Source organism: Streptomyces guryensis, from assembly GCF_021261325.1.
Classification (GTDB): Bacteria; Actinomycetota; Actinomycetes; order Streptomycetales; family Streptomycetaceae; genus Streptomyces; species Streptomyces guryensis.
Genome location: NZ_JAJSBI010000039.1, coordinates 1 through 56839, shown reverse-complemented (window position 1 = coordinate 56839; position 56839 = coordinate 1). Strand labels below are relative to the sequence as shown.

The following is a 56839-nucleotide window of genomic DNA, read 5'->3' as shown; positions in this document are numbered from 1 at the left end:
CACCCCGACGACGCTGTCCGTGAGGTGCAGTGCGGACCGTCCGGCCTGCGGACCGTCGTTCAGCGTGATGGCATGAAGGGCGTTCGCGCCGAGACTCGCCCCGGTGGCCGCAAGGAAGAGGAACCAGGCGTAAAGCCGAGCGCCGAAGCGCTGGTGGCGAAGGAGCACGATCGCTCGGACGCCGTACGCAATGAACCCGTCGATGAACACCGGAAACAGGTAGCTCAGGCTTTCCCGTGCGTGGATCGCGATGGCGATCTGCCGCAGTGCGTCGTATGAGAACGCGAAGCCGGCCGCGCCGAGCAGGATGATCGCGGAACGGTCCCAGGCCGTCATACCGCGAAGGGTGTAGCCCCCTTGCGGTTCGGCCGCCGTCGCCTCTATGTGCGCCCGTGACATCAGAGGTTGCCTCCGTCGCGCGGGTCGATGGATCCCCATGCAGGTGTCTGGGAGAGCAACTGTCCGAGCTGTTCCAGGGACGTCACCTCGTGCACATGCTGACTGGGGCAACTCACGCACGACACACGCAGCAGGATGCGTTCCGTGCTTCCTTCGTCGCTGTAGTACAGCTCCAGGTGCTGGCCCCCGACTGTGTCGAGCGAAGCGAAGGCTTGGAGGTGTTCTTCGAAGGAAAGGAGACCCAGAACCTCCCAGTCGAGGGTGACTGCTGTGTCACCCAGGATGCGGCGCGCGTACTTCGAGGCCGCCGTGACGGACCGCGGACCCCAGGTGCGGAACGCGTTCTCCCGCGCGGCTTTGCGCCGCTCCTCGGCGGTCGCGAGGCGCTGGGCCGCGGCGAACATGATCGGGTGACTCATCGAGGGCCTTCCAGGGAGCGGATCGTGTCGCCGTCGCGGGGTTCGTTAGCAATGCAGAGGAGAATGTCTGCGTGGCACGGCACGTCGAGGGGGCAGGTGCACATCAGGTCGAGACCACGCAGGGCACGGGCGAACCGGGCGGCATAGAAGCGGCCTACCGGGCCGCGAAGCGTGGCGGTGAAGAGATCCACGGCCTCTGCCGAGTCCATCGGCGGGCCGAAGGGAGAGGGAGCGGGGTCTCCAGCCCGGAACGGATTCGCGAACCGGCTGCCGGGACCGACGTATCCACAGGCTGTGGACAAGTCTGCGGCGTCTCGGGACGCACCTCGAAGTCGGACGGGCATTAGGCCGCCCTCCCGCCGCGCCGCCGGTCGGCGCCGATCATCGGCACGAGGCTGGTCACCATCTCGGCCAGGCGGCTTGCCACCCGGGCCCCGACGAAGTCGGTCAGGTCCGGCCCGTTGTCGTCACGGGCTGGCAGATTGGACGTGATGATCGTCGGCAAGCAGTGGTTGTACCTGTAGTTGATGAGCCGATACGTCACCTCCTCGGTCCACTCCGAGGTTTTCGCCGTGCCGAGGTCATCAAGCAGCAGGTACTGAACTTCGCTGAGCTTTCGCAGCTCCCGTTCCGCCGCGCCCATCACCTGTGAGGGACGCAGGTTGCCGTACATGTCCGCCGAGTTGACTGCGATCAGTTCGAACCGGTCCGGGCCGCCGGCCGCGATCCTGCGCAGAGCCCCGTACGCCTGGTGCGTCTTCCCTGTACCGGTCAGGCCGGTGAGGAGGAGAGCGCCAGCGGCGGAGTTCTCCGTGAGAGCGCGATCAGCCCACGCGGTGACCTCCGGGATCGTCGCCTCAGCGTTGCTGAACCGGGGAGGGGCCGCGGTCCGCCACCGGTTCAGTGCGTATTCGGCGCGGGCTCGGCGGTGCCATTCGCGGTCCCCCGGGTTTTCTTCCCGTGAGTCGTCGGCGGTGCTGTCGGACACCTGAATTCCTTTCGCGGCGAGTATTCGTTCCATGCGGCGCATTGACCTGGCGCTGCCTACGCGTTCCGGCTCTGCCATGATCAAAATCCGTTCTGGTAAGCACTGGGTTCTGCTGTGTTCTGAAAAGGCGCCCAGCCTCCGGGCGGTCGACGCAGGGGAACGACGTTTTCTTGGGATGCCGCTGCGGGGGCGTGTGACGGGAGGTCCGCCCAGATGCGAAGCAGGTAGCGGGCCGACTGTGGGGGGCGGACTGTATTCCATCGCCGCACGATCATCTCGACCAGCCGTTCATTTCCCCAACGGGCTGCGAGCGCTGTTACCCGATCCCACTCCGATTCGGTCAGCCGCCAGCCGACAAGCATTCCGGCATTGGTTATGGCTGTTACCAGATCCTTGGCGCCCTCAGGAACGCTCACCGACTCCTGGTGGGGCGCTTGCTTCTCACTGCTTGACCGAAGCAAGCTAGCTTGCTTTTGGGTGGTGGTAATACTCCCGTAGGGAGTATTACCACCACGGGCACGCGAGGAAGAAACTTCCCAGTCTCGTGGTAGGGAATTCCCACTTGCGTCCGTCGAGGGGGAGTTCCGGGAAGAAACTTCGTAGAACCTTGTTCTCTCATCTGTTGATTCGGGAGGCGTAGGTGGAAGTTCTGTCTCTGATCCGGCGGGGGCCTCGATGCCCTTGTCGAATAGGAGTATCGAGTAGCTGTTGGGGTTCGAGGCGCCTCCTCCGCGCTCGCGGCTGAGTTCGCCGAGCGTCGTCAATTCCCCGATGCATTTCGTTATCGAGCGCGCAGTCAGCTGGGTGAGGCCGGATATCTCGTCCAGGGTCAGAGTGGCCCGGCCCTTATCGTCTGCCTCACGGGCGAGTGCCAGCATGACAAGACGCGAGCCCCTGCACGACTTCGACTGTGACCAGACCAGTTCGGTCACTACGTGGCTCATCAGTAGCTCCCGTCAGCTATCGCTATGCGACGGGTGAGGGAAAGACCAAAGGAGAGATCGTCCTCCGGTATGTACCCGTTCTGATGCGGCTCGGGAGTGAGGTACAACGCTCCGGTGGGGAGGTAGAAATCATGAGCGTAGCGCCAGTCGGCGGCATTGCCGAAATAGAGCCTGATCATGTGCGCAACTCTTTCTTCGGTTCGCCGGTCGATAAGCATGCGGTAGAAGTCCGATTCGAAGAGATGGGTAACAGACCGGCGCTCCGGATACACGCGGGCAAGAACTGTCATGGGAGCTATTTCCTGGATCGCCAAACCGAGATTTGCGCAGGCCGGAGCGGCGGGGTTGTTCTGAGGCATGGGGAGGGCTCCCGTGAACGCAAGGTTTGCCTTGCGGGAAGAATCGTTCGTCGCGGAGCTTGTCAGGCTGCGTCAGCGCTGACAGCGGGCAAGGGCGCGGCCGGGCTGGATTGGGACTTCTTCCGGTAGCGTCGCGCGAGCTTCAATAGATACTCGTGCGTGACTCCGAGGCCCCGGGCGACAGCGGCAGGGTCCAATGAGGGGTCTGTCGCGAATCGAGCAATCACCGCATCCCGGTCGACCTTGCTCAGCGCCGTGGTACAGCCCTGAAGGGCACTCTCGACGGCGCGTTCGTTCACCCGCTGCTGCCACGCAGCGCGTAGTGCGGAACGCTCCGAAGCCAGAAGGCCAGCCCGGATTCCGAACTCGTCGTCATCCCTAAGGGATTCCACCAGGCATCGGGCAGCCACTGCCAGTGGGCACGATGCACAGAGATTGCGCGGACGGTTCAGGGATGCACCCAAGCTATGTTTCACAGCATCGGGATTTCTGCGGGGTCCGTCTCCAAGAGGCACGAAGATGTCAATGTCCTGATTGGAGCATCTAGCGTCTTCCGCCCAGTGCTTTCCGGGAGCCTTCTTCGCCTCTTCCGTGAGAGGTGACCAATTCCCCTGATGTGCAGCCTCGATGAGGCTGTATATGTCAGTGCTCATTTGCGTCTCGCGATGTTCACGGCGTCGCACGCTGTACGCGCACGAGCGCAAGAGGAGATCAGAAGCGCTTGCGTGAGCGCTTAGAGGGCTGAAGTGACATCAACGCCGACTCCCCGCCCCTTTCGGACACTGCGCCTGGATTTACGAAATGCATGTCGGAAATTGCGCGGAGGTCTTCCTCCGTGAATTGCACGAACTTCCCGAACTTTCGATGGGGCAGCGTTGAGATGCGCTCACGTAGCCACTTCTCCGGAATGTTCAGCCGCTCAGCCGCATCGCTGTATCCGAACTGCATACGCTTATCGCGAGGTTCCGACAGCCGGTTGCTCAGCAGGGCATCGAGGCCGCCGGCCTGAGCCAGCAGGTTCACCACGGCGGCGAGCCCCTGCAACTCGGTGGGCCCGATAAAGGCCGGATCCGCGCTCACCGGTGCCACGGCCGACATCACGCTTCCAGCCGACGCAGCTGAGCCGTCCGCAGGTCGAAGGCGTGGCCGCCCGAGGCTGCCCAACCGGCCTGCGGGAATGAGCGGATGATCCATCGTGCGATGGTGAGCGCCTTCGCACGGGGTACCCGAAGGGCGTGTCCGCGTTCGTTCACGGCGGTTAGTCCCAGGTGGGGCCACAAGGTCCGAGGGCCCTGGAAGCGGACCTGTACGACTGCGGCCTCAGGCAGCATGGACGTCAGCTGTGCAGCCAGCCGTTCAGCGGGACCGGAAGCGATCTCCGGCTTCGGGTTGCAGTCCGCAGTAGGGGACATGCGAGACTCCTCTATGTGGTACGCCGCTCCGTAGTGCCGTGCGAAAGGACGCGGAGCGGCTGTGTGAGTGATCTTGAGCCCCTGTCGGGGGCAGCGGATCACTAGCTGTCTGGCGTCCGAGAGGTGCGAACTCTCGGGCGCCGATGGCGTTTTGAGAGGGGGATCCGTGCGCGGAGTGCGCGTGGCCGTCCCCTCTGTCCAGCAGCTCCCCACGCTGGGGACAACTGGATGAGCGAAAGCCGAGGGGTGCGAAGTCCCTCTTTTTTCGCTAAGCTGAAGCTATCGCGATTCTCCCCAAAAGTCAACGGCTCGATGTTTCTTCGGTTCGCAGGAAAAACGAGGTCTGATGCCTGCTCGACGCTTCGATAGAGGTCGTGTGCGCTCGGTACGGCGAGCCGCCGAGATCTCGCAGGCCGACGTAGCCGCGGGTGTAGGCGTCGGCGATTCGACGGTGGCGGGGTGGGAGCTTGGCTCATCCGAGCCCGACCAGGAGAAACTGTCGGCCCTGGCCCGGGTCCTCAAGCAGGACCTGGACGAGCTGTTCCCACGCGACGGGCTGCCTGATCTCCGGGACTTGCGCTGCGACGCAGGCCTCTACCGGTACGAGATGGCCGAGGTCATCGGGACCAAGAGCGACGGCCCCGTGGCAGGGGCGGAGCAAGGGGTGCGGCGCCTCAAAGAGAGGTACATCCCGGCTCTGGCTCGGGCCTACGGGGTGACCGAGGACGAGCTGAGCCAGGCACAGGAACGGTCCTTCGGGGCGGCTCAGAGTGAAGAAGAGGGTGTGTCCGCCACAGCCCTCGTTGCTGAAGAACCACCCAGCACTCTGGCAGAGAAGATCACCCTGATTCTGGAGCGTTCGTATCCCGACCAGACGGCGCCAGGTGACCAGGACATCGCTGCGTCAGTGAACGCCTACGCGGGGGCGCACGTGATCTCCGCCCAGGAGGTAGAGCGACTTCGGACAGGCTTGGACGAAGAGGCCGCCCCCGTCGTCCGCCAAGGTCTCGCGCACACCTTCGGGGTGTCCCCTCTGTACTTCGAGCCGGACGACGCTGTCGTACGGCAGGTCTACGAGGGACTGCGCCTCATGTCTGCCGCCCAACAGGGGAAGGTACGCCGCGTCCGGGCCCGCGGGATCAAACCCGAAGGCCTGTCGGCCAACGTTCTGTCGATGTTGAACGACCTTGCAGCCGAGCTGGACAAGGAAGACCCCGAGACAAACGAATAGCGCCTGTTCCGAGGGCGTTAACCCCAGGAACAGGCGCTCCAGTCGGCTGACGGCCGCGGGTGTCTATTCGCCAGAGTTCGGCTCGTGCCGACGGCCAGAGGCCCACACGGCCCTGGCCTCCTTCAGGGCTGCGAGATCGGCGAGCGGATCGCCGTCGACCAGGAGCAGGTCAGCGCGGTAGCCGGGAGCGATCTTGCCGGTCGTGGAGCCCAGACCCAAAGCTGCTGCGCCTTCAGACGTCGCCATATCGATGACCTTGGCGTTCGAGATACCCAGGTGCGCGTAGAAACCGAGCGCTCCCGCGAGCGAGCCGTCGAACCCAGTCCGCTGCACTCCGGCGTCAGTCCCGGCGATGAGCCGGACGCCGGCCTCGGCCATCTGACGTACCTGTCCGAACAGAGTGGCCGTCCGTTCCTCACCGAAGACGCGGGCCGCCATCTGCCAGTGCGGACCGACGGCCGGGCATACCGCGATGCCCTGCTCGACGATCTTCTTCAGGACGTCCGGGCGCAGCCCGAAACCCTCCTCGGTCATCCACGTGCAGTGCTCGATGGTGTCCACTCCGGCATCCACGACCGCCGAGATGCCATCCGCGCTGTGTGCGTGCGCGGCCACCGGCACGCCGGCCTGATGCGCCTCGTCCACCAGGGCCCGCAGCTCGGCCGTGGTGAACTGGCTCTGCCAGCTCTTCGGCCCGTCCTTCGTCAGACCTCCGCCGCTCGCCATCACCTTGATCACCCTGGCGCCAGCCGCCAAGTTGCGCTGCACGAGATCACGGACCGCGGCTTCGCCTGAGACCTCGCCGCCGAGGAAGTAGCAGTGGCCTCCGGGCGTGGTCAGCGGCGTGCCCGCAGCCACGATGCAAGGGCCAGGAATGGCGTCCCGGCTGATCTCCTCCCTCAGACGCAGGGCCAGGCCGTTGCGGTCTCCCAGGTCGCGGACGGTGGTTACACCGCTCGACAGGAGCTGCTCCGCGCGTCGGCGCATGTCTTGCAGCAGTTGTTCGTCGCTCGATCCGGAGAAGGCGGCCAGTACTTCGGTGCTGCCGTCGAAAACCACATGAACGTGGGAGTCGATGAGACCGGGCATCAGCGTCGCATCGGGAAACGAGAGGTCGGCCTCCTGCACGCGGGAGTGGTCAGCGACTTGGGCACGCGGCCCGACGGCGGTGATCGAGTCACCTTCGATACAGACGGCCCCGTCCTCGACGTACGTCCCGGAGCCGGTCAGGACCCGGCCGGCGGTGATCAACATGTCGCCTCTCGCCTTCCATGTTCTTCTGCGGTCACGCGGTCAGCCGCAGTGCCTCCGACACCGCGATCAACTGGTCGACATCCGAGTCCCGTTCGTCCCCCTGCGGCACTGCCAGAGGAACTGCCCTTGCAGGTACTGGCGCACCCTTCTGGATCGCCGCGGAGGCACGCCGGAGCCGTCTGGCCAATTGGACCGGCTCCAGGTGCAGCAGGTCGGCTTCATCATCCTTGCCCACAAGGTAGGGACTGATATGGACCAGTCCATCCCGGCATTCCACTATCCGCCGGTGGTAGCGGCGGTGCACGCCACGGGCGCGCCACTGATCCCACGGTGTACGAGACGCGGGCCTCAGCTGGTTCTCCGGGTAGACCTCGATCAGCAGCTGCCACAGCGGAGCCAGTCGACGGTGATCCCGGCGCCGACGCAGCCACAGCCGCGTGGCGGTGATCCTCGCGAGGACGCCCGAATAAGTGATGCCCACCATGAAGAGCAGGCCCGACACCACCAGCAAGAGCGCGGCCAAGGTAGTGAGCTTGTGGGGCACAGATCCCCCGCAGAAGCGGACGGCGACGAAGACCGCCCGGACGGCGCAAGCCACCGCCATCGTGCCGAGGCCGATCGCAGTCATCCACAGCCCGGTGGCGTGAGGGCGAGACGACTTACGGGCATAGCCTGCGGACCACCATCCGGCCACCCCGATCGCGTACGTGATGTACAGGCCGGCGCAGAGGTAGAAGAAGGCGACCTGCGGGATCGTCATGTCAACCGTGCGGAACGGTTTGCTGAGTGCCCCCGGCGACACGGTCACGGCCGCGAGAGTGATCGTCACGGACACCAGGGCCACGACGACGCCTTCCGCCCGGGCGCGACGCCGGGCTGTCGGCCTTTCGGCCGAGTACAGGTAGAAGCACATCAGGAAGTAGCACGCCAGCAGCAGCAAAAGGTTCTGGACCAGCTTCGCGATGTCGTGCCCCGCCACTATGTCGAGGCCGGAGGCGCCCCCGGGCCTGGCGACTGTATTCGACAGGCTCAGGCTCAGCAGGGTGAGCGCCACCGACCGGGTGGGAGCGTCATGAGGAGCGCGTGACCACAGATACAGCCTCCACACGGTGGCAGCGGCGGTGATCAGCAGGAGATAGTTCGCCACGGTCTACAGCCACCCTCGCCGGTCGCCCAGAGCTGCCTGTACCCGACGGACCTCTGGGTCTTCCGACAGAGGTGGGAGCGCGTCGACCACCGAGGACCACTCCAGGATGATCGTCGCAGCCAGTTCCACCCAGCACTCCTCCGGGTCCTCGTACGAGCAACGACGGGCAACCCGCCGGATCAGCGCGGGGTCGAGCACGGGGACCAGGGCGGCCCAGTCCTCGACGGCGGCTTCCGGAGACTCTGGGGCTTCCCCCCACTCGGAGACGAGGATGTGGAGGACTTCGTGGAGGATGATCTGCCGCTGGTGCAGGCAGGTCGTCTCCTCCTGGTAGAGGACCACGTCCCTCACGGTCATATCGACCCACAGGCCTGTCGGTCCAGGCTTCTCCAGGGGAAAAGGCCGGAGGACGATGGGGCGTCCACGCCTCTCGCTAAGAGCCTTGGCCAGCTCTTCTACGTCCAGAGGAGGGGTGACCTTCAGGCTGCGCAGCTCTTCCCGTAGCCGGCGGTGGAGGTTTCGCTCCACCGTCCGATTCCCGGTTGTGCGCCAGCGTCCGAACCTACGACGGCTCGTCTCAGCGGCGCCACGGCTGCCTCTTCCCGACCACATGAAGTAAACCTTTCAACCGGAAATGGCTCCCCCGAGCCGGGCGCGACCGCCCGAGTGATGACGTCCTCTTCACAGCGCAGCGAGCGGCCGCAGCCACCGATGACTGCGCACTCGCCGTGCCCTCTTGCACGGGCCAGGGTGCCTGACCTCCAGCTCGCCTCAGCACGTCAATGTCACTGGAGCAAACGAGAATCTGAGGGCCCATGAGCCGCTCCGATGGAGCCGCCGAGCACCTGTTGGACGTAGACAAGTATTCACACGGGCCGTGTCTTGAAAAGCCTGATCCGCTCGCCCGAATCATGAAATGATCAAGGGCCTCAAGTGTTTCAAATCGACCGAAATCATCTTCGAATGATCCCGCTGAGCTGCGGTTTCAAGCTTTAGTACATAAATTTCATGGTTGATGTTGAACGGGGGACTTGTTATCGATCTGAGACGATTTGACATCGTTGCCTTACGATATAAGTCGATGAATCCGTACTAAATCCCCGGTCGGAAGTGAGTGTGTGGGCGGTCACTTCGGGACAGTTCGGGCAGCGGGCGAGGTTAAGCTTTCGGCCATGTCGAACGCGCTATTGAGTCGGTCCGATGACTACCTGAAGTTCTGGCGTGAGTACCATCTGTGCACTCTGACTACATTGCGCCCCGATGGTCGACCGCACGTGGTGCCTGTTGGAGTGACGATCGATGCCGATGCGGGAATAGCCAGAGTTATCACCCGCAAATTCAGTAGGAAGGTCGCCAACGTCCTTGCGAGCGGCGGCGCGGCCCGTGTGGCGGTGTGCCAGGTCGACGGCGGTCGCTGGGCGACGCTCGAAGGTACGGCTGAGGTCCGTACCGACGCTTCTGCGGTCCAGGAAGCTGTCACCCGATACGGAGAGCGATACGGGCGTACGCCGGCCCCGGACCCGGAACGGGTTGTCATCCAGATCGCGGTAGAACGGGCGATGGGGCAGGCGGCGTTTCCCACACGTCCTCCGGCGTCTTAATGCGCTACGGCTGAGGGGACGCACCCTCTATGCCGGGCACCGACCCCTCGGCGTACGTCCGCAGGCGCGAAGCGAATCCCGCTGGCTCCATAGTGGTCTGTGGCTGCTGCGGTAGACCTCCGCATGTGCGGAGGCCACCCGCCGCACTGGGGCAAGCCCCAACCGGCCGCCGCGTCTGCTCCGCGCCCGCGGAGGTCACCCGGTGTAGACGATGGCGATCACCACCGCGCAGATCAATGGGGAGTTGATGAACCGGTCTGCTCCGCGCAGCGGAGGTCGCCCGGAGAACCGGAGGTCCGGCGAGTACCGCCCAATCGCTCCTCCGCGTCCCGGAGGTCACCCGCTGCTCAGCGTGGAGCCCGGCAACGGCTACGAGCCTGCTCCTCAGCCGAGGTCACTCACGCCGACGGCGTGTCTGATCGGAGAATATGGCGATTGGGTTAGATAACTGCGATGCCTGCGATCTGAGTCCGAGGTGCTGCAGAAGCAAGCGGCACTGAGTGTGTGCCCACCAGTGGGCACATCACGCCGAGGAAGTCAACATTTCGGGTTCGAGTCCCGCTCCGCTTTCTTTGGTTTAATCCAAGGGGATGAGAGAGCGCGATGGACGCATGACGGCAGCGTTCACCGCAATCCCCTCCCTGTGTGGAATGGGGATGGGTGGATCAGGCGACGTCAAGAAACCTCTTTGACTCCACCGGGCGCATTTCATGAGCGCGTTGCGCATGCAAGCGGACGGAGGCATTGCGCTGCTCATCGAGCCAGGCGTACACGTCTCGCATCGGATAGCGGACGGCGCCGCCGTCGAGCTTGATGTAAGCCGGGCCCTTGCTGTCATTCCGCCAGTTGCGCAGCGTCTTCTCCGATACTGCGAGCAGCTCGGCTAGCTGCGGAGGTGCCAGCAATTGCCAAATTGTCGCGTGTTCGATCGCAGGCGTGGATTCGCCCATCCCAAGAGCCTCCAAGGGTGTCCGCATATCCTTTTGAAGGAGATCGTTTGAGTGGCTGCCTTCGAAAACAACATACTGGTTTGTGTCGGTGAACGCGTGGCAGAATCTTCGGGTGCGGAAGCCTGATAACCCCAGGAAGGTAGAGGTGTTGCCGCTTTCCGCCCCTCTCGATCCCGGATACGTCCTGCTGCATCCCTACTTGCCGGTAGTTGATGTGGCTGACGTCACACGAAACTAATGTCGGTGTCTAGTCCTCTAGGGAGTGTCGAGTAAGTGCCAGGACATATAGAAGACCGCTGGATCAGCAAACGAACCAAGGAGAAGACCAAGCTCTACGGCAAGGGGAAGCGTTACAAGGTCGCCGGCATCCCCGGCGTCCGTGCCCGCAGCTTCACCAAGCTCACCGACGCCAAGCAGTGGCTCGCTCATGCTCAAACCGACGTGACGCGGCAGGAGTTCGTCGACCCGCGTGAAGGAACGATCCTGCTGCGCTCGTACGTGGAGGATCGATGGTGGCCGCACCAGCGATACGCCGCAACCACCCGAGATGCGGCGCGTCGACGAATATGGGGACACGTGCTCCCGGCGCTCGGGTCGCTGCCGCTGAACGCCATCACTGCGCCAGCCCTCCGGGAATGGGTTGCCCGGATGGAGGAGACTCTGTCGCCCGGGACGATCCGCACCACCTGGGGGCATCTCTCTACGATCCTCCAGGCCGCCGTCGAGGACGGCAGGCTGGTGAAGCATCCGATGAAGGGGAGCCGCACCGCTCGGCCGCCGGCCAAGCCTGCGCAGAAGGCGCGGGCGTGGTCGCGCGAGCAGGCGATGCGGGTACGCGCTGGGCTCCCGGAGCAATACCGCCTCGCAGTCGACTTGGCGGTGGGGCTCGGCCTGCGCCAGGGCGAGGTATTCGGACTGTCTCCGGAGGACCTTGATGCGGAGAACGGGGTCGTGCATGTCCGGCGTCAGGTCTGCATGATCGACGGCCACCTCTTCTTTGCGCTTCCCAAGGGCGGCAAGACGCGAGTAGTTGATGCGGCACCCGGCGTCCTGGCCAGCATCGAACAGCACGCGAAGCGCTGGCAGCCGGTCACGGTGAAGCTCCCGTGGGAGAGCCCTCACGAACCTCAGAACGAACGGCAGCGCATCGACTGGGCTCCGCGTGCTTACCCGCTGTTCCTGGCTACCCGGCAGCGGCGCGCGTGCAACCGCGATACATGGAACAGGCGTCTCTGGAAGCACGCGCTCGCCTCCGCGGGACTGATCGGCAAAGTGGACTCCGATTCGGGCGGGAGCAAGTGGGAGCCGTCGCGCGAGTTCGGCTTCCATGCCCTGCGCCACACCTATGCCAGTGTCCAGCTCGAAGCAGGCGAGTCGATCGTCTCCCTCGCCCGCTGGCTTGGGCACGCCGACCCTGGCTTTACTCTGCGTACATACACGCACTTCATGCCCGACGCAGGCACGCGAGGTCGAGGCGCCATGGATGCTTGGTTCGGTGGGGAGGCGAACTCCCTGGATACCCCCTGACGGCCATGCGGGGGTATGAGGGGCAGGAAACATGCAGGTCATTGCAGGTATGGGGCGGAGCTCATGCGGTTGACAGTCTTCTGGCAGCGGATGGCGGATCACTTCGGTCCGGGATACGCCGACACCTTCGCGCGCGACCACGTGATGGCGGAACTCGACGGTCGCACTGTGCACGGGGCGCTCGACGCCGGCTGGGATGCCAAGGACGTGTGGCGCGCCGTCTGCACAGTCATGGACGTTCCGCGGGAAAAGCACTGATCGGTCACGAAGATCGCAGGACGGTAGTTGATTGTCAGACCAGTGGGCGAGACTTGATCCGTGGCACCCACTGACGAGCCCGGGCAGACGGCCCAGCACACATCCCCGTTCGGCACGACGCCGCCCGGCCCGCCCCTGGCCGACGCCGCCGGGCCGAGCGTCCGCATGCCGCGCTGGCTGCCGCGCGCCGTGGTGCTCGTCCTTGCCCTCTACGCGGCTCTCCAGCTGGGCACTTGGGCGTTCCACCAGCTCACCGGCCTGCTGATCAACGTCCTCATCGCGTTCTTCCTGGCTCTGGCCATCGAGCCCGCGGTGAGCTGGATGGCCTCGCGCGGCATCCGCAGGGGGCTGGCGACGGGCTTCGTCTTCCTCGCCGTAATGATCATGGCGGCGGGCTTCGTCACCCTGCTCGGCTCCATGCTCGCGGGTCAGATCATCAAGATCGTCGAGGAGTTCCCGAACTACCTCGACTCCGTCATCAACTGGGTCAACACACACTTCCACACCGAACTCAGACGCGTCGACGTCCAGGAGGGACTGCTCCGCTCCAACTGGCTGCGCAACTACGTGCAGAACAGCGCCACCGGTGTGCTGGACGTGTCCGCGCAGGTCATCGGCGGTCTCTTCCAACTGCTGACGATCGTGCTGTTCTCGTTCTACTTCGCCGCGGACGGCCCGCGGCTGCGCCGCGCCATCTGCTCCGTACTGCCGCCCGCGCGGCAGGCCGAGGTGCTGCGTGCCTGGGAGATCGCCGTCGACAAGACCGGCGGTTACATCTACTCGCGCGGCCTGATGGCGCTCATCTCCGGCATAGCGCACTACATCCTGCTGCAGATCCTGGGTGTGCCCTACGCGCCCGTGCTCGGCGTCTGGGTGGGCCTGGTCTCCCAGTTCATCCCGACCATCGGCACCTACCTCGCGGGCGCCCTGCCCATGCTGATCGCCTTCACCGTCGATCCCTGGTACGCGCTGTGGGTGCTGATCTTCGTCGTGGTCTACCAGCAGTTCGAGAACTACATGCTGCAGCCCAAGCTGACCGCGAAGACCGTCGACATCCATCCCGCCGTAGCCTTCGGCTCGGTCATCGCCGGCACCGCGCTCCTCGGCGCCGTCGGCGCGCTGATCGCCATCCCGGCGGTCGCCACGCTGCAGGCGTTCCTGGGGGCGTACGTGAAGCGGTACGCCGTCACGGACGACCCTCGCGTCCACGGCCACCGGAGAGGGGGATCGGGGCCGGGTCTGCTCACACGCGCGGGGCAGCTGTGGACACGGCGGCAGGGGGCGGCACAGGGTGCGGTGGGGGAGTCCGGGGAGGGTTCCTCCTCCTGAGCCACGGCCGGATGCGGGAACAGCCGACTCAGTACGTGAGGACGGCCCACACCCCGGCGCCGATGACGGCAGCCACGTAGCAACAGGTCGCCGCGGCCACGATCCGACGCCGGACCGGCTCGCTCCAGGACGTGGCGGACAGCAGCCGGGCCAGCACCGGCAGGACCAGCACGGCGTGCAGGCTGACTCCGTGGAGCGGCTTGAGCGGGGCCGTCGAGTGATATGCCGCCTCCTGATGCCCGGTACGGGTGAGCACGACACCGCGCGCGATCATCGCGGCGCCCGAACCGAGCCCGACGAGCAGGATCGCGAAGCCGGAGCGCACCGCGAGCGCCATCCCCGCGGGACCTGCGGGCCGATGCCGGAACGACGCGAGGGCGAACATGGTGAGCAGCACGACGAGGACACCACCGCCCACCGCGAGAGTCATGGACACCGCTGTGTCGAACGGTGTCTCCATGTCGAGGTGCGAGGGCACCCGGCGCCAGGCCTGAAGGGTGATACCGCCGACCTCTACGACGCAGTCGGCGGCGAAGACGACGAGCAGCAGGGCGCGCAGCCGCGAACCGATGCGCAGATACGACGTCACCCAGGTGACCGCGATCAGCGTCATCCCGAAGGACAGCCCGAACGTGACGGGCTTGCGCCAGGAGACGGGGCCGTCCCAGGGGCCGCCGTCGACGGCGAACACCACCAGGTGCACGAGTCCGGAGAGGATCAGGAGGAGGCCTACGGTGTGGCAGCGGCGCTCTGACGGGCGGGCCCCCGCCGTGGCTGCGACGACAGGGGGGCGTTTCGCCCTGCCGCCCTCTCGGGCGAGCTTCTCGGTCTCCATGCCCTCAGCCTCGCGAGACCGCCCCCTCCGGTCGTCGTCCGGCCGAAGACACCCGTCGTACGCCGGAAGAAGTAGCCGGGGTGGGTCGCAGACACGAACAGAGGCCGCACGGCTCGGAGTCCGGCCCGCTGTCGGACCGCGGACGTAGTGTCGGAAGCGTCGAGTGGTGCGCTTGACACCAAAATCGAACATCCATTCTTATGGAGGCTCCGGCGAAGCTCTCGACGGGTAATTCGGCATGGTTTTGACGTGGATGTGCCCGAGTTATCCACAGGCCGGACGGGCGTCGGGGCGCATTGTCAGTGGCAGGCGTTAGCGTCTTTGACGTGAAGCGATCGACTCAAGCAAACCGGGTGGAACCCATGGCAGGAACCGACCGCGAGAAGGCGCTCGACGCCGCGCTCGCACAGATTGAACGGCAGTTCGGCAAGGGTGCCGTGATGCGCCTCGGCGAGCGGCCGAACGAGCCCATCGAGGTCATCCCCACCGGGTCGACCGCACTCGACGTCGCCCTCGGCGTCGGCGGCCTGCCGCGTGGCCGTGTGGTGGAGGTGTACGGCCCGGAGTCCTCCGGTAAGACGACCCTGACGCTGCACGCGGTGGCGAACGCGCAGAAGGCCGGCGGCCAGGTCGCCTTCGTGGACGCGGAGCACGCCCTCGACCCCGAGTACGCCAAGAAGCTCGGCGTCGACATCGACAACCTGATCCTCTCCCAGCCCGACAATGGCGAGCAGGCCCTGGAGATCGTGGACATGCTGGTCCGCTCCGGCGCCCTCGACCTCATCGTCATCGACTCCGTCGCCGCGCTCGTCCCGCGCGCGGAGATCGAGGGCGAGATGGGCGACAGCCACGTCGGTCTCCAGGCCCGTCTGATGAGCCAGGCCCTGCGGAAGATCACCAGCGCGCTCAACCAGTCCAAGACCACGGCGATCTTCATCAACCAGCTCCGCGAGAAGATCGGCGTGATGTTCGGCTCCCCGGAGACCACGACCGGTGGCCGGGCGCTGAAGTTCTACGCCTCCGTGCGGCTCGACATCCGTCGCATCGAGACTCTGAAGGACGGCACCGACGCGGTCGGCAACCGCACCCGGGTCAAGGTCGTCAAGAACAAGGTCGCGCCGCCCTTCAAGCAGGCCGAGTTCGACATCCTCTACGGCCAGGGCATCAGCCGTGAGGGCGGCCTGATCGACATGGGCGTGGAGAACGGCTTCGTCCGCAAGGCCGGCGCCTGGTACACGTACGAGGGCGACCAGCTCGGCCAGGGCAAGGAGAACGCGCGCAACTTCCTGAAGGACAACCCCGACCTGGCCAACGAGATCGAGAAGAAGATCAAGGAGAAGCTGGGCGTCGGCGTGCGACCGGAGGAGCCCACCGCTGAGCCGGGCACGGACGCCGCCGTCTCCGCCACCGCGGACGACGCAGCGAAGGCGGTACCCGCTCCTGCGGCCAAGACAGCCAAGGCCAAGGCTCCGGCTGCCAAGAGCTGACGTATGACACGGCGAACCGACTGGGCCGAGTACACCCACCCGGACCCTCCGCGAGGGCGGGGCGGGAGAGGCGACGCGGCTCTTGCCGGGCCGGAAGGCGATGCGTACGGGGCCGATGCGGGGCACGGCGCGCAGGGGGGACACGACCGCGCGAGGTCACGCGGCACGACGGCGTACGGCACCGGGGGGTCGTACGGCGACGAGCCGGGCGGCAGCGAGTGGCCGGACGACGGAGGACCGGACGGTTCCGGTTCGTCCGGTGGTGGTTCGCGCCGTGGCGGCCGGGCCCGTGGGGCGGGCGGCTCCCGCGAGCGTCGGCAGCGACGTCGCGGGGACCCGTCCAGTGAGGGCGGGGGCTCCTCCTCCTCGTCGAGGGCCGAGCAGGAGGAGTCCTCAGGGGACCCGGTGGAGCGGGCACGGGCGATCTGCCTGCGCCTGCTCACCGGGACCCCGCGCACGCGCAAGCAACTCGCCGACGCGTTGCGCAAGCGGGAAATTCCGGACGAGGCCGCCGAGGAGGTGCTGTCGCGGTTCGAGGAAGTCGGGTTGATCAACGACAGCGCGTTCGCGGACGCCTGGGTGGAGTCCCGGCACCACGGCCGGGGGCTCGCCCGGCGGGCACTGGCCCAGGAGCTGCGGACCAAGGGCGTCGACTCCACGCTGATCGACGCGGCCGTCTCCCAGCTGGACTCGGAGCAGGAAGAGGCGACCGCGCGCGAACTCGTCGCCCGCAAGCTGCGTTCCACGCGTGGCCTCGACCGGGACAAGCGGCTGCGCCGCCTTGCGGGGATGCTCGCCCGCAAGGGTTACTCCGAGGGCATGGCGCTGAGGGTGGTGCGGCAGGCGCTGGAGGACGAGGGCGAGGACAAGGAGTTCCTCGGGGACGAAGGGTTCTGACGGGGCAGGAGCCATCGAGGCGTGGCGACCGGGATACGTGCCGCGCTCAGCACGGCCTGACCGTCTAACCCTGCGGCGCGGTCCTCCTTGCCGGTGCGTTGGTTGTCCGCATCGAGAGCATGTCGGACGGCTACGGAGTACCGGCGTCGGCAACGACCGATCGCCGACCCACTACGACGTCACCGGCAGCCCCGCCGCCTTCCACGCCTGGAACCCGCCGACCAGGTCCGTGGCCCGCCCCAGCCCCAAACCGTGCAGGGATGCCGCCGCGAGGCTCGACGCGTAACCCTCGTTGCAGATCACCACGACCCGCACCTCGTGACCCGTGGCCTCGGGCAAGCGGTGGCTGCCTTGCGGGTCGAGGCGCCACTCCAGCTCGTTGCGTTCGACGACCAGTGCGCCCGGAATCAGGCCGTCCCGCTCGCGCAGGGCTGCGTATCGGATATCGACCAGGAGTGCCTCGCCGGCGTGGGCGGCGGCGTGCGCCTCCTTCGGCTCGATCCGCTCATAGCCCTGGCGCACCCGCTCCAGCAACTCGTCGATGCCGATGGGCTGTTCGCTCACGTTCTCCGCTTGCCCGCGGGTCGGACCGCCCCCGCTCACTGCCAGTCCTCCGGGCGCTCGACCTGCTCCAGGCGCAGGACCTGGCCCACGCGGCTGTAGCGGCGGATCTGCGGCAGGGGCGGGTAGTAGGCGTGGACGGAGACCGCGTGCCGGTCGGTGGACTCGTTGAGTACCTCGTGGACATGGTGACGACCGAAGGCACGGCCCTTGCCGGTCGGCAGTTGCCGCTCCCGGTCCACGCCGTCGGTGAGTTCCAGGGTCTTCCAGCCGTCGGCGGGCAGCCGGGCAGCGAGCGAGTTCTCCTTGAGCTCTCCGGCCGCCGTCACGAAGGCGCCGACGGACTCGGCGTGGTCGTGCCAGCCGGTGCCCGTGCCGGGCGGCCAGCCGATCAGCCAGGCCTCGCTGCCGCCAGGCCCCTCGAGGCGCACCCAGGTGCGGCCCTCGGGATCGAGCGGGAGTGAGGCGATCAGCTCGGCGTCCGCGGCCGTACGCCGTACGAAGTCGAGGAGGTCCGCCTGCGTCGGAACCTGGGCGGCTGCGGCGAGGGAGGGAGGGGCGGAAGGAGAGACAGACACGTGGCACCGTCCTGAAGAAGAGTTCGCGGGGGCGCGCGGCAGCACTGGAAGGCGCGCGCGGAAGAGGTGGGATGCGAATTCAGCAGGACGGACGACACACGCAGCCCGCATAGCGGACGAGGTCCATATGGACCCTCCGCCACAGGCGCACAAAGGTGTCGGTCACGATCCGGAGTACACCATTGACGGTGCGGGGCGGTCAACTCACCGTCACCATGTGGACCAGACGGTGACGGTGAGCAAGGTCTCTTCGAGTTACTTTGACGGCGAGCCGGCCGTGGCCTCCGCTTTCACCGGTCCTCCCAGCGTCGCCTCCGCAGCCGAGTAGAGGTCGGCCGGACGCACTCCGCCCAGCGCGGCGACCAGGTGACCGTCCGGCCGTACCAGCAATACGGTGTGGGCCGCGGCGCCGGGGTAACTCTCCGCGACCAGCAGCTCGGCGGGATGCGGCAGTGCGGCCACCGCGGCGGCAAGCCGGGGCATGATCCCGGCGGTCACCCAGTGCTTGCGGTCCCACACCCCCGTGCCCGGCGCGACCAGCACCACCAGCAGGGCTCCGCACCCGAGCCGGTCCCGTAGCTGTACGAAGGTGCCGTCCTCTGCGGTGACCCGCACATCGGTGACCGGCTCGCCGGGTGCCGTGTCCACGGGGACCTCGCCTTCGAGGTGCCGGGGCGCCAGCGGGGAGGCCGCGTACGCCCCGGGCGCACCGAGTGATCCACGCCCCAGGTGACCGTCCGTGAGCAGCGCGTCATGGCCGCGGGCCGAGCCCGGTACGTACGCGCGCAGTCCTCCGCCGCCGCGCAGCAGCGGCAGCGCCTGGTCGGCCGCGCGCAGCCGACCTGCTACGACCCCGCGTCGTTCCGCCTGGTAGCTGTCGAGCAGCGCCTCATGCGGCCCGTGGTGCCAGGCGAGCGCGAGCTTCCAGGCCAGGTTGTCGGCGTCCCTGAGCCCCTCGTCGAGGCCCTGCGCGCCGAGTGCTCCGAGAAGGTGAGCCGCGTCCCCGGCGACGAAGACCCGGCCGACCCGCCAGCGGCGGGCCAGCCGGTGGTGGACCGTGTGGACTCCGGTGTCGAGGAGTTCGTACGCCGGTGTCGGGCCCCCGGTCCAGCCGGCCAGGGTCTCCCGGATACGGGCCAGCAGCAGCTCGGGCGTGACCAGGTCCTTGCCCGGTGGCAGTAGCCAGTCCAGGCGCCAGACGCCGTCCGGGAGGGGGCGGGCGGTCACCTCCGCGGCCGATGGCCCGGACGTCCGCCACGGCGGCATCCGATGGAGCAACGCTTCGTCCGCCCACGGAAGTTCCGTGCGCAGCGCGGCCACGGCGTGTCGTTCCACCGCGGTACGGCCCGGGAAGCGGATGTCCTGCAGTTTGCGCACCGTGGAGCGCGGGCCGTCGCAGCCGACCAGGTAACTTCCGCGCCACCAGGTGCCCTTGGGGCCTCGGGTGTGGGCGGTGACTCCCGAGGGCTCCTGCTCGACGGTGTCGAGGCGGCTGTCCACGGCGACCTCGACGAGGGGCTCGGTGGCCAGGGCGGCGCGCAGCGCGACGGTCAGGACGTGCTGGGCGATGTGCAGGGGGGCGGGTTCGTCGCCGCCGAAGGTGACCTCGCGCATCACCTGCTTGCGCCGCATTGACCGCCATCCGGCCCAGTGGGTCCCGTGCTGCGCGAGCGGCTGGCCGGTCAGCCGCTCCAGCAGGGCGGCGGTGTCCTCACGCAGGACCACGGTCCGCGCGGGGCGCGGTTCGTCCTTGCCGGGGCCCTCGTCCAGCACGACGCAGGGCACTTCCTGACGGGCCAACGCCAGGGCGAGCGTGAGCCCGACGGGCCCTGCTCCGACAATGATCACCGGGTCCACGGCGCGGCGCCCCCTGCTCGTGGCGGCGTCCTGACGGACGTATGTGAACAGGAAGTTGGAGCAGGGTGCACGATCACAGAACGTATGCAACCCATTGGCGGGGTTTGCGTCAAGCGACGGAGGCAGTGGCGATCATGCCACTGCCTCCGTGCCTCCGTGCCTCCCATGCGGGTTGACTGGCCGTCAGAGGTAGGTCCTGCTGCCAGGCATGCCACCGCCCTCGCCGCCGGTCCCGAAGCCACCGCCCACCGCTGCCGGGTTGACCTCGACCGCGTCTTCGCCGAGGACCGCGCCCGTGCTCTTCTTGCTGCGCCTGAGCCTGGCCTCCAGCCAGCCTGCGAAGGTCGTGATCGAGAAGTTCAGCGCAATGAAGATCACAGCGATGACCGTGAAGGTGGCGATGGTGTTGCCGTAGTAGCCGATCATTGTGTTGCCGGACGCGAGCAGTTCCGGGAAGGTGAGGACCGCGCCGCCCAGGGCTGTGTCCTTCACGATCACGACGAGTTGGCTGACGATGGCCGGGAGCATCGCGGTGACCGACTGCGGCAGCAGGATGAGCCGCATCACCTGGCCCTTGCGCATGCCGATCGCCACGGCCGCCTCGGACTGGCCCTTGGGCAGGGCCAGGATGCCGGCCCGGACGATCTCCGCGAGGACCGCGGCGTTGTACAGCACGAGGCCGGTGACGACCGCATACAGTGGGCGGTCGTCCGAACTGACGTTGGTGTAGTTGGCGTACAGGGCCTGCCCGAAGATCATCAGGACCAGCACGGGGATGGCCCGGAAGAACTCCACGACGACCGACGCCGGTACGCGGACCCAGACGTGGTCGGAGAGCCGGGCGATGCCCAGGACGGCACCGAGCGGCAGGGCGATGATCATGGCCAGCGCGGCGGCCTTCAACGTGTTCTGCAGACCCGGCCAGAGGTATGTGGACCAGGCTTCCGTGCCGAAGAATGGCTTCCACAGCACCCACTCGAGCTGGTTCTTGTCGTCGAGGCTGGTGTACACCCACCACACCAATGCCGCGAGGGCGACCACGAAGATGCCGGTGAAGAGGACGTTGCGCCGCTTGGCGCGCGGCCCCTGCGCGTCGTAGAGAACGGAACTCATCGCTTGATCGCCACCTTCTTGCCCACCCAGCCGAGGATCAGACCGGTCGGCAGCGTCAGAATCACGAAGCCCAGCGCGAAGATCGCAGCGATCGGGATGAGTTGGGCTTCCTTCTCGACCATCGTCCTCATCAGGGTCGCCGCCTCGGCGACACCGATCGCGGCGGCCACCGTGGTGTTCTTCGTGAGGGCGATCAGGACGTTCGCCAGCGGGCCCACGGACGAACGGAACGCCTGCGGCAGTACGACCAGCCTGAGCACCTGGGAGAAGCTGAGGCCGATCGCGCGGGCGGCCTCAGCCTGACCGACAGGCACCGTGTTGATGCCGGACCGGATCACCTCGCACACGAACGCCGACGTGTATGCGACCAGACCGAGAACGGCGAGCCGGAAGTTGAGCGTGTCGATGACCCCCTTCGCGCCGAGGGTGACGCCCAGGGTGTTGGCCAGGCCCAGCGACGTGAACAGAATGATCACGGTCAACGGAATGTTCCGCACGGTATTCACATACACGGTGGCGAAACCGCGCATCAGAGGCACCGGGCCGACGCGCATGGCGGCCAGCAGAGTGCCCCAGACCAGGGAGCCGGCGGCGGCGAGCAGCGTCAGCTGCACCGTCGTCCAGAAGGCCCCCAGCACGTCGTAACCTTGAAGAAAGTCGAACACGATCTCCCGCGCTTCCGCGTGTAGGGATGCCCCGGTGCGCCGCCTCGGAGGACGGCGCACCTGTCAGGCGTTGCTTCAGCTCTTGACGACGCCGATCTTCGGCGCGGGCTCGTTCTTGTAGCCCGCCGGGCCGAAGTTCTTCTTCACGGCCGTCTCCCAGGAGCCGTCGGAGACCATGTCCTCGAGGGCCTTGTTGATCTTCGCCTTGAGGGCGCTGCCCTTCTTGACGCCGATGCCGTAGTTTTCGTTGGTCATCTTGAAGCCGCCCAGCTTGAACTTGCCCTTGTACTGGGCCTGGGAGGCGTAGCCGGCGAGGATCGAGTCATCCGTGGTGAGTGCGTCGATCGCACCGCTCTGCAGACCGGTCAGACACGCCGAGTAGGTCGGGTACTTCTGCAGCTGGGCCTTGGGGGCCAGCTTGTCGTGGACGTTCTGCGCCGACGTCGAGCCGGTCACCGAGCACAGGTTCTTCTTGTTGAGGTCGGCCGGCGACTTGATGGAGCTGTCGTTGGCGCGGACCAGGACGTCCTGGTGGGCCAGCAGGTACGGGCCGGCGAAGTCGACCGACTTCTCGCGCTCCGGCGTGATCGAGTACGAGGCAGCGATGAAGTCGACGTCACCGCGCTGCAGCATGGTCTCGCGGTCGGCGCTCTTCGACTCCTTCCACTCGATCTTGTCCGCGCTGTAGCCGAGCTTCTTGGCGACGTACGTGGCGACGTCGACGTCGAAGCCGGCGTAGCCCTGCGGCGTCTTCTGGCCGATGCCCGGCTGGTCGAACTTGATGCCGATGGTGATCTTCTTGCCGCCGCCCGAGGAGGAGCCGCTGCCCTTGTCGTTGTTGCTCGACCCACAAGCCGTGGCAGCCACGGCAAGAGCGAGTACGGCGGCCGAGGCGGCGGTGACCTTGCGGAGCTTCATGGTGAACATCCTTTGGGTGGTGAAGAGAAGAGCGCCGGCGGAGAGACGGGAGCCGGCGGTGGCTGAGCGGGGCGAACCTCAGTGGTGAAGGATCTTCGACAGGAAGTCCTTGGCGCGGTCGCTGCGCGGATTGCTGAAGAACTGGTCGGGCGCAGCCTCCTCGACGATGCGGCCGTCCGCCATGAAGACAACGCGGTTTGCAGCCGATCGTGCGAAGCCCATCTCATGGGTGACGACGATCATGGTCATGCCGTCGCGGGCGAGCTGCTGCATGACCTCGAGGACCTCGTTGATCATCTCCGGGTCGAGGGCCGAGGTCGGCTCGTCGAAGAGCATGACCTTCGGGTCCATGGCCAGCGCCCGCGCGATGGCGACGCGCTGCTGCTGGCCGCCGGAGAGCTGAGCGGGGTACTTGTCCGCCTGGGTGGCCACGCCCACCCGGTCGAGCAGGGCCCGGGCCTTCTCCTCGGCCTTCTTCTTGTCGGCCTTGCGGACCTTGATCTGGCCCAGCATCACGTTCTCGAGCACGGTCTTGTGCGCGAAGAGGTTGAAGGACTGGAAGACCATGCCGACGTCGGCGCGCAGGCGGGCCAGCTCCTTGCCTTCCTGGGGCAGCGCCTCGCCGTCGATCGTGATCGAGCCCGAGTCGGCTGTCTCCAGGCGGTTGATGGTGCGGCACAGGGTGGACTTACCGGACCCGGAGGGCCCGATGACCACGACGACCTCGCCGCGGGCGATCGTCAGGTCGATGTCCTGGAGTACGTGCAACGCGCCGAAGTGCTTGTTGACGCTCTTCAGGACGACCAGTTCGCCGGTCGCGGCCACATCTTCCTTGGCCACCGATACTTCGGTCATCGCTATCGGGCTCCGTCCTCCTCGGTTTCGGAGGACAGTAGTAACCCCGTTCCACCAGCGTCATTACATCTGAGGGGAATCTGAGCATCACGATCCGATAGCAATCGGACACGTGTCGTAGCACTTCACAGCACTCGCGGGCGGGGCCGCGTATCGGCCAGGTAACTAAAGCGGTCCGCAACCGGAACCCACTTGACGCCGTCCTCGTCCATCAGCGTGACTGCCTTGGTGCACGCGCGGGCGTGCCAGGCATTTTGTGCCCATCCTGTTCGTACGGCCGATGAACCGAAGGAGGCCCGGATGAGACTGCTCCTCGTCGAGGACGACAACCATGTCGCCGCCGCTCTTTCTGCGGTTCTGGCACGGCACGGTTTCGACGTCACGCACGCGCGTAGCGGCGAGGAAGCCCTCCAGGCACTGGTGCCCGAGGGCGACGGCTTCGGCGTCGTCCTGCTCGACCTGGGCCTGCCCGACCAGGACGGCTACGAGGTCTGCGGCAAGATCCGCAAGCGCACCGCCACCCCGGTGATCATGGTCACCGCGCGCTCCGACGTCCGCTCCCGCATCCACGGCCTCAACCTCGGCGCCGACGACTACGTGGTGAAGCCGTACGACACCGGGGAACTGCTCGCCCGTATCCACGCCGTCAGCCGGCGCAGCGTCCACGAGGACGCCGGGGCGGGCGGCGACCACGAGCTGCGCCTCGGGTCGATGCTCATCGAGCTGCCCACGCGGCAGGTCAGCGTGGACGGTTCGGTTGTCCAACTGACCCGCAAGGAGTTCGATCTCCTCGCCCTCCTCGCGCAGCGCCCAGGGGTCGTCTTCCGTCGGGAGCAGATCATCAGCGAGGTGTGGCGCACCAGTTGGGAGGGGACCGGACGCACCCTGGAGGTGCATGTCGCGTCCCTGCGCGCCAAGCTGCGCATGCCGGCCCTGATCGAGACCGTACGCGGCGTCGGTTACCGGCTCGTCGCCCCGGCCTCGTAGCGTGCACGGGTGCGTACTCGTCTTCTTCCGCTGCTGATCGTCCTGATGGCAGCCGTGCTGCTCGCCCTCGGCATCCCGCTCGCGGTGAGCGTCGCCTCCGCTCAGCAGCAGAAGGTCGTCGTCGACCGGATCGACGACACGGCGCGCTTCGCGTCCCTCGCCCAGTTCGTCACCGATGCCTGCAGTTCCACGCGCACGTCCACTGACGAGCGCCTCGACACGCTGAGCAGTGAACTCGCCAGCTATTACGGCGTCTACGGCATCCGGGCCGGGGTGTTCTGCCGCACCGACATCCCCATGGCCCAGGCACCGCCGACCTTCTTCCTCCCCGACAAGGGCGAGGTGCGCGAGGCGTTCGCGGAGGCGCTGCTCAGCCGCCGCAGCCACGACCCCAAGCAGGTGTGGCCCTGGCAGCGCCATCGTCTGGTCGTCGCCTCGCCGGTCATCCGCGACGGCGACGTCGTCGCGGTGGTCGTCACCGACTCGCCCACCGGGGCGCTGCGTTCGAGGATCCTGCACGGCTGGCTGGTCATCGGCGTGGGCGAGATCGCCGCGATGCTGCTGGCCGTCGGCGCCGCGCTGAGGCTGACCGGCTGGGTGCTCAGGCCGGTACGGGTGCTGGACGCCACCACGCACGCGATCGCGAGCGGACGCCTGAAGTCCCGGGTGGCGGCTGCCGGTGGCCCTCCGGAACTCCGGCGCCTGGCCCGCTCGTTCAACGAGATGGCGGACAACGTCGAGGACGTCCTGGAGCAGCAGCGCGCCTTCGTCGCCGACGCCTCGCACCAGCTGCGCAACCCTCTTGCGGCGCTGCTGCTGCGCATCGAACTGCTCGCTCTCGAACTGCCGGAGGACAATGAGGAGATCGCATCGGTCCGCACCGAGGGCAAGCGTCTCGCTGAGGTCCTGGACGACCTGCTCGACCTGGCCCTGGCCGAGCACGCCGACGCCGACCTGCGGATCACCGATATCGGCGCGCTGACCGCCGAGCGCGTCGCGGCCTGGACGCCGACCGCCGAGGCCAAGGGCGTCCGGCTGGTGGGCAATTGCCCCCCGACCACCGCCTGGGCGGACCCGGTCACGCTCTCCAGCGCGCTGGACGCGGTGATCGACAACGCGGTCAAGTTCACGCCGAAGGACGAGTGCGTCGAGGTCACGGTCGCGGCCGACGGTGACACCTCGACCGTCGTGGTCACCGACAACGGCCCCGGCCTGACCGACGAGGAACTCGCCCGCGTCGGCGACCGCTTCTGGCGCAGCGGCCGCCACCAGAACATCAAGGGCTCCGGCCTCGGCCTGTCCATCTCGCGCACGCTGCTCGCCGCGGGCGGCGGTTCGATCTCGTACGGCCGTCACGAGCCGCACGGGCTCAGGGTGACGGTGTCCGTGCCGAGGAACAGCCCTCCGGTCTGACCGAGGGGTGGTACCGCTACGGCTTGCCCGACGGAGTGGACCCCTACGGCTTGACCGAGCGGTAGTAGCGCCGGGCGCCCTCGTGCAGGGCCAGTGGGTCGGTGTAGATCGCGGTGCGCAGGTCGACGAGCTGCGCGGAGTGGACCATCGTGCCGATGCCGTCACGGCTCCTGATCACCGTGCGGGTGATCCACTCGGTGAGCCGGGGGTCCATGTCCTTGCGCGTCATCAGCAGATTGGACACGGCCAGCGTCGGCACTGCGACCCCGTTCTGGACGCTGGGGTAGGCCGACTCCGGCATGTTGGTGGCGCGGTAGTAACGGGTGGCGCGGTTGTGGTCGTGCAGATCGGCGACGAGGTCGGGCTTGATCGGTACGAAACGGAAGGTGAAGGTGTGGGCGAGCTTCTGCAGCCCCTCCGTGGGCAGCCCACCGGACCAGAAGAACGCATCGATCTTGCCCTGCTTCAGCCCTTCCGGACCGGTGTCGATGCCGTCGGCGAACGGCGTGATGTCCTTCGTCGCGTCGATGCCGGCGGCCTTGAGCACCCGGTCGGCGATCAGCCGCACACCTGAGCTGGGCGGCCCTATGGCCACCCGTTTGCCCTTGAGGTCCGCGACGGACGAGATGTCCGAGTCGCGCGGCACGATGAGCTGCACATAGTCGTCGTACAGGCGCGCCACGCCACGCAGCTCGTCGGCGCCGGGATTGTGATCGGCGAGCTCGTACGTCTCCACCGCGTCGGCCGCGGCGATGGTGAAGTCGGCCTGGCCGGTCGCCACCCGCCTGACGTTCTCCTGGGAGCCGTCGCTGGTCAGCAGCTTCACCTTCAGGTTCGGCATGTCCTTGCGGAGCGCGGTGCGCAGCAGCTTGCCGTACTGCTGGTACACCCCGGCCTGCGTTCCCGTGCTGAACGTGATCGTTCCGCTCGGAGGGGCCTCGCCCAGGGGCAGCAGCCACCACAGCAGCAGCCCGAAGGCGACGAAACCGGCGGCCGCGCCCTGCAGGGCCCGGCGCCTGCCGATCCGGGGGAACATCTTGGACATGGCAGGGATCCTGCCAGCCGGAACGCGGTGCTGACCAGGGCTGCTGACCGGGGCAGGGGTCACAACGGGATCACGACCGGGCGTTGTCGGTGGCGCTCGATACAGTCGCCGTATGAGCTCATCGCCCGCCGACCTGGTTCGCCAATTCCACCTCGCCGTCGGGCTGGACGCCCGTAGTACGCCCACCGAGGTTCCGCCCCCGCTGGCGGCCCACCGCGGAGAACTCCTCGCGGAGGAGGCCGCGGAGGTCGCCGAGGTCTCGGTCAACGGCCCACTCGACAAGCTCGCCCACGAACTGGCGGACGTCGTGTACGTGGCCTACGGCACCGCCCTGGTCCACGGCATCGACCTCGACGCGGTGATCGCCGAGATCCACCGCTCCAACATGACCAAGCTGGGCCCCGACGGCCTGGTCGCCCGCCGCGCCGACGGCAAGGTCCTCAAGGGCGACCACTACGAGGCCCCGGACGTATCGGCTGTACTGCGCCGACAGGGGTGGGCGCCCGGCGGTCTGTGACGTCTCGGGGCGGGACTGCCCACTGGCTTGCAGTCGTCCAGCGGCTGGTGGGTGGCTCTGGTCGGCGGGGTCGGCCCTTGTGCGGGGCCGGGGGTGCACCGCGGTGGGTGGACGCTGGGGCGTGGCCCCGGCCGGTAGGGGTGGTACCCGTTCGGCGCCCCGTAGGTGGGCCGCGATGGGGTGAGTTCTGCGGCGCAGCCTTCGCCGGAAGTGCCGGCGCTCGTCCACCGGGCGACGGGTGTCCGAGGGTGCGTGCAGCGCGCCTGCCAACGAAGATGTCAGTCGCCCCAGTCCATGGCCGTCCGACGTGCCTGCCCGCTCGCAGCGGCCCGCCGACGGGTCGGTCAGTCGCCCTCCTGCCGATCCGGCGAGGTCGCGTGAGCCCGCAGCGGCCCGTCGACGGGACCGGCAGTCGCCCACCGGCCGATCCCGGGAAAGCGCGTGTGACTTGAGGCGGGGCCTGTGGAAGGACTGTCAATCGCCCACCGGCCGATCCCGCGAAAGCGCGTGTGCCTTGAGGCGGGGCTTGCGGCGGGACTGTCAATCGTCTGCCGGCCGATCGATGTCCGACGGCGCGTTGGCCCTCCGGCGGCGCGAACCTGCGGCAGGACCGTCAATCGCCCACCGACACGCCCGCTCTCGATGTCTGCGAGGAATCCGTACGGGCGTTCCAGCGCTCGCTCAGGCGCCGGGCCAGGGGCTCGGTGTAGCGCGCGGTGAGCGGGCCGAGGACGACCAGGATGAGGACGTACGCCGTGGCCAGCGGGCCAAGGGACGGCTCGATTCCGGCGCTCACCGCCAGCCCTGCGATGACGATCGAGAACTCGCCCCGCGCCACCAGAGCACCGCCCGCGCGCCAGCGGCCCCTGACGGAGATCCCTGCCCGCCGGGCCGCCCAGTACCCGGTGGCGATCTTCGTCGCCGCCGTGACGAGGGCGAGCGCGAGCGCGGGCAGCAGGGCGGGCGGGATGCTGGCCGGGTCGGTGTGCAGCCCGAAGAACACGAAGAACACCGCGGCGAACAGGTCCCGCAACGGGCTCAGCAGCGTGTGGGCGCCTTCAGCGACCTCCCCGGAGAGCGCGATGCCGACCAGGAAGGCACCGACGGCCGCCGACACCTGGAGCTGCTGCGCGACGCCCGCGACCAGGATCGTCAGCCCCAGGACGACGAGCAGCAGCTTCTCCGGGTCGTCACTGGAGACGAACCGCGAGATGACGCGCCCGTAGCGCACGGCCACGAACAGGACCAGCCCCGCGGCCCCCAGCGCGACGGCAAGCGTCACGCTCCCGGCCAGCAGCCCGGCTCCGGCCACCAGCGCGGTCACGATGGGCAGGTACACCGCCATCGCCAGGTCCTCCAGCACGAGGACGCTGAGGATCACCGGGGTCTCCCGGTTACCGACCCGGCCCAGGTCGCCGAGCACCTTCGCGATGACCCCGGACGACGAGATCCAGGTGACACCGGCCAGCACCACGGCGGCCACCGGCCCCCAGCCGAGCAGCAGCGCCGCCGCCGCGCCAGGCACGGCGTTGAGCGCGCAGTCGACCAGGCCCGACGGGTAGTGCGACTTGAGGTTGGTGACCAGGTCGCCGGCCGTGTACTCCAGACCCAGCATCAGCAGCAGCAGGATCACGCCGATCTCGGCGCCGATCGCGACGAACTCCTCGCTCGCCCCCAGCGGCAGCAGTCCGCCCTCGCCGAAGGCCAGGCCGGCCAGGAGGTACAGCGGAATGGGCGAGAGCTGAAAGCGGGCGGCGGCCCGGCCGAGCAGGCCGAGGCCGAGGAGGATGGAACCGAACTCGATCAACAACACCGCGGAGTGCACAGGTTCACTCCCGCCCGAGTATCGCCGCGGCGGCGTCGACGCCCTCGCGAGTGCCGACGACGATCACGATGTCACCGCCCGCCAGCCGGAAGTCGGGCGCCGGCGACGGAATCGCCTCGGCCCGGCGCAGCACCGCCACCACCGACGCGCCCGTCTCGGTCCGCATCCGTGTGTCGCCCAGCACCCGCCCGTTCCAGCGCGAGGGCGCGGCCACCTCGATCCGCTCGGCGACCAGCCCCAGGTCGGAGGCGTAGAGCAGGCTCGCGCTGTGGTGGGACGGCTTCAGCGCGTCGATCAGCGCGCCCGCCTCGGAGCCGGACAGCCGCAGCGACTGGGCACAGGAGTCCGGGTCGTCGGCCCGGTACACGTTCACCGTGCGCGCGCCGTCGCGGTGCGCCACCACGGACAGATGGCGTTGGTCGCGTGTCACCAGGTCGTACTGGACCCCGATGCCCGGCAGCGGCGTCGCCCTCAGACGTGGCGCAGACACGTTTCTCCCCTTGTTCCGGCGGCATGGTCATGGTCTGCCGGTGATCAACCCCGGCCGATTCGCATGCTGCCATCCGCCCGTACGGTGGCGACATGGGTGACGTCACGGATATACGCGGCCGGGGACGGACGGCGAGGCTGGCCGGAGCCACAGCGGGAGCGCCCGCGGAACCGGGGAGGACCGTGTCACTGTTCTGGCGGATCTTCTCCCTCAACGCCACGGGCCTGATCGCGGCCGCCGCCCTGCTGCTCGGCCCGGTCACCGTGTCGACCCCCGTCCTGCCGGCCGAGGCACTGGTCGTCGTCGTGGGTCTGGCCACGCTGCTGGCCGGCAACGCGATCGTGCTGCGTCTCGGGCTTGCTCCGCTGCGGCGGCTCGGCCGGGCCATGGCCACCGCGGACCTGCTGCGCCCCGGCGCCCGCGCGGTCGTCGCCGGCCCGGCGGAGGCCGCCGAGCTGATCACGACGTACAACGCGATGCTCGACCGGCTGGAGAGCGAACGCGCGGCCGGCACGGCCCGTGCCCTGCTCGCGCAGGAGCGCGAGCGGCAGCGCATCGCCCGCGAACTGCACGACGAGGTGGGCCAGACCCTGACCGCCGTCCTCCTCCAGCTCAAGCGCGTCGCCGACCGCGCCCCCGAGGAGCTGCGCGGGGAGGTGGGCCAGGCGCAGGAGGCGACCAGGGCCGGCCTGGACGAGATCCGCCGCATCGCCCGTCGGCTGCGCCCCGGCGTTCTGGAGGAACTCGGCCTGGTCAGCGCCCTGCGCTCACTCGCCGCCGAGTTCACCACACATGGGCTGACGGTGCGCCATCACATCACCGGCGACCTGCCACCGTTGACCGAGCAGTCGGAGCTGGTGGTCTACCGCGTCGCCCAGGAAGGACTCACCAACACGGCCCGGCACGCCGGCGCCGACCGTGCCGAGGTCCGCCTCCGGCCGCTCGCCGACGGCGTCGAACTCCTCGTGCGCGACAACGGCAAAGGCCTCGGTACGGCCCCGGAGGGCGCCGGAATCCGCGGCATGCGCGAACGCGCCCTGCTCATAGCTGCCGACCTCTCGCTCGAAGCCGGCCACCATGACGGCACCGAGGTGCGCCTGCGCGTACCCGTCACCGCCGGAGACCGCTGATGGCATCCCCCGCGCGCGTGCTGCTCGCAGACGACCACGCGCTCGTACGCCAGGGCGTGCGGCTCATCCTGGACGGCGAGCCCGATCTGACCGTGGTCGCCGAGGCCGGGGACGGCGCGGAAGCGGTGGGGCTGGCACGCGCGCGTGACGTCGATCTGGCCGTACTGGACATCGCCATGCCCCGTATGACGGGCCTCCAGGCGGCCCGCGAACTCTCCCGTCGCCTGCCCGACCTGCGCATCCTCGTGCTCACCATGTACGACAACGAGCAGTACTTCTTCGAGGCCCTCAAGGCCGGAGCCAGCGGCTACGTCCTCAAGTCGGCCGCCGACCGCGATCTGGTGGGGGCATGCCGGGCGGCCGTGCGCGACGAGCCGTTCGTGTACCCGGGGGCCGAGCGGGCTCTCGTCCGTTCCTACCTGGACCACCTGCACCGGGGCGTCGACCTGCCCGCGCGGCCGGTCACCGAGCGCGAGGAGGAAATCCTCAAGCTGGTCGCCGAGGGCCACACCTCGAAGGAGATCGGCGAACTGCTCTTCATCAGCGCGAAGACGGTCGAGCGTCACCGCGCGAACCTGCTGCACAAGCTGGGCATGCGCGACCGCCTCGAACTCACCCGCTACGCGATCCGCGCGGGCCTCATCGAGCCGTGAACCCCAGGTTGTCCACAGGGCGACCGGAGACACTTCCGGCACCGCCTACCCTTGTCACATGAGCAGCATCGACCGGAGCCAGGCAGTGGGCGAGAAGACCTACGAAGTGCGCACCTACGGGTGCCAGATGAACGTCCACGATTCCGAGCGACTGTCAGGGCTGCTCGAAGAGGCCGGGTACGTGCGTGCGCCCGAGGGGTCGGACGGGGACGCGGACGTCGTCGTCTTCAACACCTGCGCGGTGCGCGAGAACGCCGACAACCGGCTGTACGGCAACCTCGGCCGCCTCGCCCCGATGAAGACGAAGCGCCCCGGGATGCAGATCGCGGTCGGCGGCTGTCTCGCGCAGAAGGACCAGGACACCATCGTGAAGAAGGCGCCCTGGGTGGACGTCGTCTTCGGCACGCACAACATCGGCAAGCTGCCGGTCCTGTTGGAACGCGCGCGCGTGCAGGAAGAGGCCCAGGTCGAGATCGCCGAGTCCCTGGAGGCGTTCCCCTCCACCCTGCCGACGCGGCGTGAGAGCGCGTACGCGGCGTGGGTGTCGATCTCCGTCGGCTGCAACAACACCTGCACCTTCTGCATCGTCCCGGCCCTGCGCGGCAAGGAGAAGGACCGTCGTACCGGCGACATCCTCGCCGAGATCGAGGCTCTGGTCGCCGAGGGCGTCTCCGAGATCACGCTGCTCGGACAGAACGTCAACGCGTACGGCTCCGACATCGGTGACCGTGAGGCATTCAGCAAGCTGCTGCGCGCCTGCGGAAGGATCGAGGGCCTGGAGCGCGTCCGCTTCACCTCCCCGCACCCGCGCGACTTCACGGACGACGTGATCGCGGCGATGGCGGAGACGCCGAACGTGATGCCCCAGCTGCACATGCCGATGCAGTCCGGCTCGGACACGGTCCTGAAGGCGATGCGCCGCTCGTACCGGCAGGAGCGCTACCTCGGGATCATCGAGAAGGTGCGGGCCGCCATCCCGCACGCCGCGATCACCACCGACATCATCGTGGGCTTCCCGGGTGAGACCGAGGAGGATTTCGAGCAGACCCTGCACGCCGTCCGTGAGGCGCGGTTCGCGCAGGCCTTCACCTTCCAGTACTCCAAGCGCCCCGGCACCCCGGCCGCGACCATGGAGAACCAGATCCCGAAGGAGGTCGTCCAGGCGCGGTACGAGCGTCTCGTCGCCCTCCAGGAGGAGATCTCCTGGGAGGAGAACAAGAAGCAGGTCGGCCGCACCCTGGAGCTGATGGTCGCCGAGGGCGAGGGCCGCAAGGACGGCGCCACCCACCGCCTCTCCGGCCGCGCCCCCGACAACCGCCTGGTCCACTTCACCAAGCCCGGGCAGGAGGTGCGTCCCGGCGACGTGGTCACGGTCGAGATAACGTACGCGGCCCCGCACCACCTCCTCGCCGAGGGCGCCGTCCTCGACGTGCGCCGCACGCGCGCGGGGGACGCCTGGGAGAAGCGCAACGCGGCCGAGGCGGCGAAGCCGTCGGGCGTCCTGCTGGGCCTGCCGAAGATCGGCGTGCCCGAGCCGCTGCCGGTCGCGACGGGAAGCGGCTGCGGCTGCGACTGACCTGTCCACCCGGCGCGGTGTCCGCCGGCAGTCGGCGGGGTTACCCTGCCGATCATGCTTGTCGTCGCCGCCGTATGCCCCTGCCCGCCGCTGCTCGTGCCCGAGGTCGCCGCGGGTGCCGCCGCCGAACTGGACGCCGCGCGTGCCGCCTGCACGGACGCGCTCGGTGTGCTCGCGGCCGCCCGCCCCGACCGGCTCGTCGTGGTCGGACCCGCGGAGCAGAGTGGCCGAGGCGTGTATCCGGAAGGCACGCGGGGCTCCTTCCGTGGTTTCGGCGTCGACATGGACGTACGGCTCGGCCGGGCCGAGGCCGTCGCGCCCGAAGACCGGGCCCCGGCGGCGTCGGAGCGGTCGCTTCCGCCCTCGCTGGCAGTGGCCGCGTGGCTGCTGGAGCGCACTGGTTGGTCCGACGCCCCGATCGAGGGACTCGGCGTGGGGGAACCTCTGGCATCCGAGCGGTGTATTCAAGTCGGAAGGGAAATCGCCGCCGGGGCCGAGCGGGTGGCGCTGCTGGTCATGGGCGACGCCAGTGCCTGCCGCACGCTCAAGGCCCCCGGTTACCTCGACGAGCGCGCGGCACCCTTCGACGCGGAGGTCGCGCGGGCGCTGGGAGCGGCGGACGTGGCGGCCCTCAAGGCTCTGGACACCGAGTTGGCGTCCGAGCTGAAGGCATCGGGCCGAGCACCCTGGCAGGTCCTTGCGGGCGCGGCCGAGGGCATGAGCCTCGCAGGCGCACTGCTGTATGAGGACGCGCCGTACGGCGTGGGGTACATGGTCGCGACCTGGTCGTAGAGGCGCCGGTAAACGGCGGACGGCCGGGAGCCCTCGGGCCCCGCGGCCGTCCGCCGGTGTGCCGTGCCGTTCAGGAAGCAGGCGGCGTGGAACTTGGCGGTGCGGTCGTGCCCCCGGCCGTCCCCGTGCCGTCCTTGTGCGCGAGTCGGTCCATGGCGCCCTTGGCCTTGCCGGTCCCGGTGTGGATCTTGTCGCTGTACTTGCCCTTGGTCTTCTCGTCGACGACCTTCGCGGCCTTGTCGAGACCGTGCGTGATCCTGTCCCCGTGCTGCTGCGCGAGGCCGGAGACCTTGTCCTTGGCCGGGTTGAGCTTGGCTTTCAGGTTGTTCAGGAGACCCATGGTCCACCTTCCGTTGTTCCCGGGGCTCGGCACGCCCCTTCGGCTCACTCGCGCACGCGGCGGCTACGTGCGGGCGTCCTCGCCCGCGTCGCGGTCGGCCGCCTCCTCGGCGGACTGCTGCTTGGGGATCTCGACGCTCTCACCGGAGGCGGCCTCGGCGGCCTCCGTCGCCTCCGGATCGCCCTCGGTGGGCTCCTCGGCCGAGGCCGACCCCTTCGCCTCTGCCGCCCCCTCCGTCGCGGGCTCGGCCGTCGGTGTGTCGGCCTGAGCCTCGGCGGTTGACGCCTCCTCCGTAGCCTTCGACCTCCGCAGAAGTCGTGCGAAAACGCCCATATCCACTCCATACGTTACTTGTGCGGGTGAAATCCCGCGTCGTCCGGTGCGCCCGTTTGCGCCGCCCGGGTCGCCGCCCCCCGAAACCGGCGGCGAGAACCTCGCAACGGGCAACGACCCGGCACCTGTGCCGTCACGTAACTCGTTCGAGGAGTGCCCCCGGGGTTTGCGAGACTGGTGCGGTGAGCACCGCACCCCCCGCCCCCCGAGTCATCGCCGTCGTCGGACCGACCGCAGCCGGAAAGTCTGATCTGGGCGTTTTCCTTGCCCGGCAGCTCGGAGGCGAGGTCGTCAACGCCGACTCCATGCAGCTCTACCGGGGGATGGACATCGGCACCGCCAAACTGACGCCCGAGGAGCGCGGCGGTATCCCGCACCACCTCCTCGACATCTGGGACGTGACGGTCACGGCCTCCGTCGCCGAGTACCAGAAGCTCGCTCGCGCCAAGATCGACGGCCTGCTCGCCGAAGGCCGCTGGCCGATCCTGGTCGGCGGCTCCGGCCTCTACGTCCGCGGCGCGGTCGACAACCTGGAGTTCCCCGGCACCGACCCCGAGGTCAGGGCCCGACTGGAGGAGGAACTCGCGCTGCGCGGCTCCGGCGCGCTGCACGCCAGACTGGCCGCCGCGGACCCCGAGGCGGCGCAGGCGATCCTGCCCAGCAACGGCCGCCGTATCGTCCGGGCCCTCGAAGTGATCGAGATCACCGGTCAGCCCTTCACCGCCAACCTCCCCGGTCATGACTCGGTCTACGACACCGTCCAGATCGGCGTCGACGTGGCCCGCCCCGAACTCGACGAGCGCATCGCCCGCCGGGTCGACCGGATGTGGGACGCCGGGCTCGTGGACGAGGTGCGCGCGCTGGAGGCGCAGGGCCTGCGCGAGGGGCGTACGGCGGCCCGCGCGCTCGGCTACCAGCAGGTGCTCGCGGCGCTGGCCGGTGGGTGCACCGACGCGGAGGCGCGGGCCGAGACCGTGCGCGCCACCAAGCGCTTCGCGCGCCGCCAGGATTCCTGGTTCCGGCGCGACCCGCGGGTGCACTGGCTGAGCGGGGCTGCGGCGGATCTCACAGAACTTCCGCAGCGGGCGCTGGCGTTGGTCGAACGACCGGTCACAGCCTGATCACGTCATGGCATCGGGACGCTCCGGCCGCCGTTCCGGCCTCCGGCGCCGTGCCATCATCGAGCTTCGATCGACCAAGTGGAGTCCTAGTTGGGAGGGCGCGTGGCGATGGAGGCCGGCCCTCGCGACACCGCACAAGGCACCGAGCCCCTCACCGTCGAGAGCGGTGAACCGGAGCAGGACGAGCACCGTCTGAGCCCGGACGGGCCCGATGAGACTCAGGGCGGAGTGACCGACGACGGACCCGAGCCCGACGAGCTGTTCGCCGGTGGCCCGGAGGTCGAGGTCGAGCTGCGCCCGCAGCGCCGTCTGCGCATCTGGCAGCTCGCCCCCATCGTCGCCCTGGCCGCGGTCGGCTCCCTGATGTTCGCCTTTCCGCTCGCCTTCGACTTCGGCGACAGCGGCGCCGTCATCGCCATGCTGGGCCTGCTGATCTGCTCCTGCGCGGCCGGCTGGGGCATGATGGCCGCCCGCCGGGTGGGTTACACGGGCCCTGGCCTGCCGCAGCGCGGCTCCGGCCGCCGACCGGACTGGCGGGTCGTCCTGGCATACGTCGTGGTCGTCGCCGCGGTTGTAGTGCTCGCCGTGTGGCGCGTGGCAAGGCTCCGCTAGAGCGCCCCTGAAAGGGGCGCGGGGCTGTGTCGACATGCGGCGCCGCCGCGTGGGCGCGCCCCACCGGCCCGAGCGGACTCACCACCCCTCCGTCTGTCACTCCCAGCGGGGTGGTCCCTTACGATCGAGGAATGAGCACGCGCACGCGGATCGCCTTCCTCAAGGGTCACGGCACGGAGAACGACTTCGTGATCGTGCCGGACCCCGAGAACTCCATCGACCTGCCCCCGACCGCCGTCGCCGCCCTGTGCGACCGCCGCGCGGGCATCGGCGGTGACGGCCTGCTGCACGTGGTGCGGTCCGCCGCGCACCCCGAGGCGCGGCACATGGCCGCCGAGGCCGAGTGGTTCATGGACTACCGCAACGGCGACGGCTCGATCGCGGAGATGTGCGGCAACGGCGTGCGGGTGTTCGCGCGCTACCTCCAGCGCGCCGGATACGTCGGCGAGGGCGACCTCGCGGTGGCCACGCGCGGGGGCGTGAAGAGCGCGCACATCGCGAAGGACGGTGACATCACCGTCGGCATGGGCCGGGCGCGCCTCCCGGAAGGGGACGTCACGGTGAGCGTCGGCGAGCGCAGCTGGCCCGCGCGGAACGTGAACATGGGCAACCCGCACGCGGTCGCGTTCGTCGACGACCTCGCACACGCCGGCACCCTGTACTCACCACCGCCGTTCAGCCCGGCCTCCGCCTACCCGGACGGCGTGAACGTGGAGTTCGTGGTCGACCGCGGCCCCCGGCACGTCGCCCTGCGTGTGCACGAGCGCGGCGCGGGCGAGACCCGCTCGTGCGGCACGGGCGCGTGCGCCGTCGCCGTGGCCGCCGCCCGCCGGGACGGCGCCGACCCCGCCGTCACCGGGGACCCGGCGACGTACACCGTCGATGTGCCCGGCGGGACCCTGGTCATCACCGAACAGCCCGACGGCGAGATCGAGATGACCGGCCCCGCAGTGATCGTCGCGGAGGGCGAAATCGAACCCGAGTGGCTGGAAACCTTCGTTCGCTGAACGGGGCGGTGGCTTGGGATCCGAGGCCTGTGTGCCGGAGGACGCACAGGAGTATCTCCGGGGCGAGAACCGCGCGTTCGAAATCATGGGCGGCCTCGTGTCGCATGGCGCGAAACCGTAAACCTGCAGACCGTCGCTCGAATGGGTGATCCGTTTCACGCTCGGCGAGAGGCGGTCAGCCGCACGTGATGGGCTCGGTAGCATCAAGCACCGGCCTGGACGGGGGACCGTTGCCATCCCCTGAGCCGTGTCCGCCATGGGGCACCCCGTCCGCCGGTCCACGCAGCCGGAGGTGCCCATGAGTGCGGAGGCCACGAATCCCGCGACCCCAGGTCCGGTAACAGGCCCGGCGGCGCGCTGGCGGGCGCGGATCGACCTGCGCCGCCTCGGCCGTGCCGCCCTGCTCGGCCCCGCCACCCGTGACCGGCTGCCCAGCGCCATCAGCCATGTCGTCGACGCCCACCGGGCCCACTACCCCAGCGCCGACCTCGAACCCCTGCGCCGCGCCTACGTGCTGGCCGAGTCCTCGCACCGCGGCCAGATGCGCAAGAGCGGCGAGCCGTACATCACGCACCCGCTCGCCGTGACGCTGATCCTCGCCGAACTCGGCGCGGAGACCACGACTTTGACGGCCTCTCTGCTCCACGACACCGTCGAGGACACGGATGTGACCCTCGATCAGGTCGGCGAGGAGTTCGGTTCGGAGGTCCGCTATCTCGTCGACGGCGTCACGAAGTTGGAGAAGGTCGACTACGGCGCCGCCGCGGAGCCCGAGACCTTCCGCAAGATGCTCGTCGCCACCGGCAGCGACGTCCGCGTGATGTCGATCAAACTCGCCGACCGGCTGCACAACATGCGCACCCTCGGTGTCATGCGTCCGGAGAAGCAGGCACGCATCGCCAAGGTCACCCGCGACGTCCTCATCCCGCTCGCCGAGCGGCTCGGCGTCCAGGCGCTGAAGACCGAACTGGAGGACCTGGTCTTCGCGATTCTCCACCCCGAAGAGTACGAGCACACGCGGGAGTTGATCGTCGACAACGCCTCCCGCGCCGACGACCCGCTCGCCGAGATCGCCGACGAGGTACGAGGTGTGCTGCGCGACGCCGACATCCCGGCCGAAGTCGTCATCCGGCCGCGGCACTTCGTCTCCGTCCACCGCATCGCCCGCAAGCGCGGCCAGCTGCGCGGTTGCGACTTCGGCCGTCTGCTGGTGCTGGTGAACGAGGACGCGGACTGCTACGGCGTCCTGGGCGAACTGCACACCTGTATGACACCCGTGGTCTCGGAGTTCAAGGACTTCATCGCCGTCCCGAAATTCAACCTGTACCAGTCCCTGCACACCGCGGTCGCCCGCGCGGACGGCCAGGTCGCCGAAGTCCTCATCCGCACCCACCAGATGCACAAGGCCGCCGAGGCGGGCGTCGTCGCGCTCGGCAATCCCTACGCTCCTCCTCCGGAGGAGCACGCTCCGGCCGACGGCGAGCGCGTCGACCCCACCCGGCCCGGCTGGTTGTCCCGCCTCCTCGACTGGCAGGAGGCCGCGCCCGACCCGGACACGTTCTGGTCCACTCTCCGCGAGGACCTCGCCCAGGACCGAGAGATCACCGTCTTCCGTCCCGACGGCGGCACGCTCGGCCTGCCCGAGGGCGCCACCTGCGTCGACGCCGCATACGCCCAGTACGGCGAGGACGCGCACGCGTGCATCGGCGCCCGCGTCAACGGCCGCCTGGCGACGCTGAGTACGGTCCTGAGGGACGGCGACACGGTCCAGCTCCTCATGGGTCAGGACCCGGCCTCCGAGCCCTCCAGGGAGTGGCTGGAGCACGCTCATACGCCTGCTGCCCGTATCGCCATCCAGCGGTGGCTCGCGGCGCACCCGACGCACGAGGAGGTGCAGGAGGAGGAGCGGGAGCGGGTGTACGAGTCCGACGAGGAGCTCTCGGCCGCTCCCCGGCCCGCCGCCGAGGGAGCGACTTCCCGCCCCACCACCGCCGACATCACGGTCGACCAGCCCGGCGCGACCGTACGCCTCGCCGGCTGCTGCACGCCCGTACCGCCCGACGAGGTGACCGGCTTCGCCGTACGGGGCGGTGTGGTCACCGTCCACCGCGTCGAGTGCGCCGCAGTGGAGCGCATGAAGAGCGGGGGGCGCGCGGAAGTCGACGTGCGCTGGGGGGACACCATCGAGTGCCGGGTCACGCTGCTCGCCGAATCGTTCGTCCGCCCCCATCTGCTGGCGGACCTGACGGAAGCGATGGCCCTCGAAGGCGCCGAGATCGTGTCCGCGACCGTCGAACCCCCGACCCAGCAGCGCGTCCGCCACACGTACACACTCCAACTTCCGGACGCGGCCCACCTGCCCGCGCTGATGCGGGCGATGCGGAACGTACCCGGGGTCTACGACGTGAGCCGGGCGCAGACGCCGGGGGTGTGAGCCCTCAGGCGCGCGCCCCCTGGCGCCTGAGACGTACACCCGCACCCCAGACCTACCCATTCGGGTGGGCCGAACGCGAGTCGTCGCCGTCCGGCACGCGCGCGCTGATAGCCGTGATCCATGCTGCTCACCCCGCGCTCCCAGGCCCAACGACCCGACGGCCCGCGTCCCGGCATCGCGGCTCGGTTCCGCCGCCCTCCCCGGACCCCCGGCCGCCTGAAGGCGACCGCGCTGCTCGCCTCCGCCGTCTCCGTCTGCCTCCTGGCCGCGAGCTCGCCCCCGGCACCCCTGGGCATCGGCGACCGCCTCTACCCGGACCTCGGCAACCCCGGATACGACGTGCAGTCGTACAACCTCGCCTTCACCTATCCCGGCACCAACAGCAAGCCGCTCCAGGCGACCACCACGATCTACGCCCGGACGACCACGGACCTGGCCCGGCTCAACCTCGATTTCGCGCACGGCAAGGTCGAGTCGGTCAAGGTCAACGGTGAGCCGGCCACGTTCACCAGCGCGGGTGACGACCTCGTCGTCACGCCCGCCAGGCCGCTGCCCCGGGACACCTGGACGCGGATCACCGTGCGGCACACCAGCGACCCCGTGGCCGCCAAGGACCAGGACGGCGGCTGGGTACGCACCGAGGACGGGCTCGCCATGGCCAACCAGGCCGATGCCGCACACCTGGTGTTCCCGTGCAACGACCACCCCTCCGACAAGGCGCTGTTCACCATCCGGATCACCGCCCCCAACGGCTACACCGCCGTGGCCAACGGCCTGCCGACCGGCGTGGAGCACAGCGGCACGTCCACCACCTGGACGTATCGCACCCGACACCCCATGGCCACCGAGCTCGCCCAGGTGTCCATCGGCCGCTCCACCGTGCTGCACCGCACCGGGCCGCACCACCTGCCCGTACGCGACGTCGTGCCCACCAAGGACGCCAATGAGCTCGGACCGTGGCTCGCCAAGACCCCCGACCAGATCGCCTGGATGGAGAGCAAGGTCGGCCGCTACCCCTTCGAGACGTACGGCCTGCTCATGGCGCAGGCGTCCACCGGCTTCGAACTCGAGACACAGACGCTCTCTCTCTTCGAGAGAGAGCTCTTCACCGGCCACACCTACCCCAAGTGGTACGTCGAGTCGATCATGGTGCACGAGCTGTCCCACCAGTGGTTCGGCGACAGCGTCAGTCCTCAGACCTGGTCCGACCTGTGGCTCAACGAAGGGCACGCCACGTGGTACGAGGCGCTGTACGCGGAGGAGGTGGGCCACAAGCCGATGGAGACGCGCATGAAGGCCGCATACGCCGCCTCCGACGGCTGGCGCGCCGCCGGTGGCCCGCCGGCCGCGCCCAAGGCGCCCGACCCCGGTCAGAAGATCAGCATCTTCCGGCCGAACGTCTACGACGGAGCCGCGCTCGCGCTCTATGCCCTGCGCCAGGAGATCGGCCGCCCCGCCTTCGAGCGCCTGGAACGGTCCTGGGTGAACCTCCACCGCGACGGCACGGCCACCACCGCCGACTATGAACGGCTCGCCTCCCAGATCTCGGGGCGCGACCTGAGCGGCTTCTTCAAGGGCTGGCTGTACGGCGAGAAGACCCCGCCGATGCCCGGTCACCCGGACTGGAAGCCGGCCGCGCCCGGCGCGCAGGCTGGGAAATCCGCGAAATGAAGCGATGAGAATAAGGCGATGCCCGGACGGGCCGTGCCGTGCGACCATCTTCGGGTCGGCGCGGCACGGGTCGCGGGAATCTCCCGGGGTACTCGTACGTTGTGCACAGTGATTGCTGTCGCGACCGCCGCACCGGAATCCCCATCGACGTAAGGATCCAATGACCTCCTCTTCATCCCCTTCCCAGGACACTGAGCGCTTCGCGCACACCTCCCCCGAGCGGCTTCGGGCCGATGCCCTGATGGAAGAGGACGTCGCCTGGAGCCACGAGATCGACGGAGAGCGGGACGGCGACCAGTTCGACCGCTCCGAGCGGGCGGCTCTGCGCCGTGTGGCGGGCCTCTCCACCGAACTTGAGGACGTCACCGAGGTCGAGTACCGCCAGCTCCGCCTGGAGCGCGTCGTGCTCGTCGGCGTCTGGACCACGGGGACCGTGCAGGACTCGGAGAACTCCCTCGCTGAGCTCGCCGCCCTCGCGGAGACCGCGGGCGCGCTGGTGCTCGACGGCGTGATCCAGCGCCGCGACAAGCCCGACGCCGCCACCTACATCGGCTCCGGCAAGGCCTACGAGCTGCGGGACATCGTTCTCGAAACGGGCGCGGACACTGTCATCTGCGACGGTGAACTCAGCCCGGGCCAGCTCATCCACCTCGAAGACGTCGTCAAGGTCAAGGTCATCGACCGTACGGCCCTGATCCTCGACATCTTCGCCCAGCATGCCAAGTCCCGTGAGGGCAAGGCGCAGGTCGCGCTGGCGCAGATGCAGTACATGCTGCCGAGGCTGCGCGGCTGGGGTCAGTCGCTGTCCCGGCAGATGGGCGGCGGCAAGGGCGGCGGCCTCGCCACCCGTGGTCCCGGTGAGACCAAGATCGAGACGGACCGGCGACGGATCCGCGAGAAGATGGCGAAGATGCGCCGGGAGATCGCGGAGATGAAGACCGGCCGCGAGATCAAGCGACAGGAGCGCAAGCGCCACAGGGTGCCGTCCGTCGCCATCGCCGGCTACACCAACGCCGGCAAGTCCTCCCTGCTCAACCGCCTCACAGGCGCGGGCGTCCTGGTCGAGAACGCCCTGTTCGCGACCCTGGACCCGACCGTCCGCCGGGCGGAGACCCCAAGCGGCCGCCTGTACACGCTGGCCGACACCGTCGGATTTGTACGGCACCTGCCGCACCACCTGGTCGAGGCGTTCCGCTCCACCATGGAGGAGGTCGGCGAGTCCGACCTGATCCTGCACGTGGTCGACGGCTCGCACCCGGCGCCGGAGGAGCAGCTGGCCGCAGTACGCGAGGTGATCAGGGACGTCGGCGCCACCGACGTACCCGAGATCGTCGTGATCAACAAGGCGGACGCGGCCGACCCGCTGACCCTCCAGCGGCTCATGCGGATGGAGAAGCGTTCCATCGCCGTCTCGGCCCGCACCGGCAAGGGCATCCAGGAGCTGCTCGCCCTCATCGACAACGAGCTGCCCAGGCCGTCCGTCGAGGTCGAGGCCTTGGTGCCGTACACCCACGGCAAGCTGGTCGCCCGCGCGCACGACGAGGGCGAAGTGATCTCCGAGGAGCACACCCCGGAGGGCACGCTGCTCAAGGCACGGGTGCACGAGGAACTGGCGGCGGACCTCGCGCCGTACGTCCCGGCACAGGCCGTCTGAGCCGCGGGACTGCATTCCCGCGGAATCGAGAATCGCCGAAGGCCCGTCCCCTTGCACCTTCCCTTCTAAGTGGTCGTCGCAACACCCCGGTCCAGGGGATGCGATGGACTTCAAGATCCGGGAGATCCGGACGGTGGCTCAGGGGCGTAAGCGGCTGTTGCGTGAGCGGGAGGCATACTCCCAGCTCATGCAGCAGGGCCTGAGCAACAAAGAGGCGTGCCGGATCGTCGGCATCAACGAGAAGACCGGGGCGCCGGTGGCGCAACGGCCGCAACGCCGACCGTCATCAGAGGGCGGCACGACCGGGCAATGCGGTGGTGCCGCCCTCTGATCCGTCCCGGTACCTGCGCGAGTCCGACCGTTCCACAGAGCCGACCGGCTGAGGGAGAAGGCGACGGTCCGGGCGATCGCCGCCGAGCTGGGCCGCAGCCCGTCCACCAACAGCCGGGAGATCCGCCGCAACCGGCACCCGGCGAACGGCCAGTACCGCCCGCACGCCGCCCGGGCCCGTGCCGATGCCCGCCGACCCCTGCCCCGAGCCGGGGAAGACCGGCCAGAACCCGAACTGCGCGATGTCGTCCAGGACCGCCTGCATCTGCGGTGGAGCCCCGAGCAGATCTGCCAGGCTCTGCGGCCACACGTCCCCGACCGGCCGCAGATGCACGTGGTCCACGAGACCGTCCACCAGGCCCTCCACGTCCAGGGCCGGGGCGAACTGCGCCGCGAACCGGCCCGCACCCTGCGCACCGGCCGCGCCCGGCGCAGGCCACGCCGCCAGGCCCAGCAGCGCCGGCCACGGTTCACCACCCCCATGGTCATGATCAGCGAACGGCCCGCCGAGGCCGAGGACCGGGCCGTGCCCGGACACCGGGAGGGCGACCTCATCATCGGCAAGGACGGGAAGCCGGCCATCGCCACCCTGACCGAACGCGCCACCCGTCACGTCATGCTCCTGCACCTGCCCGGCGACCACGGCGCCGAGAGCGTCCGCGAGGCTCTGCTCACCACGGTCCAGACCCTGCCGTCCCACCTCATGCGGTCCCTGACCTGGAACCAGGGCTCCAAGACGGGCACTCACGGCGCCTTCACCCTCGCCACCGACATCCCGACCAGCTCGACAAACACAGAGTCACCCAAGGGCACCGACCTTGCCGCCCACACCCGCGACCACCTGGACGCCGTCGCCGCCGAACTCAACGGGCGCCCACGCAAAACGCTCGGCTGGGAAACCCCGGCCGAGCGCCTGCACAAACCGCTCGCGGCCTGATCAACACGACCACGTGTTGCGACGGCCCCTGGAAAGCACCCACCGAGGGGCGGGCCTTCAGCACGAGCAGGGGTGCCGGTCGCCCGGCACTTCCTGCTCTCCGTTGCTCTCTACTGACCGGCGAACTTCTTGCTGACCGAGTCGTACACACCCTTGGCCACGGCGCCCAGGCGCGGTCCGGCCAGCCAGCCCGAAGTCACCGGGCCGATCGAGGTGTTGGACACCAGTGCCGGCTTGCCGTCCGAGCCCGTCGTGACCCAGCCGCCGCCGGACGAACCGCCGGTCATGGTGCAGCCGATGCGGTACATCGTCGGGTCGGAGGTCTTCATCGACAGCCGTCCCGGCTTGTCCGTGCACTGGAACATCTTCTGGCCGTCGAACGGCGCGGCGGCCGGGTAACCGGTCGCGGTGATGCTGAGAACCTTCGGCACGGCCGGAGCGTTGAAGTCGACGGGCAGTGCCGAACCGACCGTCTCCTCCAGCGACTTGCCGTTGCCGCCCTTCTCCGGCGTCACATGGATGACGGCGTAGTCGTACGAGGCACCGTCACCGCCGGTCTCGCCGCCCGTCTCGATCCACTGCTGAGAGGTCTGCGCCCAGTCACCCCACCACACGCCGTACGGGGCGGCCTCCTCCTTGGTGGCGTTCTGCAGCTGGGCGGCCGATTTGCCCGCGTTGTTGTACGACGGCACGAACGCGATGTTGCGGTACCAGCCGCCCTTCTTGCCGGCATGCACGCAGTGGCCCGCCGTCCACACGAGGTTCGACTTGCCGGGGTGGGCCGGGTCCTCCACGACCGTCGCCGAGCAGACCATCGTGCCCTCGGGGGAGTCGAAGAACACCTTCCCGGACGCCGCCGCGTTGGCGTGGTACGTAGGCGCCACGGCCTTCGCTTGCACTGCTGCCGGCGTCGGGTCGGTCACCCCCTGGTCGCCGGAGAGGTCGTTGTTGTCGACGCCCTTGTCCGGGTCGTTGGCCTTCCGCATCCGGTCCGGGTTCCACAGGCCCTTGATGATCGGGTTGATGAAGTCGTCGGCCTCGCGCAGCCAGTCGTCCTTGTTCCAGTTCTTCCAGGCCCCGTGCTTCCACTTGTCGATGTCGAACCCGTGCTCTTTGAGCTTGTTCTTGATGTCGTCCGGGATCTTGATCTTGCCGTCGCCGCTGCTGCCGGTGTCAGTCGCCGAGGAAGCGGCGGAGGCCTGGCCGTCCGCCTTGTCGTTGCCCGAGTTGCAGGCGGTGGTGGTGAGCGCCAGCGCCGACGCGAGGGCAACGGCGGCGAGAGCGGGGGAGGTTCTGCGGCGGGCCCCCCTCTCCCGGCGGACGGTGACGAACGGCCTTATGGATCGCATGCTCTTACTCCCCCTGGGGTGAACTGAACGAATCGGGTGCTGCGGCCGTGATGTCACGCTCGACGCAGGTGATCCCACGTGACGTCAGGGCTCCTTGGAACGGCATCACACACTATGCGCTCGCTGTGGGGGACTTCCGATGGAACGGCAACGGTTTCGCTACGACCTGTCTGACCTGGCAATCGTCGAGGCATAGCCCGATTTGACGTCTTGTCTTGTCTGGTCCGATCCTGCGTTGTCGGCCCCCGTTGATGTCAACAACTGGTGTCAGCCACAGCGTTGACATCAGCCCCCGAGCCCTCGGTCTTCCGGGGGGCTCTTGGCATGGGCTGGGACAGATGGAGCTTGGTCACCAGACAGAGCCGATGAGGCTGCCATAGGCCGACCGGTCCGTGGACCGGTCGGAGCACCGGCTGGGCGGCAACGCGAAGGTGTCGGGCCAGAAGCTGCTCGAAGTCCTCGGCTGGATACAGGACACCATCACCGAACCGGTACTGCGACACCTCGGCCACACCACCGCGCCCCCGGCACACCGGCCCTGGCCACGCATGTGGTGGTGCCCCGTCGGTCCGATCGCCCTCCTGCCCCTGCACGCCGCCGGCCATCACACGGCCTCGTCCCGTGCCGACTCGGTCATGGACCGCGATCGTCTGATCGCCGTGGGACTCGACCGGCTCGGTGCCCTGCTGTGGGTGGCGACGCTGTCCGCGTTGCTGCTCGTCGCGGTCCTCCTGTATCGCCGGCGCTCCGCGGCTCCCAGTGGCATCCAGCGTCGTACTCTGCGCAATCTTGCCGTGTGGGCCCCCGCGGCCGTCGTTCTCTTCGTGCTGGCCCATACGGACGACGTGATCCTTCGGTACGAGGAGAGGCACGACCTGGCATGGTCGTGGCCGGATCAGAACATCCTCCTTGGAGACGCCTTCGCCCTCGGGGCCGTCGCCGTGCTGTTCTCCTTCGCCCGACCAGCCTGGCGGTTCTGGGCGGCGGGTGCGCTGCTGGCCGTCCCGCCAGCGGCGACGATGAGCATGCCGCAGTGGTTCGGCCTGCGCCCGTCACGCTGGGCAGACACCTACGAAGCGTCGGGCGGCGCACTCGCCGCTCAGACCACGGCCTCCTGCTGTCTCATGGCGCTCACCCTGCTCGGCTGCGTCGCGGTGGCCTGGCGGCTCGCCGTCGACGGGGGGCTGCTCCCGCAGAGCCGCCGCTTCCCCGGGCGGGACCGGGTTCTGCAACTGCGCCTCGCCGTGCCCGCGGTCCTCGTGTGGACCGTGTTCACGGCTGTCTGCTTCGCGCTCGTGGAGGAGCAGAACTGGCAGCGTGCCACCTGGCTCAGCGACCGCGGAAGCCTCGAGTACGGAACCGACCACCGGCTCAACTTTCTCTGGGAAGCGGTGCACTCCGCCTCCGACGGCCAGGAGTTGATCCTCGATCACGCGTGGATCCTGACCAGCCTCGCCGTGCTCGCCGTGCTCCGTACCTGGCGCGCCACCCCAGCGGCCCCGTCGGTGCCATCTTCGACGTCGCCCCTGGACGACTGGGCGGACCGCCTGCTGTTCCTTGCCTTCTTCCCTCTCGCAGTCGGCCTCGACGACGGCCATTACGTGAACAACGGACTTGTCCAGGTCATCTGGATACCTCTGTACTTGCTGGCCCTGTACGGAGTGGTGGCGATCCCCGCCCGCAGCGCCGTTCTGGCCCAGCCCCTGGAGGCCTCCGGGCGGCCCCTGGCCACAGTCATCGGCCCCAGTGCCCGAGCGACTCTGCTGGAAAAGTCCCGGAACTACAGGGAGACCCACGCAATACTCCGCCGCCTCGACCAAGGGCTCCTGGACGACAGCCGACCCGAACGCAAGAACCTGGAAGCGGAGTTGGACGGGCTGCACGACTGGCCTGTGAGCGGTTCCCCGGCAGGCGAGCGGCTTCCCGCGAAGGTGTCGGTGGTCGATGCGTCCCTGGCACTAGGACCACGGGACGACTGGTGGGCCAACGGCGTCCGCGGCGCCCGCTTCGCCCTGACACCCGGCCTGCCCGTTCCCGGTCGGCCTGGATGGACTGGGCGGCTGGTTCACCCAGGAAGGCTTCGCAAACCATGCCCTCTATACGTCGACGATGCTGGTCGTCCTCACCGTCACCGGAATCGCGCTCGACCTCGACACCTTCTCCGGTGAACGCCGCTACTGGCAGAGTCGTCTGGGTCTCCTCCTGTCCGTCTCCCAGATGCGCTACTACTCCCTGCAGGTCGCCTACCTCATCGCCCAGGTCATTGCCGTGATCTCGATCTGGCAGTTCTTCGCGGAGCCCACCGTGATGCCTGCGGCTGGGGGGAAGTGAGCTTCTTCAGGGTGCCGGACTGGGCTTGCTGCGGGAGGACGCGCCTGGCCGATCCAGCGTCTTGGACATGCCACCGGCCCCCAACGGCGGCTGCTGCCGATCAATGACAGCTTTTACTGACTTCGGCGTTTCGGGGTCCGGATCCGTGTCGGGACCGGTGACGCGATGCGTCCGGGCTGGTACGCGGGAGGTATGCGGTATCCGGACGGGGGCGGGCTGACCGCCGAGCAGCGCAGGCGCCGCGAAGGGGTGCGGATGCGGGCCGTTGACCTCTTCGAGGAGGGCGTGGAAGTCGCGTGCGCTGCCCGGGAGTTACGGGTGAGCGAGAAGTCGGTCTACCAGTGGCGCCGTACCTGGAGGACGGACGGACGCGAGGCGCTGCGTTCCAGAGGTCCCTCCGGCTACGGCTGCCGGCTCGGCCCCCACCTGCAGGCCAAGCTCGCAGCGTGGCTCGACGAGGGGCCGGCCGCGCATGGCTGGGTGGACGACCAGGTGTGGACCGCGGCAAGGGTACGCACGGTGATCGGGCGGAAGTTCCACATCTCCTACAGCGTCTCCGGGGTCACCCGGCTGCTGCACCGGATGGGCTGCAGCGTGCAGATGCCCGCCCGGCCCGACAACGCGACGAGGACGCGATCACCGCTTGGCGGGAGGCGACCTGGCAGGAGGCAAAACCCTCCGGGCGGCGACCGGCGCGTTCGTCTGCTTCGAGGACGAGGCGGGAGTGACCGGCCGTCCGCCCAAGGGCCGCACCTGGGGCCGACGCGGCATCACCCCGAGAGTCAGGGTCTCCGGCCGCGGCCGGGGACGGCTCTCGGTGGCCGGGCTGCTGTGCTTCCGGCCGGGCCTGCCCGCCCGTTTGTGCTACCGGCTGCGTCGGCATACCGGCCGCAAGGGCGAGCGTCGCTCGCTGGGCGAGACGGCCTACATTCGCCTGGTGGACGGCGCTCACCAACTGCTGAAGGCCCCGCTGATCGTGGTGTGGGACCGGTTGAGCACCACATCTCCAAGACGATGCAGGCACTCGTTGCCGAGCGGGTCTGGCTGACTGTGGTGGCGGATCGTCCGGAGCGCCGCCGCGATCCGGGAGTTGTCCAGGCCGACGGCTGACGACGGCAGCGGGAAGGGCCGGCAAGTCGGACTGGCACATTGGGTCGTCGTGACCGATGCCCGGTGCGGTGACCGGGGCCTAGGTTCGGGCTGTCCTCGTCGGTCGCCCGACGGTCACCCAGCGAAGTGAAAGGCGGCCCATGCGTCGGCTCACCTACTACATCGGCTGCAGTCTTGACGGGTTCATCGCCGGACCGGACGGGGAGACCGACTCCTCCGGCTTCGACGGTGACCTGAAGGACGCGATCCTCAGCGAGTACCCCGAGACGATCCCCGCCCACGCCCGCGAGGCACTGGGTCTGGCCGACGTGCCCAACAAGGTCTTCGACACGATCCTGATGGGCCGCGCCACCTACGAGCCCGCCCTGCGGATCGGCGTCACCAGCCCCTATCCACACCTGCGGCAGTACGTCTTCTCCTCCACCCTGCCCCGGACCGACCCCGAGGTGGAGGTGGTGTCGGGGAACCCGGTGGAACTTGTCCGCGGCCTCAAGCGGCAGCCGGGCGCGGGCATCTGGCTGTGTGGCGGGGCGAGCCTGGCCGGGCAGCTGCTGGGCGAGATCGACGAACTTTTGCTGAAGCGCTACCCGGTCGTGTCCGGCAGCGGCATCCCGTTGTTCCGCGCCCCCTTCGCCCCCGCCGACTGGCTGCTCAGCGACACCCGGGTCTTCCTCACCGGCACCACCTTGACCAGCTACGTCCGACACTAGGAGCACTGATGCTGTTTCGACCCACGACCGGGGCCGATCTCGAACGCGTGGCCGCGGTGACGGTCCCCGAACCCGTCGGCTGGATCGACTCCGACCGCTACCGGGATGAGCTCGGGCAGGGGATGTACCGGCCGGAGTGGACCTGGGTCGCCGAGGACGGCGACGGGCGGCTGCTGGCCCGCGCCCTGTGGTGGGGCCGGGCGGACAGCGCCCACCCGGTCGCCCTGGACTGCCTGCACGTCGACCCCGCGGCGGGCGACCGGGCCCGGGTGGCGACCGGGCTGCTCACCGCCGGGCTGCAGGCTTTCGCCGCCGCGGGCGCGCCGAAGCCGCCGCTGTACAACCTGACGCTGCCGGTCGGTTGGCGCGACGATGCGGTGGCGGCGGACGCGGTGGCCTGGCGTCGGTCCGCCGCGCGGGCCGCCGGCCTCAGCCATGAGGTGGAGCGGTTGCGGCTGGAGTGGACCAGCAGCGATGCGCGACCGGGGGGCGACAGCCGGCTCACCTTCGCCCCGGCCTCCGACGAGGAGTTCCTCGGGATGTTCCGGCGGATCGCGGTCGGCAGCCTGGACGACGAGACCCGCCGGAACGTGGCCGCGAAGGGTGTGGAGGCGGCCGCTCGGGAGGAGTTGGAGTTCTACCTCGGCTGCCCGGGCGAGCGGGAGTGGTGGCGGCTGGCGTACGGCCCGGACGGGCGGCTCGCCGGACTGGCGATCCCCTCCGCGACGCCCTACGCCCGGAACGTCGGATTCCTCGGTGTGCTGCCCGAGTTCCGTGGCCGCGGCTATGTGGACGACCTGCTCGCCGAGGTCACCAGGAGCCATGCGGAGGCGGGCGCCGACCTGATCACCGCCACCACCGACACCGGGAACGCCCCGATGGCGGCGGCCTTCGCCCGGGCCGGCTACCGGACCACGCAGATCCGGATGATCTGGTCGGCGCCGGTGGCAGAGCAGGAGCAAGCGCCGTAGGCGCAGCGGTCGCCGTCATCGAGTTCGTCCCCGGTCCGTCCCGCCCGGTCCGCGTACAGTGACGATCAACGAGGCCCGACTGTGGCCGGGTTGGCGGATCCGGGGGGACGGGGACGGATGCAGGGACGCGACGAGGAGCTGCGGCGGATCGAGCTGATGCTCGCCGACGCCCTGCGTGGCGAGAGCGGCGCCCTGCTGCTGCATGGCGAGGCAGGCATCGGCAAGACCGCGCTCCTCGAGCACGCCGCCGCCCACGCCAAGGGCCTGCAGGTGCTGCGTGTGGAGGGCATCGAGTCCGAGATGGAGCTGGGCTTCAGCGGGCTGCACCAGCTCTTCCTGCCGGTCCTTGAGGTGCTCGACCGGCTGCCCGCCCCGCAGGCCCAGGCGCTGCGCTCCGTCTTCGGCCTCGTCGACGCGCCGGTGCAGGACCGGCTGACCGTCGCCCTCGCCGCGCTGTCCGTCCTGGCCGAGGCCGCCGCCGACACGCCCCTGCTGTGTCTCGTCGACGACGTGCAGTGGCTGGACCAGCCGTCCGTGGATGTGCTGGCTTTCGCCGCCCGGAGGCTGCGCGCCGAGGGCGTTGCGATGCTCTTCGCCGCCCGCGGCGACTCGCCCGGCAGCACCGGGCGGGCGCTGCCCAGCCTGCACGTCACCGGCATCGACCGGGCTGCGGCCGCGGCGCTGCTGCCCGGGCTCGCGCCGCACGTCGCCGAGCAGATCATCGACCAGGCGCAAGGCAATCCGCTGGCGCTGCGGGAGCTGTCAGCAGCGCTCACCCCGGCGCAGCGGTCCGGCCAACTGGGGCCGCTGGTTCTGCCAGAGGTGTCGTCGGCGCTGCCGAGCCGGCTGCAGGAGTCGCTCGCCGAGCGGATCCGCCGGCTGCCCGAGGCCACCCGCCGGATCCTCGCGGTGGCCGCCGCGGACGACACCGGGGACTTGGCCGCAGTGCTGGCGGCGGCGGCCCGGTCCGGGGGATCGGTCGACGACCTGGCGCCCGCCGAGCGGGCCGGGCTGCTGGCCGTCTCTGGCACAGGGCTGCGTTTCCGGCATCCGCTGGTTCGGCTCGCCGCCTACCGCAGCGCGCCGCTCGCGGAGCGGATCGCGGCGCACCTGGCGTTGGCGCAGACGCTGGACGGCGTCGGGCACGCGCACCGCCGGGCCTGGCATCTGGCAGCGGCGGCAACCGGGCCGGACGAGCGGGTGGCCGCGGAGCTGGAGCAGGTCGCCGAGTGGGCGGACAGCCGGCAGGCGATGGCGTCGGCCTCCGCTGCCTACGAGCGGGCCGCTCAGCTGACCGCGGACCCGGCGCTGCGGGCGAGGCGTCTGATCGGCGCGGCGCAGCGAGCCAGCGAGGCCGGACAGGACGAGCGCTGCGGCGCCCTCGCCGACCAGGTGCCGCAGCCGCTGCAGGACCCTGGAATGGCGGCGGACTTCGCCCGGGTGCGGGCCGTGGTCGAGCTCGGCTTCGGCAGCCCGGCGAGGGCCGCCCGGCTCCTCGCCGAGGGCGCGGACGCGACCGCCGCGCAGCGCCCCGACAAGCTCCCCGTGCTGCTGACGGACGCGCTGCACGCGGCGTTCGCCACCGGGGACGCGGCGCTGATCACCGGCATCGCGGCCCGCGCACCCGGTCTACCGGTCCTCGCGGTGCCCGCGCACCTCTTCGCCGAAGCGGAGGACACCCGGCACGAGAACGAGGATGCGGCCGCCGCCGACGTCCCCGCTGCCCCCGACGTCCCCGCTGCCCCCGACGTCCGTGGCGCGCGGCGGCCGCTCGCCGAGCTGGTGGCCGCCTGCGACCGCGACGAAGTCAGCCTGATGGACCGGCTGATGACCGGGCACTACTGCCATCTGCTCGCCGACCACGCGACCGCACATCGGGCCGCCTCCGCCGCCGTGGCGCACTGCCGCGACCGCGGCGTCGGCGGCTGGCTGCCCACCACGCTGCACCTGCTCGCCCAGGTGGAGCTCGCGCTAGGTCGGCGCGACGACGCCTGGGCGCACGCCACCGAGGCGCTGCGGCTCGCCGACTACTACGACCTCGACCACCGGGTCGCCCACCTGCGCGCCCTGCTCGCCGTGCTGTCCGCCGCCCGCGGCGAGGAGGACCGCACCCGTGAACTCGCCGACCTGGCCCTGGAGTACACCCGCCCGCGGGGCGTCGGCCGGGGCACCTCCGACGCGCTGTGGGCGCTGGGCCTGCTCGACCTCGGCTCCGGGCAGACCCAGCGGGCGCTGGAGCGGCTGGAGACGGCGCGGGATGAGGCCGGTCACCCGCTGATGGCCCGCCACCTGCTGCCCGACCTGGTCGAGGCAGCCGTGCGGGCCGGCCGCCCGGAGCGGGCGAAGGCGCCCGCGGATGCCTTCGCGGTCTGCGCGGACGCCCTCCGGCAGCCCGCGGTCGGCGCGCTGCTCCTCCGCTGCCGGGCCCTTGCCGGACCGGATTCCCGGGCCGAGGAGCACTACCTTGCCGCCCTCGACCTGCACTCGGCCGACGACAGCTTCGAGCGGGCCCGCACCGAGCTGCTCTTCGGCGAGTGGCTGCGCCGGCAGCGCCGCAAGCTCGACGCGCGCGAGCGGCTGCGCGCCGCGCTGGAGCGCTTCGACCGGGTGGGCGCTCGGCCGTGGGTGCGGCGGGCCCAGACCGAGCTGCGGGCGGCGGGCGGGCACCACGACCCGGCGCTCGCTGCGGACTCGCCGATCGCGCGGCTGAGTCCGCAGGAGCGCGAGGTGGTGCGGCTCGCCGCGACCGGCGCGACCAACAGGGAGATCGCCACCCAGCTGCTACTGAGCCCGCGCACGGTGGGACACCACCTCTACCGGGCGTTTCCCAAGCTCGGCATCAGCTCCCGCACCCAACTCGCCAACGTGCTCAGCGGGTAGCCGGTGCGGGCAGAAGCTGCGCAGCGGAGCGGGTCGAACCGGGCAGGTCGGTGCTGGTCTCATCGCCCGCCATGGCCGCTGTAATGGCTCCTTGATGCGCTCGATGATGGTCTCCGCAGATGCGGACGGAGGTCGGCCCCCTTCGGCGTCCGCCGAGCCGACGATCACGCCATTGCCCCCGTACGGAGCCCCGGTTCACACAGCTCCTTCGTCCGCTTCTCCGCCTGCTCGCGTGCGTCGCCCTCACCTGCCGCGTGTGCCCCGGGCGGCCGGGCATAGACTCGAGCCGATGTGCCCTCGGTCGGGGCCGGAAGCAGGAAGTTGCTGTCCATGGGCGGGAACTCATGAGCGGGGAATGGACGGGGGCGGGGCTGCCCCCGGTGGCAGCCGCACGCATCGCGGAGGTGCGGAGCAGCGGGACGTGGTCCTCGGCGCTGTCCACCGGTGAATTCGCCGCCCTGCGTGCCGTGGGGTTCGAACCGGTGGGCCAGGTCATGGGCTCGGCCGTCTACCACGTGGGCCGCAGCGGCCGGTACTGGGGCTATCACGACTGTCTTTACGCGGGCGCGCGCTACGCCTTCGGCGGTGGCTCCGCGGGTGTCGCCCTCTCCGGACGTGGCGCCCCGTCCGCCGCGCTCGTCGAGGTGCTCGACCAGGCGCGTCGCTCGGCCCTCGACCGGATGAGTGCGGAGTGCTCGGCCCTGGGTGGCGACGGCGTCGTCGCGGCACAGCTGACGGTTGCGCCTTTCGTGGCGCAGCCCAACTGCCTGGAGTTCAAGGTGATCGGGACCGCGGTGCGCGCGGCCGGGACCGTACGGGCGCCGCAGCCGTTCACCTGCCACCTCGACGGCCAGGGGTTCGCCAAGCTGGTGACCGCGGGATGGGTCCCGGTGGAGCTGCTGTACGGGATGTCCATCGGCGTACGCCACGACGACTACGGCACCCGCGCACAGACGCGCTCGTGGAACAACACCGAGGTCAGCGGCTGGAGCGAACTCGTCCAGACAGTGCGCTCCGACGCCCGTGCGCACCTGCGGGCGCAGAGCGGGCGGCGAGGCGGCGACGGCGTGATCCTCTCCGCGGGCGACCTGCGCATCTGGGGCGAGTCCTGCATGCGCAGCGGCAACAACGAGCAGGAGGACCATGTGGCTGAGGCGACGCTGGTGGGCACCACCGTCGCCCGCTTCACGGCACGCAAGGAGCCGCCCCGCACCCTCACCGTGATGCCGCTCGACCCGGAACGACGCCGGCGGACCATGCGCCGCCCCGCCACCGATACGCGATGAGGGGAAACCGTTCATGACCGTCTTCAACCCCGACGATGGCACTCCTGCCGGCGTACCTGCCCAGGGCGTGCCGGCCGACGCGATGCGGCGGCTGGCCGAGCTGCAGCCGGGCAAGCCGGGTTCGATCTTCACCAGCGACCTGTCGGTCAATGAGTTCCTGCTGGTGCGCGAGGTGGGATTCCGGCCCATCGGCCTCGTACTGGGCAGCTCGATCTACCACGTGGGCATCCAGCTGGGCCGCTGGGGCAAGAACCAGGAGCTGACCACGCTCAGCCAGGCGATGTACCACGCGCGTGAGCTGGCGATGACCCGCATGGAGGCGGAGGCGGCTCAGTTGGGCGCGGACGGCATCGTCGGCGTGCGGCTCAGCGTCGAGGCCCGTGAATTCGGCAGCGACATCGCGGAGTTCATCGCCATCGGCACCGCTGTCAAGGCCGAGCACCCGGCGCCGGGTGGCAACGGAGGCAGCTGGCGCAACCTCAAGGGTCAGCCGTTCACCTCGGACCTCAACGGCCAGGACTTCTGGACGCTCATCCGCGCCGGCTACGCCCCGCTGGGCATGGTGATGGGCACCTGCGTTTACCACATCGCGCACCAGCGGATGGGGCAGATGTTCTCCAACATCGGCAAGAACGTGGAGATCGAGCAGTTCACGCAGGCCCTGTACGACGCCCGTGAGCTGGCGATGGCGCGGATGCAGCACGAGGCGGAGGAACTCCAGGCGGAGGGCGTTGTCGGCGTGCAGCTCAATGCGCACAACCACCGCTGGGGTGGTCACACCACCGAGTTCTTCGCGATCGGCACGGCCGTGCGGCCGCTGCGCGAGGACCACGTCATCGAGCGCCCGACGATCGTGCTCAGCCTGGACGGCTGAGCGCCCGGCCCAGCAGACTTGGAGCAACCGCACACCACGAGAGGCCCCGCGATGACCTCGCCACACGACCCCCTCCCGTTCGAGGCCGGCGGGGAAGCAGACTCCGTCGACCTGCTGACGGCCGCGCTGCGCAGGGACGCCGCCGACCTGGAGGTCTACGCCCAGGTGCTCACCGGGACACTCTCGGAGGCGCTGCCGTCGGGCTCCGTCACCGTCGAGCGCAAGCGGGGCATGGCCGATCGGCTCGCCGGGCGCGACGGCCGCGTCGAGCGGGTCGAGATCTTCCTCGGCGAGCGGCGCCTCGTGCTCAACCTGACGGGCGGACATCCTCAAGGCGAGGTGTGCAACGAGGTCCGCGGCGTGGTGCTCTCACGGCGCCCGGTGGCGCTCGACGAGTGGGTGCGGGAGCTCGCGATCGCGATCGCGGCCCGTGCGCAATCCGACGCACGGGCACGGGAGGCGCTGGAGCGCCTGGTGCTCGGGGAATAAGGAGTCCGCCTCCCCGGCCGCCGACCGGCTGCACGCCTGACTTGCTGAGGCCCGTAAGGGGCGTGCGGGTGGCTGCGCAGACTTTGGCGGAACCAGACTGATGTCGTCATTGGATGTCACATGCGCTGGGCCTGCGCATGTGTTGGACCGGCGACGGTTTCGCTACGACCTGTCTGACCTGGCAATCGTCGAGGCATAGCCCGATTTGATGTCTTGTCCTGTCTGGTCCGATCCTGCGTTGTCGGCCGCCGTTGATGTCAACAACTGAGCGACTCTGTCGGGAATCTTGAGGACGGGCGTCACTTCCCTTGGCGCCACCACAGTGGCCGGGGTAAGTCGCGTGCGTCGAGGTACTGCTGGAATGCTGTGGGAGGGCGGGGCCGGTACG

At 69.2% G+C, this 56839-nt stretch carries 54 protein-coding genes and 2 pseudogenes (1 of these 56 cut by a window edge); 30 read left to right on the top strand and 26 right to left on the bottom strand.

All coding sequences use genetic code 11. The annotated features are described in order from the left end of the window. The 7 genes from LJ657_RS43930 to LJ657_RS43905 form a co-directional block, all read right to left on the bottom strand. Window positions 1-399, bottom strand: the 5' portion of a protein-coding gene (locus tag LJ657_RS43930; RefSeq protein WP_232655324.1) for a DUF2637 domain-containing protein. Its footprint begins 717 nt before the window's first position; 399 of the gene's 1116 nt are visible here — the first part of the coding sequence; the start codon lies at window positions 397-399; its stop codon lies off the left edge, out of view. Beyond that, window positions 399-818 carry a DUF6195 family protein gene (locus LJ657_RS43925; protein ID WP_232655323.1) on the bottom strand — a complete coding sequence of 140 codons (420 nt, stop codon included), beginning with the start codon at window positions 816-818 and terminating at the stop codon, window positions 399-401. Before LJ657_RS43925 ends, LJ657_RS43930 begins: the two co-directional genes overlap by 1 nt. Next, window positions 815-1162 (bottom strand): DUF4326 domain-containing protein, encoded by a 348-nt coding sequence (locus LJ657_RS43920; protein ID WP_232655322.1) that lies wholly within the window; start codon window positions 1160-1162, stop codon window positions 815-817. Before LJ657_RS43920 ends, LJ657_RS43925 begins: the two co-directional genes overlap by 4 nt. Next, entirely contained in the window at window positions 1162-1839 is a 678-nt protein-coding gene (locus tag LJ657_RS43915) for an ATP-binding protein (RefSeq protein ID WP_372488062.1), read from the bottom strand. Before LJ657_RS43915 ends, LJ657_RS43920 begins: the two co-directional genes overlap by 1 nt. A 910-nt stretch (window positions 1840-2749) precedes the next feature. Further along, the gene (locus LJ657_RS43910) at window positions 2750-3109 is read right to left on the bottom strand and encodes a hypothetical protein (protein WP_232655320.1); all 360 of its coding nucleotides are present in this window, start codon (window positions 3107-3109) and stop codon (window positions 2750-2752) included. Between the two features lie 62 nt (window positions 3110-3171). Then, window positions 3172-3762, bottom strand: a complete 591-nt coding sequence (locus LJ657_RS49260) for a WhiB family transcriptional regulator (RefSeq protein ID WP_372488060.1) — start codon at window positions 3760-3762, stop codon at window positions 3172-3174. A gap of 58 nt (window positions 3763-3820) precedes the next feature. Next, on the bottom strand, window positions 3821-4303 hold the full coding sequence (locus LJ657_RS43905) for a helix-turn-helix domain-containing protein (RefSeq protein ID WP_232655319.1): 483 nt from the start codon (window positions 4301-4303) through the stop codon (window positions 3821-3823). 594 nt (window positions 4304-4897) lie between these two features. Between LJ657_RS43905 and LJ657_RS43900 the strand changes: the two genes are divergently transcribed. Beyond that, window positions 4898-5752, top strand: a complete 855-nt coding sequence (locus LJ657_RS43900; RefSeq protein ID WP_232655318.1) for a helix-turn-helix transcriptional regulator — start codon at window positions 4898-4900, stop codon at window positions 5750-5752. Between the two features lie 63 nt (window positions 5753-5815). Here the strand turns inward: LJ657_RS43900 and LJ657_RS43895 are convergent, their stop codons facing one another. Genes LJ657_RS43895 through LJ657_RS43885 form a run of 3 tightly spaced genes read right to left on the bottom strand, consistent with a single transcriptional unit; the run spans window position 5816 to window position 8681 of the window. Further along, window positions 5816-7006 carry an amidohydrolase family protein gene (locus tag LJ657_RS43895; protein WP_232655317.1) on the bottom strand — a complete coding sequence of 397 codons (1191 nt, stop codon included), beginning with the start codon at window positions 7004-7006 and terminating at the stop codon, window positions 5816-5818. A gap of 31 nt (window positions 7007-7037) precedes the next feature. After that, entirely contained in the window at window positions 7038-8153 is a 1116-nt protein-coding gene (locus LJ657_RS43890) for an MAB_1171c family putative transporter (RefSeq protein ID WP_308117141.1), read from the bottom strand. 3 nt (window positions 8154-8156) lie between these two features. After that, complete coding sequence (locus tag LJ657_RS43885) at window positions 8157-8681, bottom strand: hypothetical protein (protein ID WP_232655315.1); 525 nt, start codon at window positions 8679-8681, stop codon at window positions 8157-8159. A 644-nt stretch (window positions 8682-9325) separates the two neighbouring features. Here LJ657_RS43885 and LJ657_RS43880 point away from each other — a divergent pair. Then, on the top strand, window positions 9326-9754 hold the full coding sequence (locus tag LJ657_RS43880) for a pyridoxamine 5'-phosphate oxidase family protein (RefSeq protein WP_232655314.1): 429 nt from the start codon (window positions 9326-9328) through the stop codon (window positions 9752-9754). A 665-nt stretch (window positions 9755-10419) separates the two neighbouring features. Here the strand turns inward: LJ657_RS43880 and LJ657_RS43875 are convergent. Next, window positions 10420-10704 carry a helix-turn-helix transcriptional regulator gene (locus LJ657_RS43875; RefSeq protein ID WP_232655313.1) on the bottom strand — a complete coding sequence of 95 codons (285 nt, stop codon included), beginning with the start codon at window positions 10702-10704 and terminating at the stop codon, window positions 10420-10422. Window positions 10705-10977: 273 nt separating this feature from the next. On the opposite strand from LJ657_RS43875, the gene LJ657_RS48820 reads away from it, so the two are divergent. The 3 genes from LJ657_RS48820 to LJ657_RS43860 all read left to right on the top strand — a co-directional run bounded on the left by LJ657_RS48820 (window position 10978) and on the right by LJ657_RS43860 (window position 13818). After that, complete coding sequence (locus LJ657_RS48820; protein ID WP_232655312.1) at window positions 10978-12231, top strand: tyrosine-type recombinase/integrase; 1254 nt, start codon at window positions 10978-10980, stop codon at window positions 12229-12231. Window positions 12232-12294: 63 nt separating this feature from the next. Then, window positions 12295-12489: a DUF3046 domain-containing protein gene (locus tag LJ657_RS43865; protein WP_232655311.1), complete on the top strand. Its 195-nt coding sequence runs from the start codon at window positions 12295-12297 to the stop codon at window positions 12487-12489. Window positions 12490-12549: 60 nt separating this feature from the next. Further along, window positions 12550-13818, top strand: coding sequence for an AI-2E family transporter (locus tag LJ657_RS43860; RefSeq protein ID WP_232655310.1), 1269 nt, complete (start codon window positions 12550-12552; stop codon window positions 13816-13818). Between the two features lie 28 nt (window positions 13819-13846). Here LJ657_RS43860 and LJ657_RS43855 read toward each other — a convergent pair whose 3' ends face one another. Continuing rightward, window positions 13847-14653 (bottom strand): hypothetical protein, encoded by an 807-nt coding sequence (locus LJ657_RS43855; protein ID WP_232655309.1) that lies wholly within the window; start codon window positions 14651-14653, stop codon window positions 13847-13849. 362 nt (window positions 14654-15015) lie between these two features. On the opposite strand from LJ657_RS43855, the gene recA reads away from it, so the two are divergent. Next, complete coding sequence (gene recA, locus LJ657_RS43850; RefSeq protein WP_232655308.1) at window positions 15016-16140, top strand: recombinase RecA; 1125 nt, start codon at window positions 15016-15018, stop codon at window positions 16138-16140. Between the two features lie 3 nt (window positions 16141-16143). Continuing rightward, on the top strand, window positions 16144-17037 hold the full coding sequence (recX, locus tag LJ657_RS43845) for a recombination regulator RecX (RefSeq protein WP_232655307.1): 894 nt from the start codon (window positions 16144-16146) through the stop codon (window positions 17035-17037). A gap of 171 nt (window positions 17038-17208) precedes the next feature. Here recX and LJ657_RS43840 read toward each other — a convergent pair whose 3' ends face one another. The 8 genes from LJ657_RS43840 to LJ657_RS43810 all read right to left on the bottom strand — a co-directional run bounded on the left by LJ657_RS43840 (window position 17209) and on the right by LJ657_RS43810 (window position 23584). Next, entirely contained in the window at window positions 17209-17601 is a 393-nt protein-coding gene (locus tag LJ657_RS43840) for a rhodanese-like domain-containing protein (RefSeq protein WP_372488059.1), read from the bottom strand. A 35-nt stretch (window positions 17602-17636) separates the two neighbouring features. Continuing rightward, window positions 17637-18176 carry a cupin domain-containing protein gene (locus LJ657_RS43835; RefSeq protein WP_232655305.1) on the bottom strand — a complete coding sequence of 180 codons (540 nt, stop codon included), beginning with the start codon at window positions 18174-18176 and terminating at the stop codon, window positions 17637-17639. Between the two features lie 79 nt (window positions 18177-18255). Next, entirely contained in the window at window positions 18256-18303 is a 48-nt protein-coding gene (locus LJ657_RS49255; RefSeq protein WP_309506048.1) for a hypothetical protein, read from the bottom strand. 128 nt (window positions 18304-18431) lie between these two features. Next, entirely contained in the window at window positions 18432-20033 is a 1602-nt protein-coding gene (locus tag LJ657_RS43830) for an FAD-dependent monooxygenase (protein ID WP_232655304.1), read from the bottom strand. A 183-nt stretch (window positions 20034-20216) separates the two neighbouring features. After that, window positions 20217-21146, bottom strand: coding sequence for an amino acid ABC transporter permease (locus LJ657_RS43825; protein ID WP_232655303.1), 930 nt, complete (start codon window positions 21144-21146; stop codon window positions 20217-20219). Continuing rightward, entirely contained in the window at window positions 21143-21811 is a 669-nt protein-coding gene (locus tag LJ657_RS43820; RefSeq protein WP_232655302.1) for an amino acid ABC transporter permease, read from the bottom strand. The genes LJ657_RS43825 and LJ657_RS43820 overlap by 4 nt, the downstream gene beginning before the upstream one ends. A gap of 75 nt (window positions 21812-21886) precedes the next feature. Then, window positions 21887-22729: a glutamate ABC transporter substrate-binding protein gene (locus LJ657_RS43815; RefSeq protein ID WP_232655301.1), complete on the bottom strand. Its 843-nt coding sequence runs from the start codon at window positions 22727-22729 to the stop codon at window positions 21887-21889. A 78-nt stretch (window positions 22730-22807) separates the two neighbouring features. Continuing rightward, window positions 22808-23584, bottom strand: coding sequence for an amino acid ABC transporter ATP-binding protein (locus tag LJ657_RS43810; RefSeq protein ID WP_232655300.1), 777 nt, complete (start codon window positions 23582-23584; stop codon window positions 22808-22810). A gap of 300 nt (window positions 23585-23884) precedes the next feature. Here LJ657_RS43810 and LJ657_RS43805 point away from each other — a divergent pair, with 300 nt between their 5' ends. Together LJ657_RS43805 and LJ657_RS43800 are read left to right on the top strand one after the other, a co-directional pair. Continuing rightward, window positions 23885-24571 (top strand): response regulator transcription factor, encoded by a 687-nt coding sequence (locus LJ657_RS43805; RefSeq protein WP_232655299.1) that lies wholly within the window; start codon window positions 23885-23887, stop codon window positions 24569-24571. A gap of 9 nt (window positions 24572-24580) precedes the next feature. Beyond that, entirely contained in the window at window positions 24581-25984 is a 1404-nt protein-coding gene (locus LJ657_RS43800; RefSeq protein ID WP_232655298.1) for a sensor histidine kinase, read from the top strand. Between the two features lie 43 nt (window positions 25985-26027). Here the strand turns inward: LJ657_RS43800 and LJ657_RS43795 are convergent, their stop codons facing one another. After that, entirely contained in the window at window positions 26028-27029 is a 1002-nt protein-coding gene (locus tag LJ657_RS43795) for a TAXI family TRAP transporter solute-binding subunit (RefSeq protein WP_232655297.1), read from the bottom strand. A gap of 112 nt (window positions 27030-27141) precedes the next feature. Between LJ657_RS43795 and LJ657_RS43790 the strand changes: the two genes are divergently transcribed. Beyond that, window positions 27142-27546, top strand: coding sequence for a pyrophosphohydrolase domain-containing protein (locus LJ657_RS43790; protein WP_232655296.1), 405 nt, complete (start codon window positions 27142-27144; stop codon window positions 27544-27546). A 613-nt stretch (window positions 27547-28159) separates the two neighbouring features. On the opposite strand, the gene LJ657_RS43785 is transcribed toward LJ657_RS43790, so the two are convergent. Both LJ657_RS43785 and LJ657_RS43780 read right to left on the bottom strand, forming a co-directional pair. Beyond that, window positions 28160-29371 (bottom strand): cation:proton antiporter, encoded by a 1212-nt coding sequence (locus tag LJ657_RS43785; protein ID WP_232655295.1) that lies wholly within the window; start codon window positions 29369-29371, stop codon window positions 28160-28162. 4 nt (window positions 29372-29375) lie between these two features. Continuing rightward, window positions 29376-29861: a cation:proton antiporter regulatory subunit gene (locus LJ657_RS43780; RefSeq protein WP_232655294.1), complete on the bottom strand. Its 486-nt coding sequence runs from the start codon at window positions 29859-29861 to the stop codon at window positions 29376-29378. Window positions 29862-30043: 182 nt separating this feature from the next. On the opposite strand from LJ657_RS43780, the gene LJ657_RS43775 reads away from it, so the two are divergent. The 4 genes from LJ657_RS43775 to LJ657_RS43760 are packed head-to-tail and all read left to right on the top strand — an operon-like array spanning window position 30044 to window position 34012. Continuing rightward, window positions 30044-30991, top strand: coding sequence for a sensor histidine kinase (locus LJ657_RS43775; protein ID WP_232655293.1), 948 nt, complete (start codon window positions 30044-30046; stop codon window positions 30989-30991). Continuing rightward, complete coding sequence (locus tag LJ657_RS43770; protein WP_232655292.1) at window positions 30991-31644, top strand: response regulator; 654 nt, start codon at window positions 30991-30993, stop codon at window positions 31642-31644. Before LJ657_RS43775 ends, LJ657_RS43770 begins: the two co-directional genes overlap by 1 nt. A 58-nt stretch (window positions 31645-31702) precedes the next feature. Continuing rightward, the gene (gene miaB, locus LJ657_RS43765; RefSeq protein ID WP_232655291.1) at window positions 31703-33220 is read left to right on the top strand and encodes a tRNA (N6-isopentenyl adenosine(37)-C2)-methylthiotransferase MiaB; all 1518 of its coding nucleotides are present in this window, start codon (window positions 31703-31705) and stop codon (window positions 33218-33220) included. Window positions 33221-33274: 54 nt separating this feature from the next. Next, a complete protein-coding gene (locus tag LJ657_RS43760) occupies window positions 33275-34012 on the top strand; it encodes a class III extradiol dioxygenase subunit B-like domain-containing protein (protein WP_232655290.1) in 738 nt (245 codons plus the stop codon). Between the two features lie 70 nt (window positions 34013-34082). On the opposite strand, the gene LJ657_RS43755 is transcribed toward LJ657_RS43760, so the two are convergent. Both LJ657_RS43755 and LJ657_RS43750 read right to left on the bottom strand, forming a co-directional pair. Further along, complete coding sequence (locus LJ657_RS43755; protein ID WP_232655289.1) at window positions 34083-34352, bottom strand: antitoxin; 270 nt, start codon at window positions 34350-34352, stop codon at window positions 34083-34085. A 63-nt stretch (window positions 34353-34415) separates the two neighbouring features. Then, entirely contained in the window at window positions 34416-34685 is a 270-nt protein-coding gene (locus LJ657_RS43750; protein WP_232655288.1) for a hypothetical protein, read from the bottom strand. 182 nt (window positions 34686-34867) lie between these two features. On the opposite strand from LJ657_RS43750, the gene miaA reads away from it, so the two are divergent. From miaA to LJ657_RS43715, 7 genes and pseudogenes are all read left to right on the top strand, one after another. After that, on the top strand, window positions 34868-35806 hold the full coding sequence (miaA, locus tag LJ657_RS43745; protein WP_232655287.1) for a tRNA (adenosine(37)-N6)-dimethylallyltransferase MiaA: 939 nt from the start codon (window positions 34868-34870) through the stop codon (window positions 35804-35806). 108 nt (window positions 35807-35914) lie between these two features. After that, window positions 35915-36418, top strand: a complete 504-nt coding sequence (locus tag LJ657_RS43740) for a hypothetical protein (RefSeq protein ID WP_232655347.1) — start codon at window positions 35915-35917, stop codon at window positions 36416-36418. A gap of 131 nt (window positions 36419-36549) precedes the next feature. Continuing rightward, window positions 36550-37425 carry a diaminopimelate epimerase gene (gene dapF / locus LJ657_RS43735; RefSeq protein WP_232655286.1) on the top strand — a complete coding sequence of 292 codons (876 nt, stop codon included), beginning with the start codon at window positions 36550-36552 and terminating at the stop codon, window positions 37423-37425. 298 nt (window positions 37426-37723) lie between these two features. After that, on the top strand, window positions 37724-39859 hold the full coding sequence (locus LJ657_RS43730; RefSeq protein WP_232655285.1) for a RelA/SpoT family protein: 2136 nt from the start codon (window positions 37724-37726) through the stop codon (window positions 39857-39859). Between the two features lie 120 nt (window positions 39860-39979). After that, the gene (locus tag LJ657_RS43725) at window positions 39980-41530 is read left to right on the top strand and encodes a M1 family metallopeptidase (RefSeq protein WP_232655284.1); all 1551 of its coding nucleotides are present in this window, start codon (window positions 39980-39982) and stop codon (window positions 41528-41530) included. A gap of 160 nt (window positions 41531-41690) precedes the next feature. Next, entirely contained in the window at window positions 41691-43184 is a 1494-nt protein-coding gene (gene hflX, locus LJ657_RS43720) for a GTPase HflX (protein ID WP_232655283.1), read from the top strand. A gap of 103 nt (window positions 43185-43287) precedes the next feature. After that, window positions 43288-44451 (top strand): annotated as a pseudogene (locus LJ657_RS43715) (IS30 family transposase). 110 nt (window positions 44452-44561) lie between these two features. On the opposite strand, the gene LJ657_RS43710 reads toward LJ657_RS43715, so the two are convergent. Continuing rightward, window positions 44562-45800 carry a trypsin-like serine peptidase gene (locus LJ657_RS43710; RefSeq protein WP_232655282.1) on the bottom strand — a complete coding sequence of 413 codons (1239 nt, stop codon included), beginning with the start codon at window positions 45798-45800 and terminating at the stop codon, window positions 44562-44564. A gap of 392 nt (window positions 45801-46192) precedes the next feature. Here LJ657_RS43710 and LJ657_RS43705 point away from each other — a divergent pair, with 392 nt between their 5' ends. The 9 genes and pseudogenes from LJ657_RS43705 (at window position 46193) to LJ657_RS43660 (ending at window position 56451) form a co-directional block, all read left to right on the top strand. Continuing rightward, the gene (locus tag LJ657_RS43705) at window positions 46193-47968 is read left to right on the top strand and encodes a DUF6185 family protein (protein WP_232655281.1); all 1776 of its coding nucleotides are present in this window, start codon (window positions 46193-46195) and stop codon (window positions 47966-47968) included. Next, a complete protein-coding gene (locus LJ657_RS43700) occupies window positions 47853-48131 on the top strand; it encodes a DUF6185 family protein (protein WP_372488061.1) in 279 nt (92 codons plus the stop codon). The genes LJ657_RS43705 and LJ657_RS43700 overlap by 116 nt, the downstream gene beginning before the upstream one ends. A gap of 192 nt (window positions 48132-48323) precedes the next feature. After that, window positions 48324-49187, top strand: a pseudogene (locus LJ657_RS49455) (IS630 family transposase); the annotation flags it as partial. Window positions 49188-49381: 194 nt separating this feature from the next. Next, a complete protein-coding gene (locus LJ657_RS43685) occupies window positions 49382-49951 on the top strand; it encodes a dihydrofolate reductase family protein (protein ID WP_232655279.1) in 570 nt (189 codons plus the stop codon). Between the two features lie 8 nt (window positions 49952-49959). Further along, entirely contained in the window at window positions 49960-50922 is a 963-nt protein-coding gene (locus LJ657_RS43680; RefSeq protein WP_232655278.1) for a GNAT family N-acetyltransferase, read from the top strand. Window positions 50923-51039: 117 nt separating this feature from the next. Beyond that, window positions 51040-53802 carry an ATP-binding protein gene (locus tag LJ657_RS43675; protein ID WP_232655277.1) on the top strand — a complete coding sequence of 921 codons (2763 nt, stop codon included), beginning with the start codon at window positions 51040-51042 and terminating at the stop codon, window positions 53800-53802. 344 nt (window positions 53803-54146) lie between these two features. Then, on the top strand, window positions 54147-55088 hold the full coding sequence (locus LJ657_RS43670; protein ID WP_232655276.1) for a heavy metal-binding domain-containing protein: 942 nt from the start codon (window positions 54147-54149) through the stop codon (window positions 55086-55088). Window positions 55089-55101: 13 nt separating this feature from the next. Continuing rightward, window positions 55102-55962 carry a heavy metal-binding domain-containing protein gene (locus LJ657_RS43665; protein ID WP_232655275.1) on the top strand — a complete coding sequence of 287 codons (861 nt, stop codon included), beginning with the start codon at window positions 55102-55104 and terminating at the stop codon, window positions 55960-55962. A 51-nt stretch (window positions 55963-56013) separates the two neighbouring features. Next, window positions 56014-56451, top strand: coding sequence for a hypothetical protein (locus LJ657_RS43660; RefSeq protein WP_232655274.1), 438 nt, complete (start codon window positions 56014-56016; stop codon window positions 56449-56451). Window positions 56452-56839: the final 388 nt, after the last annotated feature.

What these genes read in the sequence shown, in the direction of transcription:
- LJ657_RS43895 (WP_232655317.1), bottom strand. Translation starts at nt 7,006, where the DNA reads ATGTTGATCACCGCCGGCCGGGTCCTGACCGGCTCCGGGACGTACGTC.
- LJ657_RS43730 (WP_232655285.1), top strand. Translation starts at nt 37,724, where the DNA reads ATGAGTGCGGAGGCCACGAATCCCGCGACCCCAGGTCCGGTAACAGGC.
- LJ657_RS43910 (WP_232655320.1), bottom strand. Translation starts at nt 3,109, where the DNA reads ATGCCTCAGAACAACCCCGCCGCTCCGGCCTGCGCAAATCTCGGTTTG.
- LJ657_RS43760 (WP_232655290.1), top strand. Translation starts at nt 33,275, where the DNA reads ATGCTTGTCGTCGCCGCCGTATGCCCCTGCCCGCCGCTGCTCGTGCCC.
- LJ657_RS43660 (WP_232655274.1), top strand. Translation starts at nt 56,014, where the DNA reads ATGACCTCGCCACACGACCCCCTCCCGTTCGAGGCCGGCGGGGAAGCA.
- LJ657_RS43865 (WP_232655311.1), top strand. Translation starts at nt 12,295, where the DNA reads ATGCGGTTGACAGTCTTCTGGCAGCGGATGGCGGATCACTTCGGTCCG.
- hflX (WP_232655283.1), top strand. Translation starts at nt 41,691, where the DNA reads ATGACCTCCTCTTCATCCCCTTCCCAGGACACTGAGCGCTTCGCGCAC.
- LJ657_RS43685 (WP_232655279.1), top strand. Translation starts at nt 49,382, where the DNA reads ATGCGTCGGCTCACCTACTACATCGGCTGCAGTCTTGACGGGTTCATC.
- LJ657_RS43825 (WP_232655303.1), bottom strand. Translation starts at nt 21,146, where the DNA reads ATGAGTTCCGTTCTCTACGACGCGCAGGGGCCGCGCGCCAAGCGGCGC.
- LJ657_RS43740 (WP_232655347.1), top strand. Translation starts at nt 35,915, where the DNA reads ATGGAGGCCGGCCCTCGCGACACCGCACAAGGCACCGAGCCCCTCACC.
- LJ657_RS43795 (WP_232655297.1), bottom strand. Translation starts at nt 27,029, where the DNA reads ATGTCCAAGATGTTCCCCCGGATCGGCAGGCGCCGGGCCCTGCAGGGC.
- LJ657_RS49260 (WP_372488060.1), bottom strand. Translation starts at nt 3,762, where the DNA reads ATGAGCACTGACATATACAGCCTCATCGAGGCTGCACATCAGGGGAAT.
- dapF (WP_232655286.1), top strand. Translation starts at nt 36,550, where the DNA reads ATGAGCACGCGCACGCGGATCGCCTTCCTCAAGGGTCACGGCACGGAG.
- LJ657_RS43710 (WP_232655282.1), bottom strand. Translation starts at nt 45,800, where the DNA reads ATGCGATCCATAAGGCCGTTCGTCACCGTCCGCCGGGAGAGGGGGGCC.
- LJ657_RS43755 (WP_232655289.1), bottom strand. Translation starts at nt 34,352, where the DNA reads ATGGGTCTCCTGAACAACCTGAAAGCCAAGCTCAACCCGGCCAAGGAC.
- LJ657_RS43920 (WP_232655322.1), bottom strand. Translation starts at nt 1,162, where the DNA reads ATGCCCGTCCGACTTCGAGGTGCGTCCCGAGACGCCGCAGACTTGTCC.
- LJ657_RS43855 (WP_232655309.1), bottom strand. Translation starts at nt 14,653, where the DNA reads ATGGAGACCGAGAAGCTCGCCCGAGAGGGCGGCAGGGCGAAACGCCCC.
- LJ657_RS43805 (WP_232655299.1), top strand. Translation starts at nt 23,885, where the DNA reads ATGAGACTGCTCCTCGTCGAGGACGACAACCATGTCGCCGCCGCTCTT.
- LJ657_RS43925 (WP_232655323.1), bottom strand. Translation starts at nt 818, where the DNA reads ATGAGTCACCCGATCATGTTCGCCGCGGCCCAGCGCCTCGCGACCGCC.
- LJ657_RS43875 (WP_232655313.1), bottom strand. Translation starts at nt 10,704, where the DNA reads ATGGGCGAATCCACGCCTGCGATCGAACACGCGACAATTTGGCAATTG.
- LJ657_RS43815 (WP_232655301.1), bottom strand. Translation starts at nt 22,729, where the DNA reads ATGAAGCTCCGCAAGGTCACCGCCGCCTCGGCCGCCGTACTCGCTCTT.
- LJ657_RS43915 (WP_372488062.1), bottom strand. Translation starts at nt 1,839, where the DNA reads ATGGAACGAATACTCGCCGCGAAAGGAATTCAGGTGTCCGACAGCACC.
- recA (WP_232655308.1), top strand. Translation starts at nt 15,016, where the DNA reads ATGGCAGGAACCGACCGCGAGAAGGCGCTCGACGCCGCGCTCGCACAG.
- LJ657_RS43770 (WP_232655292.1), top strand. Translation starts at nt 30,991, where the DNA reads ATGGCATCCCCCGCGCGCGTGCTGCTCGCAGACGACCACGCGCTCGTA.
- LJ657_RS43810 (WP_232655300.1), bottom strand. Translation starts at nt 23,584, where the DNA reads ATGACCGAAGTATCGGTGGCCAAGGAAGATGTGGCCGCGACCGGCGAA.
- LJ657_RS43750 (WP_232655288.1), bottom strand. Translation starts at nt 34,685, where the DNA reads ATGGGCGTTTTCGCACGACTTCTGCGGAGGTCGAAGGCTACGGAGGAG.
- LJ657_RS43675 (WP_232655277.1), top strand. Translation starts at nt 51,040, where the DNA reads ATGCAGGGACGCGACGAGGAGCTGCGGCGGATCGAGCTGATGCTCGCC.
- recX (WP_232655307.1), top strand. Translation starts at nt 16,144, where the DNA reads ATGACACGGCGAACCGACTGGGCCGAGTACACCCACCCGGACCCTCCG.
- LJ657_RS43725 (WP_232655284.1), top strand. Translation starts at nt 39,980, where the DNA reads ATGCTGCTCACCCCGCGCTCCCAGGCCCAACGACCCGACGGCCCGCGT.
- LJ657_RS43680 (WP_232655278.1), top strand. Translation starts at nt 49,960, where the DNA reads ATGCTGTTTCGACCCACGACCGGGGCCGATCTCGAACGCGTGGCCGCG.
- LJ657_RS43665 (WP_232655275.1), top strand. Translation starts at nt 55,102, where the DNA reads ATGACCGTCTTCAACCCCGACGATGGCACTCCTGCCGGCGTACCTGCC.
- LJ657_RS43880 (WP_232655314.1), top strand. Translation starts at nt 9,326, where the DNA reads ATGTCGAACGCGCTATTGAGTCGGTCCGATGACTACCTGAAGTTCTGG.
- LJ657_RS43790 (WP_232655296.1), top strand. Translation starts at nt 27,142, where the DNA reads ATGAGCTCATCGCCCGCCGACCTGGTTCGCCAATTCCACCTCGCCGTC.
- LJ657_RS43670 (WP_232655276.1), top strand. Translation starts at nt 54,147, where the DNA reads ATGAGCGGGGAATGGACGGGGGCGGGGCTGCCCCCGGTGGCAGCCGCA.
- LJ657_RS43905 (WP_232655319.1), bottom strand. Translation starts at nt 4,303, where the DNA reads ATGGATCATCCGCTCATTCCCGCAGGCCGGTTGGGCAGCCTCGGGCGG.
- miaB (WP_232655291.1), top strand. Translation starts at nt 31,703, where the DNA reads ATGAGCAGCATCGACCGGAGCCAGGCAGTGGGCGAGAAGACCTACGAA.